Genomic DNA, 57,671 nt, shown 5'->3' on the forward strand with positions numbered 1-57,671 from the left:
GAGAAGATGACGTCGGTGCAGCAGATCGAGCAGTTGGTGCGTATTGCGGGTGAGTTGGGCCGTGAGGTGGCTACGGGTAAGGAAGCTCGCGATATTTATCGGATCGGTCAGAGGTATGCCGATACCGATGAGACGTTGGCGAAGTTGGGTTATGCGCCGAATCGTCGGCCGGGTCAGTTGGGTTTCACCCACCACGCCTGATTTTTCGTCAACCTGCATGTTTTGTCCGGGGCGCGCCAGTACTGCCGTGCCCCGGACACGCTCAGTACAGCCGCCGGCGCATTTTGCGCACACCAATTGTGTTGGCTCGCATCCCGGTTCGTAGCGACTACCTTCACAAGACACTAAAGGGTATGAGAAAAGTCAGATGAGTTCACAACGTTCTTGGGCACGGAAGGCGGCGGTCATCGCCGCCACTACAGCGACCGCATTCAGTTTGGGTGCCTGCGGCAGTGATTCTGCCTCTGCCGACGGCTCTGTCATGAAGATCGGAATCACTCAGGGAGTGCCAGGCGATCTGCTCACCGTCGTTGCTGAAAACGAGGGCTTCTTCGACAAGCGTGGGGTCAACGTCGAACTGATGCCTCCCTCCTTGACCACCGCCCTCTCCGCCGCCGTCATTTCGAACGACATCACTGTCGGGACCATGGTGCCCGGGACCTTGTGGCCGGCAATCGACAAGGGCGCTTGTGCAAAGGCTTTGGGCTCCACGCTGGGAAACACGATGGATGTGATTGCGCAGCCGGGCACCGAGATCGCCGGTGACCCCACCGATCCCAACACCACTATGGCGAGCATCAAAGGAAAGACCATCGGTGTCACTTCCCGTGGATCCGGCATGGAACTGTGGATTACGCAGCTGCTCAACGATGCCGGTCTGGACCCGGCCAAGGACGTCACGTTCGTGGGAGTCGGAGCGCCGGCCACAGCAATCCAGGCGTTCAAGGCCAAGCAGGTTGACGTTCTCTACTACGGCCCCACTATGGCCGAGCAGTTGCCCGAATCCGAAGTAGTGCGCGTGACGGACATTATCGGCAAGCCTGGGAATGCGCTTTCCTCGCTTGTTCAGGGGTATCCCTCGGCGTCCTGCAACACGATCGAGCAACGCCCGAACGACTTGTTGAACTACTGCAAGGCGATGTGGGACACCTACGATTTTGCGCAGGATCCCAAAAACGCTGCGGCGATGGGCAAATGGATGTCCGAGCTGATCGGTGTCTCGCCTGCCGGGGGACCGGCAGCCTGGGACGCACTGAAATCGACGTATCTGCCGATGACCATCACGCAGGAATCGTGGGAAGCGCAAGCCGAGTTGGCTGGTTCGCCGGCTCCCGTTGCCCCGGATTTCGCCAGCTCGGTGTACGAGCCGTGCACGGGTGGTGATCCGCGATGACCCTTCCCGCTGCCGTCGCGACGACGCGCGTCGACCCGGTACTTCAACCTGTCCCACCAGAGGAAAAGAAGCCGAAGGGTAAGAAAGTTGTTGTCGGCGCTACCGGCGCCAAGGCCAAACTTTCCGGCGGATCATTACTCGCGGTGCAGATAGCGCTGCTGATCGCGATACTGGCTGCCTGGCAGATCAGCTACAACTACGCCGGTGAGAACAAGCTGGTGGTGTCGAACCCGAAGCTCGTGTGGGAGGCCTTTCTAGCTTGGCAGGAGAAAGGCACTTTCTGGCCTGACCTGTGGTCGACGGTGTCTGCGGCCTTTATCGCATTGATTCTGAGCGCGGTGATCGGTATTGCCGCGGGCATCGGGCTCGCGCTGGCGCCGAGCGTCGAGGCCGTGGTTTCTCCGTTCCTGGACGCGATCAATGCGATGCCGCGCATTGCTCTTGCCCCGGTGTTCGTCATCTACTTCGGTATCGGTTCGACCTCGAAAATCGTCCTGGCATTCACGCTGGTTGTCTTCATCATCACCATCAATACCAGGGCCGGTGTTTCGAGTGCCGACTCGGAATTGCTTCGGCTGTCCGTGGTCATGGGAGCGAGTAAGTGGCAGCGCTTCTACAAGGTTCTCTTGCCGGTGGCCGTGCCGTCCATCTTCGCCGGTCTTCGGCTAGGCCTGATCTACTCGCTCCTCGGCGTAGTGGGCGCAGAACTCATCGCCTCGACAAGTGGCTTGGGGCAGCAGATCTCGGCATCCTCGGCTGCGTTCGACCTCGGGACGGTGTACGCCGCGCTGATCGTTCTTGCAGTGATCGCCGCAGTGTTCAACGCTGCCGCCGGGCGTATCGAGAAGTCGATTCTTCGTTGGCAACCCCCGCAGGACGCATGATGACGTATACAGGAGTGAAAGCTGTGGGAACCGACAACGCCGTTGCAGTCGAAGACCCCGCGTTCGAGATTCGTTCTGCAACATTGGATTACACGCCAGCTGGCGCGAGCACCTTCTCCGGAGTTCGAGATCTCTCGCTCACGGGTAAGCGGGGTGAGCTGTTGGTACTGGTAGGACACAGTGGCTGCGGAAAGACAACAGCGCTGAATCTGATGGGGGGATTGATTCATCCGACCACCGGCTCCGTCTCGGTGCTGGGCACCAGTCCGGCGCAGGCGCGTTCGGAGATGGGATACATGTTCGCCCGTGACGCGCTGTATCCGTGGCGTACGGCCAGGCAGAATGTGGAGCTCGGTATGGAGCTTGCTCATGTCGGAAAGGCCGAGCGGCGTGAGCGGTCGATGGAGATGCTGCGCAGAGTCGGACTCGAGGCTGCAGCGGACCGGTACCCGTGGCAACTGTCGCAGGGCATGCGTCAGCGTGCGGCTCTCGCCCGGACGTGGGTGATGAAGCCGGCATTGATCCTCATGGATGAGCCGTTCTCGGCGCTGGATGCGCAGACCCGCGACGTGGTTCGCGACGAATTCCTTGATGTGTGGAGCCAGGAACGGCAGACCGTGGTTTTCGTGACACACGATCTGAACGAGGCATTGCTCATCGCGGATCGGGTAGTTGCCATGCGCGCCGGTGAGGTTGTGGTGGATATGAAAATCGAGATGGATCGACCTCGAGATGAGGCCGGCCTGGAAAGCAGCAAGGAGTTCCGTGACATGTTGGGGGAGTTGCGCGCAACGCTGAACTCGCACTGATTCTCGCGCAGCGAGCACGCGCGGCGGTTGGCCCGTAAGGCAGCCGTGATTGATTAGTTGACCCCGCCAGTGAGAAGGCCCTGTCGCGAACACACGTGACAGGGCAGAGGTGTGGCGGTCGATCATGCACATCGTCGCGATCGGATGGGCGAGGGATCGCCAGAGTGCGTTGAACCGTCCACAGCGAAGGCGTCGGTCACGCCCTGACACGAAAGGGTTCTCCAGGGATGCGGGCTCGACCTAGCTCGGCCGATGATACAGGGCGGGCAGATATCGCAGCCAGTGAATTCACCCGCGGCGGGCGAAGGCAGCGGTTCCACGGGCGATTAGCGTCGTCGTTGATCTGTTGATTCGAGAAGGGACGCCCCGTGGCCGAGATCGTAACCCGAGACAACTTCGTCGAGGCTGAAACCGCGCACTACTTCCGGGAGCAGCTCACCAAGGCCCCCGTCAACAGGTACTTTCACTCCAGGGTGCCGGTGAACGTCGAAACCCAGGTCGTGATCCGGTCGAACGTGGACCTGATCTACTCCTTCGCCGTCGTCGACGTGACCGAGGAAGCCACCTTCTCGCTCGCGCCGTCCAGCGAATACCAGGTGGCCGAGATCATCGACGAGAACCATTACGTCGTCGGTGTCATCTACCCCGGTGAGATTTTGACAGTGCGCAACGCCGACCTGTCCACCGGCACTCATGTGTATGTGGCGGGCCGCACCGCGACCGGGGGCGGGCTCGCCCGCGCCCACGAGTTGCAGGACGCACGCCGGATAACCGCCGCGACGTCCAATCCGTACCGAGGCCGGGAGTTCGACGAGGACACTCGCAAGTCGGTCGGCGCCGAGCTGGAAACTCATGCCGCCGAGGCGGACTTCTCCAAGGGCTTCGGTACCCCCGTCAGTACGGATTCTTACCAGCACCTGTTGGGCGCCCGCCTGGGCTGGGGTGGTCTGCCGCCCGAGGATGCCCAATACTTCCAGGCGGTGGCCACATCCACCGGTGTGGATGTGTGGACCTTTGCTGTTCCGCCGCTGGATTACGAGCGCAACGGATACTTCTCGGTGATCAAGTACGACGGGATGGGCTGGCTCGACGTCGACCGACCTGGCCTGTCCGACAGCGAACTGGTTCGCAACGACGACGGCACCATCAGCATCTGGTTCGGTGACGACCGCGTAGCGCACAAGCCGAACGTCATCCGCGCGACGGAGGGGCAGAAGTTCTATTACGGCATGCGCCTCTACCGTCCGCGCGATGCCGAGGAAACTCGCGAGTTCATCGAGAAGGTTCGGTCGACACCGATTACTCCAGTTGGCTGACGGCTGTACCGCCAGTCGGTCCACTATTGCCTACCTCGGACATCATCGAAGCAGTCGGTGAACGGCCCGGAGTTACTGTTGCGACCAGACCTTCGGACTGCATCCGAACTGTTGGCGGAACCACCTCGAGAACGCGCTCAACTCGGAAAACCCTAGTTCCACCGAGATTTCGGTGAGGGAACGATCTCCGCGCTCGATCGACATTGTGGCCTGATCGCGTCGCACCGCATCCAGGATCGACGAGTACGTCTCACCCGACTGCGCTAATCGCCGATGCAATGTCCGCCTGTCCATCCCCAGACTGCGCGCGATACGCGTCACCGAGCAATGCTCTGTCGGTAGCAGTGTGGCGATCAGGTCTCGGACCTGTCCGGCCAGGGACGGGTTCTCCGGCGGTGCGAGTAGTCCGAGGTACTCTTGGGCGAACGGCCGCAGTACGGGGTTGGACAGTCGATTTGATGAATCCAAATCGCTTGTTGCAATGATGATTCCGTCGATCTCGTGATCGAAGTGGATGGACGGGCCGAAGATGCGAATGTGCATCTCGTCGTCGGCGGGCGCGGCATGCGTGAAACAGGTGGATATCGGTAGCCATTCGTCGGGCAGGAAATCGCACAGGACTCGTAGGGTCGACGCGACAACCAGATCCACCGATTGCTGTCCCAGGATCATCCCGTCCATCGGCGTCACTCGAATCGTGGCCAGGCCGCGAGATTCTGTCAAATCGAGACGGATTGCTTCGTTGTGTAATTTCATGTGGCGCAATACGATTCCGAGTGCGCTCCGTACGTCGGGCTCCTCGCGTGCGATCAGGCCCACCGGACCGAGGTTCGACACACCGCGGTCAAGGGACATTCTGAGGCCGAAATCGTCACGGCCCGATTGTGATGCGGAGAGTTCGAGCAGCTCACTCACGGACTTCGCTGCGATCCATCCCTGCGTCGCGGCAAACGAGGCGGGGTCGATCCCGGCAACCCGCATCAGGGGGTGAGGATTCAGTCCAACCGACTGTGCCACTTCGACATATCCGTTCAAGACAGCACTACGTAGCCTCAGCATCGACGGCCCGAACTCTCGACGTGTTGTCCCATGTTGTCAAGGATATCGACCCAATCTGTCAATGCGGTCGCCGGGGCTGACTGTACCGTGATGGTCGTCACATCGATTGGGCCGAGCATTGCCCCGCGACATGCTCGGTGCCCGAAAACCCTGTTGTCCACACCGTTTTGTCGGCACACGTATTTCTTCGAGAAAGGGATTGTGCATGAAACTTCTCAACCGGGTTGCGGTTGTCACGGGCGCCGGCCAAGGTCTAGGCCGGGCTATCGCACTCGCGATGGCCGAGGAAGGCGCGAACCTTGTCCTGTGTGATGTTCAGGGTGACAAACTCGCAGAGGTATCAGCCGAGATCGAGGGCTTGGGGCGCGAGAGTCTTCCGGTTCGTTGTGATGTCTCGTCGAAAAGTGAAGTGGCCGAGATGTTCACGGCTGCAGCAGAGAGATTCGGTACCGTCCACATTCTCGTGAACAATGCGGCAATTGTGCCGACCTCGCCGGCCGACGAGATTCGACGTAACAAACACTACGAGTACGTCACGACACCTGTTCCTCGGCGCGCAGTCGGAATTACCAGCAGCCTCGATGATGACGACTGGCTCCGGTGGTGGGATATCAACGTGCACGGCCTGTTCTACTGCACCCGCGAGGCACTGAAGTACATGGAACCTCAGCAGTACGGCCGGATCGTCAACATTTCCTCTGTCGCCGGTATATCCACCGCAAGCATGCACAGTCCTGGTTACTCCGCGAGCAAGGCCGCCGTAGCGAACCTGACCAAGACTGTCGCCCTGGATGTAGCCGGCGCCAACATCTTTGTGAACGCAATCGCGTGCGGAGGTGTGCTCACTCCGCCGTTCGAGGCCTATCTCGAACATGCCACCGACGAGGAAAAGCAGAATCTCTATCAAATGATCCCGGTCGGACGGCTCGGAAAGCCTGAGGAATATGCGTCCCTGGCGCTCTACCTAGCCGGTGAAAATCACTATCTCGTCGGCCAGGTGATCAGCGCCAACGGCGGCGTCGTCATCTAGTCCAGGCTCCACATTCCGTCACCCACTTGAGTATTCGAGGACATCAGTTGAACACGCAAAGTTTCCGGACATCGAAGACGATGTTCATCGCCGCTACGACAGTTGCCGCATTCACTTTGGGAGCATGCGGGAGTGATGCCGCTTCGGCAGAGGGTTCCGTCATGAGGATCGGAGTCACCCAGGGGGTGCCCACCGATCTGCTTACCGTCGTCGCCGAGAACGAGGGGTTCTTCGACAAGCGTGGAGTCAACGTCGAATTGAATCCACCTGCCTTGACCAATGCTGTTGCCGCCGCGGTCATCTCCAACGACCTCACGGTCGGTTCGATGGTGCCGGCGATGCTGTGGCCGGCGATCGAGAAGGGCGCATGCGTGAAAGCTCTTGGCTCCCTGGTGGGCAACACGATGGATGTGATCGCGCAACCGGGAACCGAGATTGCCGGTGACCCAGCCGATCCCGACACCACGATGGCAAGCATCAAAGGCAAAACGATCGGCGTGACTGCCCGTGGTGCGGGAATGGAATTGTGGATCAGCCAGATGGCACAAGAGGCGGGTATGGATCCGGCCAAGGACATAACTTTTGTCGGAGTCGGAGCGCCTGCCACCGCAATCGCGGCGTTCAAGGCCAAACAGGTCGACGTCCTCTATTACGGTCCCACCATGGCGTCGCAGCTCTCCGAATCCGAGTTCGTGCGTGTCACGGACATCATCGGTAAGCCCGGCAATGCGCTGTCGGGTCTCAATCACGGGTATCCCACCGCGTCCTGCAGCACGATCGCAGAGCGTCCGAATGACGTCATGAATTACTGCAAGGCGATGTGGGACACCTACGATTTCTCGCAGGATCCGCAAAACGCCGCCGTGATGGGGAAGTGGATGGCAGAGCTGACCGGCGTGGCTCCGGAGGCGGGAACTGCGGCCTGGAAAGCGTTGAAGGACGCCTACCTGCCGATGACCATCACCAAGGAATCATGGGAAGAGCAGGCGCCCCTCGCTGGTTCGCCGGCACCTACCGTCCCGGATTTCGCGAGTTCGGTCTACGAGCCTTGTGCAGGCGGTGATCCCCGCTGACCCCTGCCTTCAGTCCCGGTCGCGTTCTCGTTCCCCACGTTCCTCTCGCTGACGCTGAAGGAACGGGCTGGGGTTCTGGCCGCCGATCGGACCGTGTCCGAGGACGCCGTGCTCGTAGGCGGACTCGGCGTGCAGTGCGACGTCGATTCCGCGGGCCTCGTCTTCGCGCGAGATGCGGAAGCCGAAGGTTCGATCGATCAGCTTGCCGAGGCCGTAGGTGACACCGAAGGCATAGAGCGCGACGACGACAACACCGACAAACTGCTTGCCGAGCTGCGCAAGACCGCCACCGTAGAAGAGTCCTTCAGGGCCGCCGGTCATGACGGCCGTTGCGAGGAGTCCGATCAACAAGGATCCGATGATGCCGCCGACGAGGTGTACGCCGACCACGTCGAGGGAGTCGTCGTAGCCGAGCTTGTGCTTCCAGCCAACGGCATAGGAGCAGACGATGCCGGCGATCAGTCCGATGACCACGGCCCCGAACATATTGACGGTTCCGCAGGACGGCGTGATTGCCACAAGGCCGGCAACGACGCCGGACGCGGCGCCGAAGGTCGTGGGATGCCCGTCGCGGTTCTGCTCGACGAACAGCCAGCCCAACAGACCGGTGCAACCGGCGACGAGGGTGTTGAGGAAGATCTGCGCGGCCATACCGTCGGCGGCAAGAGCGGAACCGGCGTTGAAACCGAACCACCCGAACCACAGCAGGCCGACGCCGAGCAGGACGAAGGGAAGGTTGTGCGGACGCATCGACTCGGCTTTGAATCCCATGCGCTGACCGAGGACCAGAGCCAGAGCGAGGCCCGACGCGCCGGAGACGATCTCGACGACCAAGCCGCCCGCGTAGTCGAGGGCTCCCATTCGAGCCAGCCAACCGTCCGGATTCCACACCCAGTGAGCGACCGGTGCGTAGACGAGGAGGGACCAGATCGGGACGAAGATCATCCAGGCGGAAAACTTTGCCCGGTCTGCGATGGCGCCACTGATCAGTGCTGCGGTCAGGATGGCGAACGTCAGTTGGAAGGTCGCGAACAGCACTTCCGGAACGTTCCCGTGCACGGTCGACGGGTCGATACCTGCCATCCCGAGGTGTTCGAGTCCGCCGATGATGCCGCCGTGATCGTCACCGAATACGAGGCTGTAACCCACGAACAGCCAGGCCACGGTGACAAGCGCGATGGAGACGAAGCTCATCATGATCATGTTCAGTACGCCGGTCGAGCGGACCATGCCGCCGTAGAACAAGGCAAGGCCTGGAGTCATCAGTAGAACGAGTGCGGTGCTGATGAGCAACCAGGCGGTTGCTCCGGCGTCGATGGTGGCGGGCACAGTTTTCTCCTCCCACATGCGGACCTGTCCGCATGCTCGGCATCCACGATGGGTGCGTGTGGTTTCCACTGCGCTGCGACCATGTTGCGAACATGTTTCGTATCCGTCTGGGCGTTGCACCCGCACCGGGCGAGCTGTCGTACCTCGCCGGTAGTCTTTGCGCGTGGCCCTGTACCGGAAGTATCGACCGGCGTCCTTCGCCGAGGTGGTGGGGCAGGAACATGTCACCGCACCACTGAGCACCGCCCTCGACGCAGGGCGTATCAACCATGCCTATCTGTTCTCCGGCCCCCGTGGCTGCGGAAAGACGTCGTCGGCTCGCATTCTGGCGCGCTCACTGAACTGCAAGGAAGGCCCGACGTCGACGCCGTGTGGAGTGTGTAACTCCTGCATCGCGCTCGGTCCTGGCGGTTCCGGCAACGTCGATGTCACCGAACTCGACGCCGCGAGTCACGGTGGTGTCGACGACACCCGTGAGCTTCGCGACAAAGCCTTCTACGCGCCGGCCGAGTCGAACTACCGCATCTTCATCATCGACGAGGCCCACATGGTCACGGCGGCGGGTTTCAACGCACTCCTCAAGATCGTGGAAGAGCCGCCCGAGCATCTCATCTTCGTCTTCGCGACCACGGAACCTGAAAAGGTCCTTCCGACCATTCGGTCGCGTACGCACCACTATCCGTTCCGGCTTCTCGCGCCGTCCACGATGCGCGGGCTCCTCGAGAACGTGTGTGCGCAAGAGAACGTCGCTGTCGAGCCGGCGGTGTACCCATTGGTCATCAAGGCCGGTGGCGGATCGCCGCGTGACTCTCTCAGCGTTCTCGATCAGCTCCTGGCCGGAGCCGGCGACGAAGGCGTCACCTACCCGCGGGCTCTCTCACTTCTCGGCGTTACCGACGTGGCCCTCATCGACGAGGCCGTGGACGCACTGTCCGCCGGTAACGGTGCCGCGCTGTTCGGAACCGTCGAACGTGTCATGGACGCCGGGCACGATCCCCGTAGATTTGCACTCGACCTCCTCGAACGCCTCCGCGATCTCATCCTGATGCAAGCAGTTCCCGATGCTGCCGAAACAGGATTGGTCGACGCACCCGAAGCTGAACTGGTCACCATGCGTGAACAGATTCAGAACGTCGGACCGGCCACCCTGACGCGTTTTGCCGAGACCGTCCACGCCGGCCTGGGTGAGATGCGCGGCGCCACCGCACCTCGTCTGTTGCTCGAAGTGATGTGCGCGAGGATGCTGCTGCCATCGGCGTCGGATTCCGAATCGGCTCTGCTTCAGCGGTTGGAAAAGGTCGAAAGAGGTATCCCGGCAGCAGGTTTCGCGCCGGTAGGGTCCGTTGTCGCTGCTTCAAGTGCGGCTCCGCCGGCAGTGCATGCTGCGCCGACGCCGTCCCCAGAGCCTCCAGTGGAGTCCAAGTTCCAGCGTCCGTCGCAGCGCAAAGCAGAGCCGGAGGTTGTGCCGCCCGCACCTGTAGTCGAGGCCGCGCCGGAACCCGCGCCTGCGCCGGTTGTCGAGGCTGTACCTGCGCCTGAGTCGATTGTTGAGCCCGAACCTGCTCCGGTAGTTGAGGCTGCACCCGAACCTGCGCCTGAGCCCGTTGTCGAGCCCGCGCCGGTTGCCGAACCGGAACCCGAGCCCACTCCGGTTGCGGAAGAGGTACCGGTCGCGGCCCCAGCTTCGGCAGGCCCGACCGTCGAAACGCTCCGCGAGTCGTGGAATACGTTGCGCAACAAGGTGGGTGAGCGAAACAAGGTCCTGCCGGCCATGCTGTCGGCCGCGACGGTTCACGATGTGCGTGGCCATGTGTTGGTGATTGCGCATGTCACTCCGGTGCTCGGTGCACGTGTCACCTCGCCGCACAATGCGGCGGTCATCTGTGAAGTGCTTTCCGAAATGTTCGGTGGCACTTGGCAAGTGGAATACCAGGAGGGTGCACCGGTTGTCCCGGCCGGTTCGGGTCCGGCAGCCAAGGCGGCCGAGGCTCCGGCGCGCCCGGCGGCAGCGCCACGGTTCTCGCGGCCAAGTCAGGAGCGGGCGGCCAAGGCTCCTGCGTCGACATCGCGGCCGCAGGGCGCAGATCGCGGTTCCGACGACATTCCGCCGCCCGAGGCTCCGGATTACCCGGACGACCCTGGACCGGCCCCCGAGGTCGACTACGAAGCGACACCTGCCGCGGCAACGCCGGAAGAAGAAAAGCAGATGTTCGCCGAAGCTGCGCAACCTGCCGATCCGACAACCCGTCGCGACCCGGAGGAAGTGGCAAAGGAACTGCTCAAGGACGTCCTGGGAGCACGCAAGCTCGAGTAAGTGCGGCCCGTCTGATCCTCTCGGTCATCAAGCACGATCGCTTTGGTCCTTCCCAATAATTTGGAACACGTTCTACAGTGGGTGGACCGGAGGTCTGACTGCAGGCCGGTTCGACGAATTAGACGGAAGGAACACCTCACAGTGACCACAGAGGCATTCATTTATGAAGCCATCCGTACCCCGCGAGGCCGCGGCAAGAAGACAGGGTCTTTGCACTCGGTCAAGCCGATTTCGCTGGTCACGGGTCTGATCCAGGAACTGCGCGTGCGCTTCCCCGATCTCGACGAAGACCGGATCTCCGATCTCATCCTCGGGATCGTCGGGCCGGTGGGCGATCAGGGTGCCGACATGGCGCGCATCGCTGTCAACGACGCGAAGCTTCCTGACACCGTCGGTGGCGTGCAGATCAACCGCTTCTGTGCGTCCGGTTTGGAAGCCGTGAACATGGCAGCCCAGAAGGTTCGCTCCGGTTGGGACGAGCTCGTGATCGCCGGTGGCGTCGAGTCCATGTCGAGGGTCCCGATGGGCTCGGACGGCGGACCGTGGGCACTGGACCCGGCCACCAACTACGACAACTACTTCGTTCCGCAGGGCGTCGGCGCAGACCTCATCGCCACCATCGAGGGTTTCTCGCGTGACGACGTCGACGCGTACGCCGTCCGCTCGCAGGATCTGGCCGCGAAGGCTTGGACCGGCGGATACTTTGCCAAGTCCGTTGTCCCGGTCAAGGACATCAACGGCATCACCGTTCTCGACAACGACGAGCACATGCGTCCGGGCACCACGGCGGCAAACCTTGCCGGACTTGCACCCGCATTCAGTGTCGTCGGTGAGGTCGGCGGCTTCGACGCGGTAGCGCTGCAGAAGTACCACTGGGTCGAGAAGATCAACCACGTTCACCACGGTGGTAACAGCTCGGGAATCGTCGACGGCGCCGCACTGGTGCTCGTGGGCTCCGAGAGTGCCGGTCAGGCAATGAATTTGACCCCGCGTGCCCGCGTCGTCGCGACGGCGACCAGCGGTGCCGATTCCACGATCATGCTCACCGGCCCGACGCCGGCAACCAAGAAGGTTCTGGCTGCGGCCGGCCTGACGGTTGACGACATCGACCTGTTCGAGATCAACGAGGCTTTTGCCTCCGTCGTCCTGAAGTTCCAGAAGGACCTCAACATTCCGGACGAGAAGCTCAACGTCAACGGTGGCGCAATCGCCATGGGACACCCGCTCGGCGCCACTGGCGCAATGATTCTCGGCACGATGGTCGACGAACTCGAGCGTCGCGGTGGCAAGCGTGCTCTCGTCACGCTGTGCATCGGCGGCGGTATGGGCGTTGCCACCATCATCGAGCGCGTCTGACGCGACCGGACTACAGGAGACGAATCAGCGTGACCGAGAACAACATGATCAACTGGGAGCAGGACTCCGACGGCATCGTCCTGCTCACCATGGACGACCCCAACCAGGGCGCCAACACCATGAACGACCTGTACAAGGCGTCGATGCAGGCCACTGTCGACCGCTTGTACGAGGAGAAGGACTCCATCACCGGAGTTGTCCTCACTTCGGCCAAGAAGACGTTCTTCGCGGGCGGTGACCTCAAGAACATGATCAAGGTCGGGCCAGAGCAGGCTCCCGACATCTTCGCCGAGGTCGGAACCATCAAGGCCGCGTTGCGTCGCCTCGAGACCCTCGGCAAGCCCGTGGTCTCCGCGATCAACGGTGCAGCGCTCGGCGGCGGCCTCGAAATTGCCCTCGCGACGCACTACCGCATTGCCGCTGACGTCAAGGGCGTCAAGATCGGTCTGCCCGAGGTCACTCTCGGACTGCTCCCCGGCGGCGGCGGCATCGTGCGCACCGTCCGTCTGCTCGGCCTGCAGAACGCCCTCCTGAACCTGCTCCTGCAGGGTCAGCAGCGCGGACCGGTAGAGGCCAAGGAAGTTGGCATCGTCGACGAGGTTGTCGGTTCCGTCGAGGAACTGGTTCCGGCCGCGAAGGCATGGATCAAGGCCAATCCCGAAGGCGGCGTTCAGCCTTGGGACAAGAAGGGCTACAAGATCCCCGGTGGAACTCCGTCCACCCCGGCCTTTGCCGCCAACCTTCCGGCGTTCCCGGCGAACCTGCGTAAGCAGCTCAAGGGTGCTCCGATGCCCGCTCCGCGTGCCATCATGGCCGCAGCGGTCGAGGGCTCGCAGGTCGACATCGACAACGCGATGCTCATCGAGGCTCGCTACTTCACGTCCCTCGTGACGGGCCTTGTTGCGAAGAACATGATCCAGGCGTTCTTCTTCGACCTGCAGGCCATCAACGGCGGCGGCTCACGTCCCGCCGGTATCGGGAAGACCCCGATCACCAAGATCGGTGTTCTCGGTGCAGGCATGATGGGCGCAGGCATTGCCTACGTGTCCGCGAAGGCGGGCTTCGAGGTGGTCCTCAAGGACGTCACCATCGAGGCTGCCAACAAGGGCAAGGCTTACTCCGAAGGCATTGAAGCCAAGGCACTTTCGCGTGGCAAGACCACGCAGGAGAAGTCCGACGCACTTCTTGCCAAGATCACCCCGACGGCTGACCCGGCCGATTTTGCGGGCGTCGACTTCGTCATCGAGGCAGTTTTCGAGAGCCAGGAACTCAAGCACAAGGTGTTCCGGGAGATCGAGGACATCGTTGCACCCAACGCACTGCTGGGTTCCAACACCTCGACGCTTCCCATTACGGGTCTAGCGACCGGTGTGAAGCGCCAGGAAGATTTCATCGGCATCCACTTCTTCTCGCCTGTCGACAAGATGCCGCTGGTGGAGATCATCCGCGGTGAGAAGACGTCCGACGAGGCATTGGCTCGCGTATTCGACTACGTCCAGGCCATCCGAAAGACGCCGATCGTGGTCAACGACTCGCGCGGCTTCTTCACCTCGCGCGTCATCGGCACCTTCATCAACGAAGCCATCGGCATGCTGGCCGAGGGTATCGAACCGGCCACCATCGAGCAGGCCGGTATGCAGGCAGGTTATCCCGCTGCGCCGCTGCAGCTTTCGGATGAGCTCAACCTCACTCTGATGCAGAAGATCCGCAAGGAAAGCGCGGATGCCGCCAAGGCCGAAGGCAAGGAATTGCCCGCAGATCCGGCAGGCGACGTCATCAACACCCTCGTCGACGGTGGTCGCACCGGTCGTCTCGGCGGCGGCGGATTCTACGAGTACGCAGACGGCAAGCGCACCGGCCTGTGGCCGGGTCTGCGTGATGCCTTCAAGTCGGGATCGACGGAAGCACCGCTTCAGGATCTCATCGACCGCATGCTGTTCATCGAAGCCATCGAGACCGTCAAGTGCTTCGACGAAGGTGTCCTCATGACGACGGCCGACGCCAACATCGGCTCCATCATGGGTATCGGCTACCCGGCCTGGACGGGTGGCGTCAGCCAGTTCGTCACCGGTTACGAGGGCGGCAAGGCTGGATTTGTCGCTCGCGCCGAGGAATTGGCAGCCAAGTACGGTGAGCGGTTCACGCCGCCGGCGTCGCTGAAGTAGGGGCGTAGCCCCCGTGCGCCTTTTTGGTAGTTGTCGCTACCAGAAAGGCGCACAGGGGTTTATCCCCAACTAAAGAAGTTATCCACAGATCAATTTCAACGGCCTGTTTTCGGCCAGTTCTGTCGGCGGGCCGTTGAACGCTTGCCGCCATGAATACCTATCGTGGTGGAAGCGAATTTCTCAGGCTGCTCGACGCGCAATCGGGTTTGATACGGCAGGGGCAGCTCTCCGATTTCGGGTACAACCGAGGTGCTGTGCGGAACTTCCTGGATCGTGGTGAGTGGCAACGAGTGCTGCATGGCGTTTATGCGGTAACCGCAGGCCCCCTGACCCGAGAGATGATGGTGCACGCGGCCTGGTTGTACGGCGGCCACCATACGATTCTCAGCCATGACACCGCAGCACAGGAATGGGGCATGCTGCGGGTCGACGAAACGAAGCCGATCCACCTCACCGTGCCGTACGGGAAATCTGCTCGTTGTCAGTCAGCGACGATCCGTAGTGTTCCCGGGCGAACCTCCGGCGCGGTCATCAGAGTGGGTGGTGTCGTCCACCCTGGCGTGGTGGTTCACAGGTCCCGCGCGCACATCCACATCGGAGTGGGAACCGTCGTCCCGCGCACGTCGAAAGCCGACACGGCGCTGGATCTGGCCGCAGCAGAGACCACCGCGCGTGGCGCCTATGTTTCGCTGATCACGACCGTCACCAATGCCCGAATTCCGTTGAACGACATCCGTCGTCGAATCGACGAACGAACCCCTCATCGGTACAAAGGTGCACTCACCGCTGCGATACGTCTGCTGGCCGATGGTGTGCAGTCGACGCTGGAATATCACTATGCGGTTGATGTCGAGCAGGCTCATTGTTTGCCGTCGGCGCGGCGACAATCGCCTGTTCGCGTTGACGGGCGAACGTTGTACGAGGATTGTGACTACACCGAGCACGGCGTGCCGCTGACAGTCCGCCTGGACGGGCGGTGGGCGCACTCGATGGCCGAGGTGGCCTTCCGGGACCGTCGACGCGACAACGCGGCAGAACTCGCCGGTAGGCCGCGGTTGGTCTACGGCTTCGACGAAGTCGCGAAAACACCGTGCGAGGTTGCTCGCGAGGTCGAAGCGGTGTTGCGTCGAGGTGGTTGGGCAAGATCCCGGCCGAGTGACTGCGCAACCTGTGCGCCTTTTTGGTAGCGGGCACTACCAAAAAGGCGCACAGGGGCCGAAGGCCCCTACCCCTACCCCTTCCACCACGGGCGCAACGGCACATGTGCCTCGCCCTTGGCGCCGAGTTTGACAGCCAGAACCTGGTGCAGCTGAACGACATTGCGCTCGAAGCCCAGGCGTGAGCCGGCCATGTAGAGGCCCCACACGCGAGCGGTACCTTCACCGACCTCCGCGACGCAGACATCCCAGTTGTCGACCAGATTCTGGCACCACGCCGCAAGGGTCAGGGCGTAGTGCTCGCGGATGTTCTCCTCGTGCCGCACTTCGAGTCCCACGTTCTGGATCTCGGAGATGATGCGGCCGGAACCGGTGAGCTCCCCGTCTGGGAAGACGTACCGGTCGATGAACCCGCCGGCCTTGGCACTGCTGCGATTGTCCGGTCGGGTGATGCAGTGGTTGAGCAGACGCCCACCTTCGCGAAGTTTGCCCTTGAGGAATTCGAAGTACGCCGGGTAGTTCCCGACGCCGATGTGTTCGGTCAGTCCGATGGAAGAGATTGCATCGAAACCCGATTCGGCAACGTCGCGGTAGTCGGAGAAACGAACCTGGGCGAGGTCGGCGAGCCCCTCGTCCTCGATGGCTTTCTGTGCCCAGTCGGCTTGTTCGCGGGAGAGGGTCACGCCGATCACCTTGACGCCGCGTCGGGCTGCGTAGCGGACCATCGAACCCCAACCGCAGCCGATGTCGAGGAGGCGATCCCCTTCTTGGAGTCCGAGCTTCTCGAACACCAAGCGGTACTTGTTCTCCTGTGCCTGCTCGAGAGTCTGTTCGGCGTTCTCGTAGGTCGCGCAGGTGTAGGTCATCGAGGGGCCGAGGACGTACTCGTAGAAAGTGTTGGAGACGTCGTAGTGGTGATGGATGACTTCGGCGTCACGAGATTTGGAGTGCCGCAGTCCTTCTGCGACGCGGCGCCAGCGGGGAAGGTGTTCCTGCGGCGGCGGCGCGATGGGACGCAACAAATCCCAGCCGAGGGAGCGGGTGATGCTGGCAAGCGTCAGTGCGGAGGGGCGCTTGAGGTGTAGTTCGTCGCCCATGACGCGAAGGATCTCGTACGGGTCGCCGGGATGAACACCCTCGGCTTCGAGGTCGCCGGAGACGTAGGCGCGTGCCATGCCGAGATCGCCGGGAGCTGTTGCAAGATAGGTGGTTCCGCGGGTCGACTTGAGGTGGAGGCCGTAGTCGGCATCCTCAGGTCCGGCGACACTACCGTCGTAGGCGGTGAATCGAAGCGGCAGCATGCCGTCGGAAAGCGTCTCGAGAATCTCTGCGATGGAGAGCTTTTCTTGGTTCTTGGAATCCTTGAACGTGGTCATTTCCGTTGCACCGCCTTAGAAAATAGGTCCAATAAACGCGAATTGGGGTCGTAGCGATCCTTGAGGTGCAGGTAGCGGTCGCCGCCGTAGTACTGCGCCTCGAAGTCTTCCTTCGAGTAATAGGAGTCCGAGTAGAGGGACTTGTGTCCGTCGAAGTCGCCGACCTTGTCCTCGATCAATCTGTTTGCTGCTCCCTCGCGCTCACCGGGAACGATCGGCACCGAAGACCAGAAGCCGATGTTGACGTAGGTGCGCTTGGGTTCGAGAGGGTACAACGGCCACGGCCGCGCTGCGGAGGCTCCGGCGGGACTGGGCTCGCGAAGACGCAACGGGCACAGCCACAGCGGTTCGATCGGGATTTCCTCGAGGAACCACGAGACAAAATCCGCGGTTCGTTCGATGGGCACCTCGACGTCCTGGACGACGCGTTCACGTGGGGGCTTTCCCTTGCGCTTTTCGAGGCGATCGCCGATGTCGTACTTGTGGTCGAGGGCGATCAGTTTCCAGTAGAAGCTGCTGCGGAGGTACTGCTTGGGCCACAAGCGCCGGATCTTGGGGTTCTGGGCTCCGAAGGCCCGCGAGCACCAGAACCAGTCGGTGTCCCAGCGCCACAGGTAGTCCCGGATGGTGAGGCGATCGGTTTTGGGATGCACCAGCGACGGATGCTGGATCGAACGGTAGAAGATGTTCTGTCCCGTGTAGTCGCTGACCGGCCCATCGTCGTCGGTCTGAACTCCGAGCGTGAGGTAGCTCTCGGCATCGGTAAAGACGACACCGTCGAGGTAGTCGACCGCGACGCCGTCGTACTCCCGGTCGGTGACGATGCGGTCCATCGTGGTTTCGAGTGCTTTCAATGAATCGAAACGCAGATGGCGCAGGGCTACATACTTTTTCACCGGTTCGAGGGTGATCTTGAGCCGCGTGGAATAACCGAGGGTGCCGTAGGAATTGGGGAAACCGAAGAACAGTTCGGCGTGTTCACCGTCCGGCGTGGCGGTGATGATCTCGCCGTTTCCGGTGAGGATGTCGATCTCCAGAACGGATTCGTGCGGCAATCCGTTTCGGAAGGACGTGGATTCGATTCCCAGCCCGGTGACGGCGCCACCGAGCGTGATGGTCTTGAGTTGGGGCACGACAAGTGGCGCCAGCCCGTACGCAAGCGTTGCGTCGACAAGGTCCTCGTACGTGCACATGCCGGCGACGTCTGCCGTCCGCGCCACCGGGTCGACGGCGATCACACCGGTGAGCCCGCTGACGTCGAGGCCGGGAGTCGACGACTTGGCACGGGCCCGGAACAGGTTGGAGGTCTTCTTGGCCAGTCGGACCGAACCATCGGGGGGTATCGCGTGATACGACGCGAGAAGTCGCGCAACGCCTTCCCGGTGCCGCGCAAAACCGGTTTCGCGCGCGCCGTCGGAACCCGGACGCTTACCTGCCCGGATCCTGGAAAACTTCGGAACTACCCCATTGAACGAGAGAGTCACAACCTCGACGCTATCCCTAGCGGTTGCTGGGGGCCATCGGTAGGGGTCGATTTGCGGGAATTTGATCGAGTTGTTGCAAACGGTCGCGGATTCGCGGCACCGATAGTGAACCAGCTCACATGATCTGGTCGATAGTCGAGATACCGGGCAGGAACAGGCAGTATGGAAACAAGGGTCTGTGCAGCATGCAGGTAGTCAACTGAGGAGTAGTACGGGTAATGGGTCAGGTCAACGCAATGAGTTCGACGGTCGTTCCACATACACCGGAGCAGGTGCTCGCGGCACTCTCCGATTACGAGACGGTGCGCCCGCGCATTCTGTCGGAGCAGTACCTCGACTACAAGGTGCTCAGTGGTGGCCAGGGCAACGGAACAGTTGCGGAGTGGACCCTCAAGGCGACGGAAAAGCGTTCGCGCAACGTCAAGGCGACGGTCACGGTCGAGGGCAACGTCATCACGGAGAAGGATGCCAATTCCAGCATGGTGACCACGTGGACCGTGGCCCCCAACGGAACGGGTACCACCGTGACAACGCTGACGCAGTGGCAGGGCGCTACGGGTATCGGCGGATTCTTCGAGCGGACGTTTGCGCCCAAGGGCTTGCAGCGCATTCAGGCTACGGTGCTTGACAACCTCAAGCGTGAACTCGGGTAGTTCCTGCTCACTTCCCGCTGATGATCCGGCCCAGAGTTTTCAGGGCCGGATTTTCTGCATTCCAGTAGTCGCTGTGCACTGCCAATCCCGGTGAGCCTGGTGCGCTCGTGAATACCTGGGCGCCGAACGTGGGGTCGGCCGGATCGAAACCGTGTATCCCGAGCGCTCTCGGTATCAGCTGCACGGGGTCCCAGAATGCTGTTGTTGCGTAGACGTGTTCACCCATATCGGCTTCCGCCGTCGTATCGAGTCGCAATTCGTCGACGCGCTCCGCGTCGACACCTGGGCTCGCGACGAAGACCAGATCGTCGACGTTCAGTGAGCCTCCGTCGGTGGTGGCGGCGCCGATGACGGTGCTGCCGTAGGAATGCCCGATGACCACGTTGTGCGAGGCAGGACCGTCGTGGGACGCGCGTAAGCCGTCTTGGAATGCGTCCAGCGCGGGTGCGGCAGCGTCGGCGTAGCGGTCGAGCCCCGCACCGGGAATGGTTGGTGGAGAATCGTATCCGGACCAGAGAATGACCGAGTTGACGGATCCGGGCGACGCCACGCGGGCCGCGTCGTACATCGCCCTGGTTCTCTGAAGGTCTCCGCCGATTCCGGCGACGGTGGTCCCCGTTCCGGGAACCAGGGTTGCGACATTGTCTGCGGTATCGGGATTTCCGAGTGCGATGGCGGTGTGTCCGTCGGGGCTCACCGACAGGAGGAACATGTCCGGCCGCAGCTCTGCGGCGACGGCGGCGTAGGTACTTGCCGAAGATTCGCGCATCGATTCCAAGTAGCGCCGGTTGTAGTAGTCGCGGTCAAGCGCGGGGAGTCCGTCTCGATTCCCGATTGCCGGATAGCGCAGCGCCAGTGCGTCTTTTTCACTGGGGGAGAGGGTGTTCCAGTAGTTGCTCAGTGCGGCGGGGTTGCCGGGAAGGCCTATGGGGTCACTGACAACCGCGACCGGAGGACCCAGAAGCTCTGCGAGTTGGCCGAATGCCGTTGCCAAAGCCTCGGCGGCAGTGTGGTCGGCCTGCTTCACGGCGTCGAGGGCCTCGGAGAGCCTGATGCCAAAAGTTGCTGCAGCCTCGGCATAGTGGTCTCCTTGCAGAATGTCTGCAAGACTCCCCGGTGTTGCAGGTGCCGGCGGAAAGACCTCGCCGTTGTCGGTGACGGTCAGACCGTGCGTGAGAGTCGCGTCGTCGACGATCATGTTGACTGCGCGGTACGCATGACCGAGCGTATTTGCCGCTCCGGCATAACAGTCCGCCACATTTCGTACGGCAATGGAGATTCGACCGGACACGCGAAGTGTGGCCGAGAGTTCGGCGGCGGCCGCTGTTGCCGCTTCGCCTTTCCAGACGTCGAATTCGCGCTCTACCGTGCGTCGGGCCGCGTCGAGTATGTCTTCGACCCGCCGATCTGCCTCGATCAGTTGGGAACTCGCGGTTCGCAGTGGCTCAGGTGAGAAGGCGTGAACGTCGGAGATAGTCGGACGCATCGAAATTCAGATCCTGTGAAGCGCGGCAGCGAAGTCACGGTCTGCCGCTCCGAGCAGGCGCGCGGTGTGGGCGGTGGCGTCTGCCAATGCCGAGATTCGCCCGGCCATGAACAGATAGGCGTCGGCGACCGGTGCGATGGCGTCGACTCCGGCAACCTCGTCGGCTCGAGCTTGGAGATCCGTCGAAAGTTGCTGTAGTGCATCAAGATCTGCTTGAAGGAACGTGCCCATGCCGGAACGGTAGCTGGCGCGGCGCCGCTGTGGCGCTTGCGAAATCAGCCTGTGGATAAGCCGTGGTTATCCACAGGAAGGTTGTCCACAGAAAGCTGACTACTGGCTTGTCAGAAACGCCTGCACGCCATCCGAGATCGCCGAGGCGTATTCGGCTTGGCCTGCGGGGCTGCTCATCCGGGCGGCTTCGTCGGCGTTACGCATGTTGCCCAGTTCCACGAGAATCGACGGCCGCTGCGCCAGATTGAGTCCGGTGAGGTCTGCGCGTGGCGACAGGCCGTTCTCGCCGATGTACGTCGACGGTGTGAGTCCGGCGCCGATCAAGGAGTCGCGCATGGTTTCGGCCAGTGTCACGGAAGGTCCGGCCTGAACGGGGTTGAGGGGCGGCGCGGAGTAGCAGACGTGAAAGCCTTCTGCACTGGCGTCGGCGCCGTCGGCGTGAATGCTGACGACGATGTCGGCGCCGGACGCGTTGGCTGCCTCGGCTCGGGCGTCGACGCAGGATCCGACGCTCGTGTCGTCTGGCCGACTCAGGAGGACGGTGGCGCCTTCGGCTTCGAGTTCACTCTTGACCAGGCTTGTGACTTCCCAGTTGAAGGTGTGTTCGGCAAATCCGGCGTCGGTGTTGGTGCCGGTGGTCTGGCAGTTCTTGGTGCCGCCGCGGCCGGTGGGGACCTGGGTGTTGACGGTGTCGTCGTTCGCGCCGTTGTGTCCGGGATCGAGGAAGACGACTTTGCCGATAAGTGGTTCGGTAGCGGGCGCAGCCGCCGGTGTGACCGCAGCGGCGCTCTCGGCCGTGCCCGTCGGGATAGTGCATCCAGCGGTGATCAAGGTAGCTGCGAGAGCCACACCAAGCGTGAGGCTACGACGATTAGGCAGTTTTGTGATCTCTGACGGGTTTCGGCGCACCCGCTCACGGTAGCGCGCACCGACTACGCTGGTGGGGATAACTCTGGAGAAAGGACCGCACGTGCAACCAGGTGGAGCACCCGATATGTCCGCATTGCTGGCTCAGGCTCAGCAGATGCAGCAGCAGTTGATGGCTGCGCAGCAGGAAATGGCACAGGCGGAGGTGACCGGCCAGGCCGGTGGCGGATTGGTTATTGCCACGGTCAAGGGCACCGGTGAGGTGGTCGGTCTGCAGATCGATCCCAAGGTCGTCGACCCTGACGATGTCGAAACCCTGCAGGATCTTGTGATCGGCGCCATCGAAGACGCATCGCGCAAGGCTCAGGATGTTGCAGCAGAGAAGCTCGGCCCCTTGGCCGGCGGACTCGGCGGAGGCCTTCCCGGTCTCCCCGGTTTCTAGAGACGAGTCCGCGTGTACGAAGGTCCCGTTCAGGATCTGATCGACGAACTCGGGAAACTTCCCGGGGTCGGTCCCAAGAGCGCCCAGCGCATCGCCTTTCATCTTCTGTCGGTTGAACCGCCGGAGATCGACAGGTTGAAGAATGCACTGCAGCGCATCCGCGACGGCGTTCAGTTCTGCACGGTGTGCGGAACTGTGTCCGATCAGGAGAAGTGCAGGATCTGCGCGGATTCTCGTCGCGACCGAACGGTGATCTGCGTCGTCGAAGAACCGAAAGACGTTCAGGCGGTGGAGCGGACAAGGGAGTTCAAGGGGCGCTATCACGTTCTCGGTGGAGCACTCAATCCGTTGTCCGGCGTCGGGCCGGATCAGCTCCGCATTCGGGAGTTGTTGGCCCGCATCGCAAACCAAGAGGATGGCGTGGACGTGTCCGAGGTGATCATCGCGACCGACCCCAACACCGAGGGGGAGGCAACGGCGACGTATCTGGTTCGGATGATGCGCGACATTCCGGGTTTGACGGTGTCGCGCTTGGCTTCCGGTCTGCCGATGGGTGGCGATCTCGAATTCGCGGACGAGCTGACCTTGGGCAGGGCATTGTCCGGACGCCGCGAATTGTCCAGGAACGCCTGATGACGAGTACACGGTCGGGGCGTCGTAGTTCGGAGGAGACGCGCGCGCAGATCATGGAATCTGCCGGCAAGGCCTTCGCTACGCGGCCCTATCGAGAAATCACGCTCAAGGACATCGCGGAAGACGTCGGGGTCAGCGCGCCGCTCATCATCAAGTATTTCGGTTCGAAAGAGCAGTTGTACGACGAGTTGGTCGACTTCCGGGCGGCGGCGAATACCGTTTTCGACGCTCCGAACGATTCTCTCGGTGAGCGGATGGTGTCGCTGTTCACCAAACCGCAGGAACCGTACAAGCCGTTGTCGGTGAGCCTGCTCTTCATGAGTGGGGTGAGTGAGGAAAGCAACCGCAAACTGCGTGAGAACTATTCGACGCAGATGATAGACGCGCTGGCCGCTCGGTTGTCGGGGCCGGACGCGCGACTACGCGCCGAACTGGCGATGTCGATGGTGGCGGGAGTGGCCGTCATGCGTCGACGGATGTTGGCCGGTCACGCGACGGGCACTCAGGCCGAGGTTGTCGCGATTTATGCGCCGTTGGTGCAGAAACTTCTCGACGGGTGATCGTAGTCACTGTACTTGCGGGGTAAATATCCGTTCACCTACTGTAGGTGAACGGATATTTACTATTAGAGAACAGGTGGCGGTAGGTTGACGACGCTGGACCGTGCACCAGCAGTCCCACCGGTCGTAGCGCGCTCCCGTTTCCTGTTCCCCATCGTTTCCGCAGGCGCTGTTTTTCAGGCCGTCTTGCAAACCGTCATAGTTCCGCTGCTTCCCGAACTTCCGCACTTCACCGGCGCGAGTCGCACCGCGGTGTCTTGGCTTGTGACGGTGACGCTTCTGGTCGGCGCCGTCGTCACGCCGATCTTCGGGCGTCTGGCCGACATGTTCGGCAAGAAGAAAATGTTGATGGTCGCGTTCTTCTTGATGACGCTCGGATCAATGCTGTGCGCGGTGTCCTCGAATATCTCCGTGCTCATCTTCGCGCGAGCCCTCCAAGGTGCGGGTGCCGCTGTCATCCCCATCGGAATTTCTCTGCTCCGCGACGAACTGCCCCGGAACAAGGTGAACGGCGCTGTCGCCATGATGAGTTCGACGCTCGGAGTTGGTACCGCTCTGGGTATTCCGTTCTCGGCGATGATCGCTCAGTACTCGAACTGGCATGTGCTGTTCTGGATCACCACGGCAATCGGGTTGTCGGTGACTCTTGCCGCCGGGTTGTTCATCCGTGAGTCGGAAGTCAGTCCGTCCGGCCGCTTCGACGGGGTCGGTGCGGTGGGCCTGAGCGCCGCGCTCGTCTTGCTGCTTGTCCCGATGACACAGGGCAGCAGTTGGGGATGGGCGAGCGGTTCGGTGATCTCGATGCTGTTGTCGTCGGCGCTTCTCTTCACGCTCTGGGTGTTTCAGCAACGACGCAATGTCAATCCTCTGGTGGACGTTCGCGCCCTGGTCAAGCGTGCGGTGCTGATCCCGCATATCGCCGCGCTTCTGGTCGGCTTTGCGTTCTTCGGCAACACGCTGATCACCACGCAGTTATTGCAAGGCGCACAGGGTCCTGGGGCCGGATACGGTTTGACCATCATCGCTGCGGCGCTGTGCCAGATTCCCGCCAGCATTGCGATGGTTCTGTTCTCGCCGGTCGCCGTGCGCATCACCGACCGATTCGGTTCGCGGACAGCGATGTTGGCCGGCGCTGCATTTCTTGCCGGCGGCTACGGAATTCACGCTGTTGCGGGTAAGCCCCTGTGGGGAGTGGTTGTCGCGTTGTTCATTACGGCTATCGGAACCGCGATCGTCTACAGCACGCTGTCGCTGCTCATTCTCGTAGCGGTGCCGCGTCAGCGCCTTGCAGCGGCAAACGGGGTCAACTCGTTGTTGCGTACCTCCGGCAGCACTCTCTGCAGTGCGACAGTGGCAACGATCTTGGCGGCGTATGTCGTCGCCGGCAGTGAACATTCGACGTCGTGGGCAGGTTTTGCCGTCGCCTATCTGGTGTGCGCTGCGTGCGCGGTGGTTGTCTTCGGAGTGTCGTTCCTGCTCCCGCAAGGCCGCACCTCGATCGATATCGAGCTGCCGGAACTCAGGATTTAGGCGGGATTCGGAAGCCTGAGAGGAAGAGCGTGATCATCAGATCGGCAAACTCCTCGGTGGTGTACTTCTGGCGGTCCGGCCAATGGTTTGTCGACCACAAGGTGTCGCGCACCGACCGATAGAAGATCTCGGGGGCGATGTCCTTGCGAAAGATCCCCTGTTCGACGCCTTCCGCAATTGCCTTGAGCCAATGCTCGCGAACCTCGCGAGAGGGGCCGTCGACGGACTGCAGCAGATCGTTGTCGCGAAGGTATGTCCGTTCGTTCTGGTAGATCGCGGTGGGGTGCGGGTGAAGTTCGATCACGATCAAGGTCTCCCGGATGAGGCCCCGCAACACCGCCTCCGGCCCGTCGGCCGAGCGCTCGACCTGGTTGAACCGTTCCTGAATATCCGCCATGAAGACCCGGAGCAGTTCGGCGACAATCGCGTTCTTGGATTTGAAGTAGTGGTACAGGCTGCCGGAGAACACGCCTGCTGATTCGCCGATGTCGCGGACCGTCGTGGACGCGACGCCCTTCTTCGCGAACAGTTCGGCCGAGCTTTCCAGGATTGTGTCTCGACGATCGGGTGTGGCTGCCACATGCTCTCCGCTGCTGATCTGTCCCGTTTCGGGCAGGTGTTCTCTTTCGAGCAATCCTGCCTGACGGCCTGAGTTCGTACCCGATCAGGTGTGATCCGGCGCCGTATTTCAACTTTCCGGCTCCTATGCTAACTTCAGGATCAAGCGCTTGATCAACTCTAACCCTACTGGAGGTTTCAGTGCAGAGCTTGGAGGCACAGTTCCCGCAATTCATCGGGACGGAGGCCGAACCGCCACGAGTTGCGCGTTACGCCGTCAACGAGGCGATGATTCGCAACTGGGTGGAAGCACACGAGGACAACAACCCGGTCTACGTGGACGCCGACGCGGCCAGGGCGACCGGTAGGCGCGACGTCGTCTGCCCGCCCGCGATGATCTCGACCTGGGTGATGTCCGGGTACCGGCGCTATCGCGAGGTTCAGCAGCTCCGCGCCGACGGCGTCACCGAGGACTTTTCCTACTCACGCCTACTCGCACTGCTCGACGAAGCCGGCTACACCTCGGTTGTCGCCACCAATGTGGAGCAGGAGTACTTCGCGGAACTGAATCCGGGCGACCACGTCACCGCTCACTTCACGATCGAGTCCATATCGCCTTTCAAGCAGACCGGCCTCGGGCACGGCTGTTTCATCACGTTGTTCAAGAACTACGTCGACGGCAACGGCAAGACCTTGGTGGAAGAGCGATTTCGGATCTTGAGGTTCAACCCCGACACGCAGGAGGTGCCCGCATGAGCGCGGCCGAAACATCGACAAACGCAGTACCTGTTCCCCGGACCTCGGTGCCGGGGCTGACCGTCACCGGAGACAACGACTTCTTCTTCGAGGCAGCCAAGGAAGGCCGTCTCGAGATTCAGCGTTGTGCCGACTGCAAGACGCTTCGCCACCCACCTGCGCCCGCCTGCCCGTCGTGCCGTTCGTTCAGTTGGGACACAGTCGAATCCACGCGTCGCTGCACACTGCACAGTTTCACGGTGATTCACCACCCCAAGGATCCCGCCTTCGAGTACCCGCTTGCCGTCGGCTTGGTCGACCTGGAAGAAGGGACTCGTCTGGTTGCCGACATCGCCGGAATCGACCACGACGACTTGGCATTCGGCATGGAACTCGAAGTCGGCTTCTCCGAGCACGCTCACGGTGAGATCCTGCCGCAGCTTCGGCGCCGCGGGGAGGCCTGAGAGATGACCTTTCCCCAGTGTGATGTGGGCTCGAACCTTCCCACACTCGAACTGCCGCTGGACCGGACGCTCATTGTCGCGGCGGCCATCTCGTCGCAGGATTTCGAGGACGTGCACCACGATCCTGGCAAGGCCCAGGAACGTGGCACCCCGGACATTTTCATGAGCATCAACTCCACGAACGGGTTCATCGACCGGTACATCACCGATTGGTCCGGACCGAATTCTCGGATCGTCAAAACTTCACTGCGGCTGGGAGTTCCGAACTTTCCCGGTGACACGATGACCTTCACGGGCGAGGTAGTGGAGAAGGACGGCTCGGCCGTCACGATCGCCGTGGTCGGACGCAACGAACGAGGAACACACGTCAGTGCCAAGGTGACCGTGGCACCGGTAGAAGGAGTGTCGGCATGAGTCGAGGATTTTCCGGAGCAGCGGCAATCGCCGGCATCGGAGCGACGGAGTTCTCCAAGAATTCCGGGCGCAGCGAATGGCAGTTGGCGTGCGAATCGGTGATCGCCGCGCTCGACGACGCTCAGATCGAGGCAGAAGAGGTGAACGGATTTTCGCTGTTCACCATGGAGAACAACCCCGAGATCGCCGTCGCGCGCGCCCTCGGTATCCCGGAACTGAGCTTCTTCAGCCGGATCCCGCACGGCGGTGGCGGCGCGTGTGCGCCCGTTCAGCAGGCCGCACTGGCCGTTTCGAGCGGTGTTGCCGACGTCGTGGTCGTCTACCGCGCCATGAACGAGCGTTCCGGGCATCGCTTCGGGGCCGGTCCGCCCGCCTTTGCGTACAACCAGACCACCGACCAGGAATACCGGAACTGGATCAACCCGTACGGATTACTCACTCCCGCTCAGCAGGAAGCGTTCCTGGCCAAGCTCTACATGCACAAGTACGGTGCAACCAGTGCGGATTTCGGGCAGATCTCGGTCCTCTCACGCAAGCACGCTGCCAACAACCCCAAAGCCTGGTTCTACGAGCGGCCGATCACGATCGAGGATCATCAGAACTCGCGCATGATCGCCGATCCGATCCGTCTGCTGGACTGCTGCCAGGAGAGCGACGGCGGGCAGGCGTTGGTCATCGTGAGTGCCGAGCGCGCACGGGATCTGCCGCACAAGCCGGCCATCATCACCGGAGCAGCACAAGGTGTTGGTCCACAACAGATTTCGATGAGCAGCTACTACCGTGACGACATCGACAGCATGCCGGAGGTCGAACTGGTCGCTCGTCAGTTGTGGAACCAGGCGGGTATCGGCCCGGACGACATCGACGCCGCGATTCTCTACGACGCTTTCACTCCGATGGTGCTGCTGCAGCTCGAGGAGTACGGCTTCTGTGGACGCGGCGAGGCCAAGGACTTCATTGCCGACGGCAATCTGGAACTGAACGGCCGTCTGCCGATCAACACACACGGCGGTCAACTCGGTGAGGGATACATCCACGGCGTCAACGGAATTGCCGAAGGTGTTCGGCTGATCCGGGGAACCTCCACCAACCAACCCACCAAAACTCTGGACAACGTGCTCGTGACCGGCGGTTCTCCCGTCCCGCACAGTGCGCTCGTCCTCTCGGCAGATCGCTGAATCTGCCGCACATATTCGAGAAAGCAGGAACAAAGATGAGCGAGCGGATCACCTACGCCAGGGCCACCCACGGCGAGGAAGAAATACAGGCGGTTGTCGACGTACTGCGCAGCGGGCACCAGGGCCTGCGCATCGGCAAGAACGTCTTCGAGATGGAAGAACGCATCGCGGCCTTGGCGGGCAAGAAGTTCGGCGTCATGTGCAACTCGGGATCCTCGGGTTTGTACTTGGCAGTCGAGCTGCTCGGACTCCCCGCCGGTAGTGAGGTCATCACATCGCCGTTGACGTTCTCCACCGACATCGCGCCGATCGTGCGTGCCGGCCTGGTGCCGGTGTTCGTGGACGTAGAACCCAACACGTTCAACGTCGACGTCACCAAGATCGAGGCCATGGTCACCGAGAAGACCGGTGCCATCCTGATGCCGAACCTGGCCGGCAACTGCCCGGACTGGGACGTCATTCGCGATATCGCAGATCGCCACGGACTCAAGGTGATCGAAGATTCGTGTGATGCGATCGGAGCCACGCTCCGCGGCACTCCGACCGGCTCCCGGGCAGACATCGTCGTCACCAGCTTCTCCATGGCACACATCATCACGTGCGCGGGAACCGGCGGAATGGTGTGTGTCGACGACGAAGCCAGCCGCGACAAGGCTCTGCTGCTTCGCCGCTGGGGCCGTCGTAGCGAGCCGAACCTGTTCGGCAGCACCAAGTCCGGCCGAGTCTTCCGTGAAACACTCGACGGCGTCGACTACGACAACGACTTCATCTTCGAGCTCATGTCGTGGAACTTCGAGCCCTCCGAGCTCGGCGCAGCCTATGGCGTCGTGCAGCTCGACAAGCTGGAAGAGAACTACAAGACGCGTAAGGCCACGTTTGCTGCTTTCACGGCGGCGTACGGTGCTCACCCCGAATTCTTCACGACGCCGGTAGAACTCGACGGTCTCGATACGGCGTGGCTGTGCTACCCCGTGATGATCAACGAGGACGCACCCTTCACGCGTAGCGACTTGCAGGAAGCCATCGAGGCCGACGGCATCGACACCCGAACTGTGTGGAGCGGCAACGTCACTCGTCACCCGATGATGAACAACATCGAGTTCCGTCAGCCGGCCGAAGGATTGCCGGAAGCCGACGCGGTCTTTGCCCGAGGAATGACGCTCGGCATGAGTCACGGCCTGCGTGACGACGAAGTTGCCCGGATTGCGGAGAGTATCAATCGCTTCGCCTCGAAGTTCAAATAGCATGGCGAGGCGCTTTGACGGCCGCCGGGCGCTTGTCACCGGTTCCAGTCGTGGAATCGGTGCGGGCGTCGCAGAAAGACTGGCAGCGGAGGGTGCCGACGTGGCCCTCGTGGCTCGGACGCTCGGTGCCCATGCGACCCTGCCTGGCAGTCTCGAGGAGACTGCCGCTCGAATTGCGAAGTACGGAACCAAGGTCGAGATAGTGGTCGCGGATCTGACCGACGAGCAGCAGCGCGACACCGTCGTGGCTCAGGCAATCGAGAAGCTCGGCGGGACTATCGACATTTTGGTGAACAACGCGGCAGCAGCGATATACGCGCCGCTGTCCGAGTACCCGCTCCGTCGGCGGCGTGTGGTCTTCGAGGCAAACGTCCACGCGCCACTCGACCTGATGCAAGCCGTGATACCCGGCATGGTGGCAAACGGATACGGCTGGATCGTCAATGTGTCCAGTGGAACCACGAAACAGTGGCAAGGTCCGCCGTTCACCTTGATCGAACCGGGAACCGCGATGACCGTGTACGGCGCCTCCAAGTCCGCGCTGAACCGCATCAGCAACGGCATGGGTGTCGAACTCTACGGCGAGGGCGTGCGCGTCAACACGATCGAACCGCGGGCAGCGGTGCTCAGTGAGGGCGCAAGAGTCCTGGTCGGTGAGACTATTCGGCCGGATCAGGTCGAATCTATGGAACAAATGGTGGAAGCGGTCACGGCGCTGTGTGATTGCGACACCGAGTTCACCGCGCGTTCGTGCGTCAGCTTGGACCTGATCGACGAGTGGGCCTTGACCGTGCGCGGTCTGGACGGAACTGCATTACCGGACACAACAGCACTACCGGACTTGACAGCATTACGAACCGAGGAGTTGGCATGAAGCCCGTCATCGTGGACGCAGCACGAACACCGTTCGGCAAGCGTGAGGGATGGCTGTCCGGTGTTCACGCGGCGGAACTGTTGGGTTATGCGCAGTCCGGAGTGCTGGATCGGGTGGGAGTGGATCCGAAGGCTGTCGACCAGGTCATCGGTGGCTGCGTCACGCCGCTCGGCGAACAGTTCGGCAATATCGTGCGGACATCCTGGATGCATGCCGGGCTTCCGCTGAAGGCGGGCTGCACCACGATCGACGCTCAGTGCGGAACCGCGCAGCAGTCGGTGCAGTTGCTGGCGGGCCAGATTGCCATCGGAGCCGTCGACGTGGGTGTGGCCTGTGGGGTGGAACTGATGTCGCGGGCTCCGCTCACCTACAAGGTGGGCACCGGTCTCGGAACGCCGCGGCCCGAGTCGTGGTCACTCGATACCGTCGATCAGTACACCGCAGCAGATCGTATTGCCGTCAAACGTGGTTTCAGCCGCGAGGATCTCGACGCCTTCGGGCTGCGCTCGCAACAGCGGGCCGCTGCAGCGTGGGACGCCGGCCGATTCGACTCGCACATCATCGACGTGGTGGTTCCAGGGTCGGACACTCCGGTTCACCGTGATCAGGGACTGCGCGAGTCGAGTCTGGAAGGTCTCGCCAAGCTGCGCACCGTTCAAGAGGGTGGGTTGCACACCGCTGGAACGTCTTCGCAGGTCTCGGACGGTGCGAGTGCTGCTCTGCTGATGTCGGCAACTCGAGCTTCGGCACTGGGCGTGCGGCCGCGGGCCCGGATACTGGCGCAATGCGTCATCGGCGGCGACACCGAGTTCATGCTCGACGGTCCCGTGGACGCCGCGTCCATCGTTTTGGAACGCACGGGCCTGACGATCGCCGACATTGATCTTTTCGAGGTCAACGAAGCGTTTGCCTCGGTGCCCATGTCCTTTGCGCAAGCACACGGCGTCGACCACGACCTGCTGAACGTCAACGGTGGCGCCATTGCGCTCGGTCACCCGGCCGGGGCAACCGGTATTCGTCTGCTGGCCAATGCGATCGACGAATTGGAACGACGCGACAAGTCCATCGCCCTCATCGCGATCTGCGCGTCGGCCGCAACCACCTGTCTGATTCTCGAACGTATCTGACGCCGAAGTAGAAACCGAAGATTGAGGAACCCACCATGGCACTGTCCCTGCTCGAAGACCACCGTGATCTCGCCGAAGCGGTAGCCGCGTTTGCGGCCCGCAACAGCGCAGTTGCCGATACCCGAGCCAATTTCACGCGCTACGCAGCCGGCGAGCAACCGGATTCCTGGAAGGCGTTGGTCAGCCAGGGTCTGCATGCGGTGCATCTGCCGGAGGAATACGGCGGTGACGGTGCCGGTCTTGCAGAACTTGCAGTGGTCGTCGAGCAGTTGGGAATGACGCTCTACCCCGGATCGTATGTTCCGACTGTCATCACCGGTGGAGTCCTTGCGACCGGTTCCGGTAGCGCGGCGGCAACCATGCTGGGCGAGTTGGGAAATGGTGCCACCGGTGCGGTCTGCAGCGGTTCTCTGGTTGCGGAGCGCTCGGCCGCCGGGTGGACTGTCAGTGGTACTGCCGACCCCGCCCTTGGTCTGCCCGGCGCGGATGTCGTTCTGGTACAGGCTCGTAGCAGCGAAGGTGCGCTGTGGTTCCGGCTTACGCCGGCAGCCACCGCGGTAGTGGAGGTCGAGGACGGAATCGACCTGACACGCTCCATCGGTACGTTGACTCTGACCGAGCATCAGGTGTCGGCCGCGGAGATTGTCGACGGATTATCGCCGCATCGCGTCGAGTTGATCGTCAATACCGTGTACGCCGCCGAGGCCAGCGGGCTTGCGGGTTGGGCGCTGCGCACAGCAGTCGAGTACGTCAAGACTCGGGTTCAGTTCGGCAGCCCGGTAGGCAGCTTCCAGGCCGTGCAGCACAAAGCTGCCATGATGCTCGTGCGTTCCGAAATTGCCTGTGCAGCAGCCTGGGACGCAGCACGGTCGGAAGAACACGACGTGGACCAGCAGAAGCTCGTTTCCGCTCAGGCTGCTCTTGCGGCGTTGCCGATCGGGATCGAGAACGCACTCGAATGTGTCACGTTGCTCGGCGGCGTCGGCTTCACCTGGGAGCACGACGCGCATCTGTACTGGCGTCGCGCGCTCAGCATCGCGGCTGTTGTCGGCGCGGAGGAGCGGTGGGCGCACACACTGGGTGAGCGCTCGGCTGACGCGGTTCGTGACTTCTCGTTTGTCGATCCCGACATGTTGCCGGAATTGCGGGCTGAAGTACGTCGGGTGTTTGCCGACGTGGAACTGCTGCCAGACGACGGAACCACCGACGCGAGTTGGGCTCCGGCCAAGGGAAGCGCCAGGCGTGCTCGTTTTGCCGAGGCCAAACTGGTTGCCCCGCATTACCGCGAACCCTACGGTTTGGGGGCAGGTCCCCAGGAACAGGCAGTGATCGCTCACGAGTTCGCCACGCGTGGATGGGCGCAACCGTCCACAGTGATCGGCGAATGGGTGCTGCCGACGATTCTCGAACACGGCAATGCCGAGCAGCAGGACAGGTTCGTCGACCCGACTCTGCGCGCAGACATCATCTGGTGCCAACTCTTCAGCGAGCCGGGAGCAGGCTCCGACCTGGCCGGATTGAGCACCAAGGCGCGCAAGGTGGACGGCGGCTGGGTCATCTCGGGGCAGAAGGTCTGGAACTCGGGTGCGCACGAAGCGGACTGGGGCGTCTGCCTCGCCCGCACCGACGCGGATGCTCCGAAACATCGTGGGCTGTCGTACTTCTTGGTCGACATGACGTCGGCGGGCATCGACGTCCGGCCGCTCAAGCAGTCCACCGGCAAGTCGGAGTTCAACGAGGTGTTCCTGGACGACGTGTTCGTCCCGGACGAGTGCCTGGTTGCCGAACCGGGACAGGGCTGGAAGCTTGCAGCGACCACACTGTCCAACGAACGTCTGAGCATGGGTTCGCGTCTGCATCACGGTTCGAGTGAGCAGTTCCGTCAGGTTATCGCCGACGGTAGTCACGACTGCTCGCGCGAGGATGCAGTGGAAGGTCTGGGGCGCAGTATTTCTCGCGAACTGGCACTCTCCGCCATGAATCTGCGCGGCGTTTCGGCTCGACTGGCCGGTCAAGAACCAGGCGCCGAGATCAGCGTCTCCAAGGTATACAACGCACTGGCCCAACGTGAGGGTTCGCGAGATCTGCTCCGTTTGCTGGGACCCCGTGCGGCAGTGGTCGATCCCCGTGCCAACTACGGCATCGATCACATCGGTTTGCCATCGATTCTCTTCGGCGGCGGAACCGTCGAAATTCAACTCAATGTCATCGCGCAGCGCGTTCTCGGCCTGCCGCGCTCCTAGCCATATTCTCGAGGAGTCTTACCCATGTACCTGGATTTGTCAGAGGAGTCGAAGACTCTGCGCAAGGAACTGCGCGCGTACTTCGCCGAAATCATCAACGACGAGGATCGCCGCGCGTTGGTCGATCAGACCGAAGGCGGACCCGTCTTCGATCGCATCCTGCGCCAGATGGGCAAGGACGGCTGGTTGGGCTTGGGGTGGCCGGAAGAATTCGGTGGCCGCGGGGAGAACCCCGAAGCTCTGTACGTCTTCTACGACGAGGTGATTCGCGCCAATGCACCGCTGTCGCTTGTCACGCTGAACACGGTTGGCCCCGCGTTGATCAAGCATGGAACCCAGGCGCAGAAGGACTTCTTCCTGCGCCCGATCCTGGCCGGCGAGTTGATCTTTGCCATCGGCTACACCGAGCCCAACGCCGGTACCGACCTCGCTGCTCTCGAAACGCGAGCTCGCATCGAGGGCGACGAGCTTGTCATCAACGGCAACAAGATCTTCACCAGCGCCGGTGTCTTTGCCGACTGGGTGTGGCTGGCCGTGCGTACCGATCCGGATGCCCCGACACATCAGGGCATTTCGGTGGTACTGGTACCGACAAGCGCTCCCGGATTCTCCGTAACCGAAATTCACACCGTTGGCGGAATCAGCACCTCGGCAACCTATTACGAAGATGTGCGGGTGCCGCTCACCAACGTTGTCGGTGAACTCAATCAGGGTTGGAAGCTCATCACCAACCAGCTCAACCACGAGCGGGTTGCCTTGGCCGCCCGCGGTGGTATCGCCAACGAGCTTTTTGCCGAGGTGGTCGAGTGGGCGAAGACGGAACCGGCCGGTGACGGCCACGTCTACGACATCCCATGGGTTCGGGAAAAGCTGGCAGAGGTCTACGCGCTGCTCAGTGCAGCCGATCTGATGAACTTGCGACTCGTTGCCGATGTTGCCGCAAACACCTTGGGTGGTGGTGATTCTGCTGCCGCCAAGATCTTCGGCACCGAAGCCGTCGTGACTACGTACGGAATGCTGCAGGAAGTGCTGGGAGCCAAGGGATTGCTGCGTCCGGGAACTCCGGGTGCAGTGCTCGAAGGCCGCGTCGAGAACCTCGGCCGACGCGCTCAGAACAACACCTTCGGCGGTGGCACCAACGAAGTCATGCGTGAAATTGTCGCGGCCAAGTGCCTGGGTATGACGCTTGCTGCGCGTCGTCGCCCCGCTGCAACACCGAACGAAAAGAGCTGACATGGAATTCGAATTCGACGACAATCTGTCCGCGGTGCGGGATCTGAGTGAATCGATCTTTGCTGCGAAGTCCGGAGTCGACCGACTACGTACGGTGGAGAGTGCAGGCGGCTTCGACGCCGACCTGTGGAAGGTGCTGGCCGATTCCGACGTTCTGGGAATCGCCCTGCCCGAAGAGGTGGGCGGCGCGGGGCTCGGAATGCTTGGGCTCGCTGCAGTTCTCGAGCAGCAGGGTCGACGCGTTGCCCAGGTACCGCTGTGGTCGGTCGTCGCAACGGCGGCGCTGCCGATCGCAGAGTTCGGCAGCGAAGAGCAGAAAGCGTCGTGGCTTCCAGGACTGCTCGACGGTTCCGTGATTGTCACCGGCGCGTTCGACATCGGACACGGTGCCAACCTGCCCGTGCAGGCCGAGGTGACGGGTGACGGATGGACGCTGCGCGGAACCGTCGATTCGGTGTCCGCTGCTGACGTTGCCGACGCTGTGGTTGTTCCGGTGGCGATGCCCGACGGCGGAACCAGCGTGATGATAGTGCGCACCGATCGTCTTTCGCGCACCACGTTGAGCGTGACAAACCGTGAAAGTAACAGCACTGTGCAGTTCGACGGGGCCACCGTCAGCGCCGCTGACGTTCTGCCTGGCGACGGCGCGGCCATCTACGAGTGGACGCTGCGTCGAGCTCGGGTTGCTCTGGCAGCCTTGGCTGTTGGTGTGTGCGAAGAAGCGCTGGCCATGGCAGCAAAGTACACCTCGGAGCGTATCCAGTTCGGTCGACCCATCTCCACCAACCAGGCTGTATCCGTCCGGGCCGCCGACGCGTATCTCGATACCGAGAGCATCCGACTGACCGCGCAACGCGCGGCCTGGCTGATGGACACCGGAGTGGAGAGTGAAGCGGAAGCTGCTGCACTGGTGGCCAAGTGGTGGGCATCGCGCGGTGGACTCCGAGTTGTTCACGCAACCCAGCATCTGCACGGCGGTATCGGCGCTGATGTCGACTACCCGATCCATCGCTACTTCCTGTGGGGGCGTCAGATCGCCTTCTCCCTGGGAAGCGCGGGCGCGATCGGCATGGAACTGGGCAATGTTCTGGAGAAGGGTGCTTCGATCGGCGCACCTGTATGACCACGGGGGAGAACCTGGCGGTGCGCGTCCTGCGCGCACCACAGGGTCTTCCACAGGCGGAAGACTTTTCGGTCGAGAAGGCTTCCATTCAGCAGCCGCAAGACGGTGAGGTGTTGTTCCGGGCTTGCTATCTGGCGATCGATCCCAGCGCCAGGCGGCGCCTACCGTCCGCTGACGGACGCCCAGGACCGCTCGGAGCGGTGGCCGGGATCGGCGACATCGTGCTGGCAGGGGTGAGCCCTCCGCAGGCAGGCCTCGACGGTGCGTTGGTTGGTGAGGTTGTCACGTCACGCCACCCGGATTTTGTGCCAGGGGACCTGGTTCGTGGCGGAAATACGTGGCAGGTCTTTCACACGGTCCGAGGCGAGCACCTGGACTTGTTGGAGCCACGTCCGGGATTTCGACTGGAAGCGGAACTGGGAGTACTCGGTAGGCCGGGATTTGTGGCGTACTGCGGACTGCACTTCGCGTCGACGCTCGAAGCCGGTATGACGGTGGTGATCTCGGCTGCGGGCGGCGCCGTCGGGATGGTGGCCGGACAATTGGCTGCGCTGGCCGGCGCCCGCGTCGTCGGCATCGCAAGTGGTGACAAGGTCGCCTACGTCGTGAACGAACTCGGTTTTGCAGACTGCATCGATCGGACCGACGAGACGATCGCTGCGGGACTGGCGAGGACCTGCCCGGATGGCGTCGACCTGTATTTCGACAATGTCGGCGGTGAGACGCTGGCCGCGGTGTTCGAGCAGCTCAACGACTTCGGTCAGGTTGTGGTGTGCGGCATGGCAAGTGAGTACAACGGCGCCGAAGCCGACTTCGGGCCACCACTGCGCCCGGTTCTTCGCAAGCGACTGAAAATTCAAGGCTTTGTGGTGTACGACCATTACGAGCACTATCCGCGCTACCGCGAGTGGGCAATCGAACAACTCGACGCAAGGCGGTTGCGTTATCGCGAGGACGTCGTAGACGGGTTGGAGAATGCCCCGCAGGCGTTGGAAAACGTACTGACCGGCCGGAACCGCGGCCGTCAGCTTGTACAACTTGGTCCTCTGCCGCAAGTTCTGCGGTAGCGGACGCGTCAAGGAACCCAGCCCGACACGGTGGTCGGGGAAATGGAAGGTGTAACGCATGACGAATGACAGCACCAGATTCACAGGCCTCGCGGTCGTCACGGGAGCCAGCCGGGGAATCGGCCGGGCGATTGCGAGACGCATTGCAGCAGAAGGGATACCGGTCGCGGCGGTCTCGCGCACATTGCGTGCCGGCGACGGAAGCCTGCAAGGCTCGCTCGAGGAAACCGTCGGATTGATCAATGCGGCAGGAGGAACCGCGAAAAGCTTTGCCGTCGATCTGGGGACTCCTGAACTCGATCGCGCCGCACTGATCGCGCGGATCGAGGACAGCTTCGGACGACCGGTGAGCATCCTCGTCAACAACGTGGCTGCGTCGCGGCGCTACGAGACACTGTTTGCGGACATGCCGCGAGAGTGGTTCTACGACTCCGTCGAAACGAACGTGTGGAACACCTGGGACCTGATGAAGGCGGTTATCCCGAGCATGCGCGGGAACGGCGCGGGGTGGATCGTCAACATCTCGTCCCGGCAGGCCGGGCCACGCGTCGGGCCGCCTTTTGCGCCGCATCCGCTGGCCGGATCAGTTCTGTACGGCGGAACGAAGGCGATGATGGACCGGATCAGCACGGGATCCGCGATGGAGCTGTACAGCGACAACATTGCGGTGAATTCGCTTGCGCCCAACCGTGGCGTCGCAACCGAGCACGCTGCCGCAGCGGTTCCGGGATGGCCGTCCGAACCCGAGGACACGATGGCCGAAGCGGCACTCCTGCTCTGCACTGCTGAACCGTCCGAGGTAACCGGCCGTGTCGCATACAGTCTGCCCCTGCTCAAAGAGTTCGGTCGTTCCGTACATGCGCTCGACGGCAGTGGTCTGCTCGCCGGCTGGCAGCCAGACGACCTCGACGAGGACGGCTTCCCCGGGGACTATCTCACCTTCAACCCGCCCGCCCCGGTGCCGGCTGAACTACTGAAGTAAGGAGTGACGTGGATACGTACGCAGAAATCATTCGAAGCCGCGCCGAGGACGACAAAGTTGGACTTCGATACGAAGACAACTCGTGGTCGTGGCGTGAGGTGGTGCAGGAAAGTGCCGATCGTGCAGCGGCATTGACGTCGTTGGTGCCGCAACCAGGCGACCGTCAGATCCACGTGGGCATCCTGCTCGAGAATGTTCCGGACTTCGTATTCTGGCTGGGCGCCGGACCTTTGGCCGGCGCGGCCGTTGTCGGTATCAACGCCAGTCGCAGTGGCGCGGAGCTGGCACATGACATCAGCCACGGAGACGTGGACGTCGTTATCACCGAGAACGCCTTGGCACATCTCGTCGACGGCACGGGCCACGGTCTGCCACCCGAGCGCATCCTGAACATCGACAGCCCCGAGTACGCCGACTTCCTGGCGCCGTTCCGCGGAGCAGCACTACCCGAGACTGTGCCGACACCGGAAGAAAAAGCGCTGCTGCTCTTCAGTTCCGGTTCGACGGGTGCACCGAAGGCCGTGATCGTCGGACAGGGACGGCTGGCACGCTTGACAGCTGCCATGGTCGATCGGGTATCGCTGCGCCGCGATTCCGTGACCTACCTGTGCATGCCGCTCTTCCACGGCAACGCGGTGATGTTGAACCTGGCTCCGGCGATGTGCGTCGGCGCGACGGTTGCCATGACAAGGAAGTTCTCGGCCAGCAAGTTCGGTCCGGATATCCACCGCTACGGCGTCACGTACGTCAACTATGTCGGTCGGGCACTGTCGTACACGTTGAGCAGCCCCGAAGATCCCCGGGATGCGCAGAGCACCCTGGAGTTGGCCTTCGGCACCGAGGCGTCGGAAACCGACGTCCGACGATTCTCCGAGCGGTACGGATGCACCGTGATGGAGGGCTACGGGCTCAGCGAAGGGGTGTTCCGGATCGGGCGCACACCGCAGACGCCCCGGGACTCTCTGGGTATTCCGCAGAACGGTCTCGACATCCGGGTTCTCGACGAAGCGACGGGTATCGAATGCCCGCCTGCGGAATTCGACAGCGACGGTCGTCTGGTCAACGCCGAGGCGATCGGTGAGATGGTGGCAATCGGCTTGGCTCACACGTTCGAGGGGTACTACAAGAACCCCGGGGCGATGGCGGATCGAGTCAAGGGCGCCGATTTCTGGTCCGGCGACCTGGCCTACCGCGACAGCGACGGCTACTTCTACTTTGCCGGACGGTCTTCCGACTGGTTGCGCGTGGACAGCGAGAACTTCTCCGCCGCGCCGGTTGAGCGTGTCTTGCAACGGGTTCCGGGAGTGGCTGCCGCCCCGATCTTCGCCGTTCCGGACCCGCGGACCGGTGACCAGGTCATGGTTGTGGTCGAGATGGAAGACGGCGTGAGCTTCGACCCCAAGAGCTTCGGTGATTTCCTCGACGAGCAGCCGGACATGGGCGCAAAGTGGTGGCCACGATTCGTTCGGGTCATCGATCGGTTGCCCCTGACCGGAAGCAACAAGGTCAACAAGACGCCGCTACGGCGCGCAGCTTGGGCCACAGACGATTCCGTGTACACCAGGGTGGGACGAACGCGTGAGTACGTCTTACTCGACGACGGTGGCCGAGACGCCATAGAAGCGGAATTTCGCGCACACGGCCGATTGGCGATGTTGCCGAGCTAGCGTGCTGTGCGCCTTTGTTAACCGCGGGCGGTTAACAAAGGCGCACAGTGGTTAGGTGCCAGTTGTATCCAGTTCGATGATGCTGCTCGCGGAATAGGTTTGTCCCGCAGGTAGTTCAGCGACATAGGGCACCAGCTGATCTGCGAACTCTTCTACTGTGAAGACCCCGTCCGCGGCAACAAACTTCTGTTGCACGGTGGGCGGGGCCATCAACGCCACCATGTCGCCGTAGACGACAAACACCTGGCCGTTGATCGTCTGTGCTGCCGGAGTTGCCAGGAAAGAGACGAAGGTGGCAACGCGTTCGGGTGCCATGATGTCGAGTCCCGTATCCGGTTCACCGTCGGCAAAGACGCCTGCCGTCATCTCGGTGCGGGCACGTGGGCAGATCGCGTTGGCGGTGACGCCGTACTTCGCCAGTCCACGTGAGGTGGACAGCGTCAGTGCAACGATGCCCGCTTTGGCGGCAGCGTAATTGGCTTGACCAGCACCGCCGAGCAGAAACGCTTCGGACGCCGTGTTGATGACGCGTCCGTATACCGGGCCACCAGCGGCCTTGCCCGCGGCGCGCCAATGCACCGCAGCCGAGCGGGAGAGCGCCGCATGGCCTTTGAGGTGAATCGCGATGACGTCGTCCCACTGCTTCTCGGTCATGTTGAAGAGCATCGCGTCGCGGGTGATTCCGGCGTTGTTGACCACGATGTCCAAGCTGCCGAAGGTATCGACCGCGGCTTCCACCAGGCGATCTCCCAGCGACCAGTCGCTGACGTCGCCGGTCACCGCAATAGCCCGGGATCCGAGAGCTTCGATTTCGCGCACGACATCGTCTGCAGCAGAACCGATGTCGTTGACCACGACACTGGCACCGCGAGAGGCCAACGCGAGTGCTTCGGTGCGGCCCAAGCCGGCTCCGGCGCCGGTGACGACAGCGGTGCGGCCGGTGAGCGAGGTATCAACTGAGTTAGGCAAGAGCTGGCTCCCTGGGTAGTCCGAGAATGAGTTCGCCGATCTGGTTGCGGAGGATTTCCGACGTACCACCGGCGATGGTCTGGAAGCGCACTTCCAGAAAACTGTGATGGACAGGTATTTTCAGTTCGCTGCCTGCGGGCAGGAAGCCGGAGAGCAGCAGTCCGGCGTCGGCGAGTCGCTGACCGTGTTCGCTGCCGACGAGTTTCAGGACCGCGCCCTCGGGGCCCGGTCCTGCGCCGAGCACCGCGAGTTCCGCAATTCGGGTGGTCAATGCCCGCAGCGCCAGATCCTCGGCAACCAGGTCGGCCACCGTGTCATCCATGCCCGAGTTCTGTTCGCGCACCACGGTGAACAGATCGTGGATACTGTAGGTGACGCCCAGACCGAGTCGCTCTCGGCCGATGGTGACACGCTCGTTTCCGAGTGCGGACCGCGCAACTCCCCAGCCGCCGTTGACTTCACCGAGCACATCGGCATCGGGAACAAACACGTCGTCGAGGAAAACCTCGGAGAAATGAGAATCACCGGTGATCTGCTTGATGGGACGCACCTGCACTCCTGGCGCAGACATGTCGATCAGCATCATGGTGATGCCCTTGTGCTTTCGCGCCTCCGGGTCGGTGCGAACAGTTGCCATGCCGTGCGTGGAGGTCACGCCGCCGCTGGTCCAGGTCTTCTGGCCGTTGACAATCCAGCCGCCGTCGACGCGCCGAGCCCTGGTAGTGATGCCTGCTGCGTCGGAACCGGCGCCGGGTTCGCTGAACAGCTGGCACCATTTCACGGTGCCCATGAGGCTGGCGTCGACAAAGCGTTCGTGTTGTTCCGCCGTGCCGTGTCCGACAACGGTGAGGAGGACCCATTCGCCGATTCCGTACTGCGGCAACTCGAGTGCCGACAGTTCCTCTTCCAGAACCAACTGCTCGATGGCACCTGCACCCCGGCCCCACGGCTTCGGCCAATGGGGAACGGCATAACCCGAGTCGACGAGTAGGCGTCGAAGCTGATCAGCGGGTGCGGCGACGGCTTCTTTGACGAAAGCCCGAGCCTGCGTGCGGTACTCGTCGGCCTCGGCGGGCAGTTCGATGCTCGATTCGCGTCGGATGCCGGCGGCGGTGGCGTCGGCGATATCGGCTCGGGCGACAACGGGGGAGAAGGAGGCGTTCAATGCGCCCGCGCGACGCAGATACAGGTGGGCGTCGTGCTCCCACGTGTAGCCGATTCCGCCGTGCACCTGGATGCACTTCTGGGCTACCCGCATGGCGGCGGGGAGGGCGGTCACCACGGCAACAGCTGCGGCGAGGGCGCTCTGATCCTTGTTGTCGGAGGCTGCCTGGGCCGCATCCCACGCTGCAGCGGTCGACATTTCGCGGTCCACGAGCATGTTGGCAAGGATGTGCTTTACCGACTGGAAGGAGCCGATTGCGCGGCCGAAAGCAAAGCGGGCCTTGGCATATTCGACAGCCAGGTTCGTGGCCGCGGTGATCACGCCCGCGGCTTCGGCAGCCGCCAGGGTGCGTCCGATCGACACTGCGTTGGCACTCGCGCCGGGCAGAACCGCAACGGCGTCGACGCTACCGTTTGTGGTCACCGCAGAGAGCGGGCGCGTCGGATCGAGCGTCGGAGCTCCGGTGATCTGTACCTGTTCGCGCCGTAGTACAACAACGTCCTCGCCGATCGAGACCAGAAGGATGTCGGCCATCGCGGCGCACAGAACCTCGACGGGTTCGGCAATCTCGACACTGGTGCCCACGAGAGTAGCTGTCGCGGCGATTCCGACTGCTGCGACAACGGTTCCGTCCATCAGGCCCGGAAGCAGTTCGGCCTGTTGTTCGATAGCTCCTGCCGCGGCAATCACCGCCGATGCCCACACCGTCGGAAGCAGCGGCCCGGGAGTGACCGCGGATCCCAATTCTTCTACCACCACGGACAATTCAGGCAAGCCGAACCCGGCGCCACCGTATTCCTCCGGCAGGTGGACGCCCAACCAGCCAAGCTCGGCGAAAGTCGACCACCCCGACGGCAATTCGTGCGTCGGATTGTCGAGACTCTCGCGAGCCTCGGCGAGTGGGTCCGCTCGTGAGACGTAACTGCGAACCGACTGCGCAAGAGCGCGCTGGTCTTCGGAAAGTGCAATAGACATGGAGAACTACCTCGTTACGCGACTGAGCCCGCAGGCTGATTGTCACTGCCGCAGGAATACCTCAGACAGGAGTTGTTCCCTCTACACGTATCACGACAAACCCGGCTGTAGTGGACAATCTCGCTGAGTGGGTCCAGCGCATCCGCTATCGGAGCGCTACTCTGCGAACCGTGAGTCGTATCAATTCGTTCATCCGGCCGTTGGTTCCCCGTGATCCGCATGAGGCACATCGAGTAGCTACACCACTCGAACTGCTGACGGACCTGTGCTTTGTCGTGGCAGTTGCCCAGGCAGCCACGGGCCTTCACCACGCGATCAGTGACGGGCACGCGGCCACGGGTGTCGGGCACTTCGCGATGGCGTTCTTCGCGATCTGGTGGACGTGGCTCAACTTCACGTGGTTTGCCTCCGCCTACGACAACGACGACGGCATTGCGCGACTTCTGACGATCTTCCAGATTCTGGGCGCGCTGGTACTGGCAGCCGGGATTCCGCGCTTCTTCGACAACGATCCTCTGCTGATCATTCTCGGCTACGTCATCATGCGAATAGCCCTGGTGATTCAATGGGTTCGAGTGTCGAGGAACGATCCCGAACACGCACTCACCGCCCGAAGATACGCCCTCGGTATCGTGCTCGTTCAACTCGGGTGGATCGGCTTCTACTTTGTACCGGCCGCGATCTACGTTCCGACGTTCCTGTTCCTGGTGCTGTGCGAATTTGCCGTGCCGGTGTGGTCGGAGAAGCCGGGAATGACGCCCTGGCATCCACACCACATCGCCGAGCGGTACTCACTGTTCTTCATCATCGTTCTCGGCGAAACGATTCTGTCCACCACCGTCGCGATTCAGGACGCGGTGTCCGGTGAACATCCGGCGGCCAAAGTGGCGTACGTCGTGGTCGGCGGAATCCTGATCGTCTTCAGCCTGTGGTGGCTGTACTTCCAGCGAAACGCCGGCGACGCTCTCGGCGGCGACAACGTCTCGCCCTTCGTCTGGGGTTTCGGGCACTACTTCATCTTTGCCTCCGCCGCTGCCATCGGTGCCGGCCTGGCTTCCCGCGTCGACTACTGGACCGGCCACGCCGAAGGCAGCGCGTTGGTGACCGGTGCGGCCGTCACGGTGCCGGTGGCCGTCATCCTGGCAGCACTGTGGTTCATTCACATCCGATTGCACGATTCGTCTACGCGAACCCTCGTGCCATTCGGCGTCGCTATTGCGGTGATCCTGGGCGGTACTTTCACCGCCGTCCCGGAATTGGTGGCCGGTCTGGCCTGCGCGGCACTGCTGGCAGTGGAGTTGGTTCTCACCGAGGGAACGAAGGACTCTGCCGCGCACTGATCGCGAGGCGTGTTCTCGAAATGACGACCAGAGTAAGGCCGTCGGTTCAGTCTCGCATCGTCGAAAATCCAGATCCCAGGCACAGATCCAGATTTCCGACGATGCGTTGCAAACCGAGTCTCTACAGACACCACACGGGAGTCGGAGAAGGTCCGCCCAATGACCTCGTTGCCGTTCTCGACGTCCTCGGAGTTTCAGCTGCCGGGACTACTCGACCTTGTCGAGGTCGACTCCCTTGGTCTCGCGGCTTGCCAACAGGGCGATCACAGTGATCGACATCGTGATCACCAGGTAACCCACGACCATGCCGACGCCGTGGTTCTCGATGAGCCAGATGGCGATGAACGGGGCGGGTGCACCGGCGAGGATCGACGAGCCTTGGAACACCAGCGAGGAGCCGGCATAACGGTAGCGGGTCGGGAACAACTCGGTGATCCAGGCTGCTTCCGGGCCGGCGAGCATGCCGTGGAACAGTGCGCCGACGCACACACCGAGCCACAGCATCGGAAGACTCTCGAGCTGCACGAGCCAGAAGAAGACCGGCGCCCAGATCATGAGGACGACAGCGGGCACGAGCATTGCGATGCGGCGGCCGACACGGTCGGACCACGCTCCGCCACCGATCATGCCGACGAACTGGAACACCGAGGCGAAGGTAACGGCCATGATGACATCGCCGCGCGCAAAGTCGAAATATGTGGTGGCGTAAGCGATAACGAAGATCGTATAGATGTAGAAAGCGATGTTTTCGCCGATGCGCATACCGAGACCGATGAGCACCACACTCGGTCGCGACAAGGCTTCGAAAATGCTCGAGCGTTCTTCCTGCGGAGCCTGTGCGGCTTGCTCCTGTGCGGCCTTGAACACAGGCGATTCCTCGACGCCGCGACGCACCCAGAAGCCGATGGCGAGCAGCGGGATCGCGAACAGGAAGGCGATGCGCCAACCCCACTGGTCGAACGCCTCGTCCGGGACTGCGAATACGAGAATCGAGACCACGACAGTGGCCAGAACCGTACCCATCGGAGCACCGGCCTGCGGCCACGAGGCCCAGAAACCGCGACGCTTGGGTTCGCCGTACTCACTGACCAGCAGCACTGCGGCCCCGAACTCGCCGCCGAGCGCGAAGCCCTGGATCATGCGCAGTACCACCAACCCGACAGTGGCCCAGATGCCCACCTGTTCGTAGGTGGGTAGCAATCCGATCGCGGCAGTCGCCGTACCCAGCAGAATGAAGGTGGTCACCAGCATCGGCTTGCGGCCGTACTTGTCGCCAAGGTGCCCGAATACGATGCCGCCGAGCGGCCGGGCGACGAAGCCCAGGCCTTGGGTGGCGAGTGCGAGCAGCAGCTTCGCAACGCCGCTGTCGCCCGGGAAGAAAAGCGGCCCCAGTACGGTGGCGGCGAGGATGCCGTAGATCGCGAAGTCATACCACTCGAGAACGGCACCAGCCATGCTGCCGGTCAGTACGCGCTTGAAACTACTGCGGGGAACGGCGTCGCTGACGGGAGGCTCTTCCAGGTCGGAGACCTGGGTTGTCTGTGATCCCATGAGGATCCTTTCGGGTCGGGAAGAAACGGGGAAATGTGGGTCAGAGCGCGAGTGTGATCTTCTGTCCGCAGGCGCGCGAGCAGCAGGTCATCATCGATTTATTCTGAGCGCGTTCGGTTTTCGTGAGCACCATGTCTCGGTGATCCACCTCGCCGTCGAGTACGGGGGCCTCGCACGAACCGCACAGGCCTTCCTCGCAATCGCTGGGGATGTCGATATTGGAGGCGCGCAACGCGTCGAGGACGGTCTGATCGGCAGCGACCTGGATTGTCAGACCTGAGTCGCGGAGTTCGACCTCGAACGCGTGCTCGTTGGACGGGTCGAGTGTCGCGAGCGTCGAGGTGAAATGCTCGACGTGCAGCGAGTCTTCCGGCCAGTGCGCAGTAGCCTCTTCGAGCGCGGAGAGCAGTCGTTCAGGACCACAGGAGTAGATCTGAGTGTGTGCCGTCGCAGTGGAGAACACTGTCGCGAGGTCGAGACGGTTGCCAGCGGCGCTGGAATGCACGACAAGGTGGTCGCTGTGATCGGCATTCAGCCTGTCGAGCATCGCCATCGTGGCGACATCGCGTCCGCAGTAATGGATCTCGTAGTCCTTGCCGGCGGCCTTGGCGTGATCGGCCATTGTCACGATCGGCGTGATACCGATGCCGCCTGCCACGAAGACGTAGCGCTCGGCAGCCGGATCGAGCTTGAAATGGTTGCGGGGCCCACGCATTTTGAGTGTGTTTCCGGCTTCGAGAGTGCGGTGCACGTAGCGCGAGCCGCCCCGGCTTTCGGACTCTTCGCGCACGGCGATCTCGTAGCGGGACAGATCGTCAGGGTTGCCGCACAGCGAGTACTGCCGCGTCAGATCGCCGAGATCGATGTCGATGTGCGCGCCCGGCGTCCACTTCGGAAGTGCTTTGCCGGAAGGATCGGAAAGGGTCACCGTGACCACGCCGTCGGCGGCGGGAGTGATCGCCTCCACTCGCACCGTGCGCGAGATATTGGTCTTGGACGGCTCGCCGACCTTCACGGGCTGTCGTCGCAGGAGAATCGAAGCATCGCGGAGTTCAGGGTTTGCGTCCGGATTCCACTGCACCCAAACATGATCCGGACCTCTGAATGAGGTGTTCGGTAGGTAGGTGAACTCCTGATCGGGGACGAGTTCCAGGTGTGGGAGTCGTGTGGTGATCTCCTCGAGGAAGATCTGCATCTCCATGCGAGCCAGATTCTTGCCCATGCACTGATGGCTGCCGTAGCCGAAAGTGAGGTGATCGCTGGAGTTCTCGCGACGGATGTCGAACTCGTCCCCGCTCTCGAAATGGCGGTCGTCGCGGTTCGCGGACGATGTGACGATCAGGAGCTTGGAGCCCTTCGGGATGTCGATGTCGCCGATTCGGGTGTCGGCAGTGGCCAGTCGGCGCCACGCGGCAACTGAGCCAGAGTGTCGCAGGCACTCCTCGACGGCGTTCGGGATCAGACTGGGATCCTCGCAGATCTCCTGCCACACGCTCCGGTTTTCGAGCAGCAAGCGGAATGCGTTGGCTGATGCGTTGGCGGTGGTCTCATGAGCGGCAACGATTCCCGCCATCATCATCGAGTGCAGATAGGAGTCGGTGACGACCTCCGGTTGTTCCTTCTGAACGCGGAGACCGTAGGGCATCCAGCCGTGGCCGGAGGGATCCTTGCGCATCTTTTCGAGCACCGTGCCTGCGTACTGCCAGAACTTGCCTACGGCTTCGGCGACCGCGACCTGTTCCTCGGGTGCAGGTCGGCCCCAGGTGTTGACGGTGTGCGCGATCGAGTACTTGCGCAGGTCGTCCATGTCCTCCTCCGGCACGCCGAGGAAGTGCAGCGCCACGGTGAGCGGGACCTCCCACAGCATTTCGTCGACGAGGTCGACCTTGCCTGAGTTCACGAAGCGGTCGACGTACTCGCGGACGAGGCGCCGAACCATCGGCTCGTGGTGCACGAGTTCCGCCGGCGTGAACGGATCCATCAACGCGCGGCGACGCGGCATGTGCGCCGGCTCGTCTTCGTTCACCAGGGTGCGCGACATCGCGTAGTCGTATTTGGCGAGGGTGGCGGTGGCTTCCTCCGAGACAGGGGTGATCTTCTCCAGTGCGATGGACGGCGAGAACAGGATGTTGTCGCGGAAGACGGCCTTGACGTCCGAATAGCGAGTGACGACCCAGTAGCCGATCTCGGGACTGAAGAACACGGGCTCCTCGTCACGGGACCAGCGCAGCGACGCAGCGGGGTCCACCTGGTAGTCGCCGCCGAAGGGATTGAAGCTGGCTGCCTTTCCGGATACCGGACATCCCGAGTTAAGAGCCGCATGATCGATCGGGCATCCGTTCATGACTTCTGACATCTCTATAAACCGTCCTGAACTGTGAAGTTACTAATAGCGCACATAGTGTGCTTTGAGCGCACTTCGCACAGGGTAAGTGAGGTCACATTCAAAGGTCAAGATGGCTGAAAAACACAGTCGGGCGAAGATTTCCCCGACGGAACGATCAGGCAGAGATGAGGCGTTCGAGTTCTCGCGCTGTGGTCATCACGGCTTGGGCAGCGAGTTCGGTGTCGAGACCGTCGATCGCCACAACGCCGACGCTGCGCTCGAGGTTCGTAGCCGATCCGAGGTTCTCCGGCAGTGCAATCCCGGAGGCAATGCCGATGGCACCGTGCTCGAGTTGCCCCACAGTCAGGCTGTATCCGTCCCTGCGTGCCCGTTTGATCTCTTCGGAATCAGACGCAGCGTCGGGCCGCATGGCCAATATCGCGATACCGGCAGCACCCTTGTCGAGGGGGTGTCGCGTGCCGGTTCTGTATCCCACTCGGATGAGAGTGTCTTCGGGTTCGGCGACCATCAGTACAACGCAATCCTGGCCTTGCGCAACGGATATGAAGGCGGTTGCACGCGTGGTGTTTGCCAGTGAGTGGAGTAGGGACTGCCCGTCCCGGTTGAGCTGTGGCTCGAAGCAAGAACCGAGAACCGCGGCTCCGACACCAAGACGAATCCGTCCATCCTCGATGCGAGCGATCAGCGAATGTGCTTCGAGTGTCGAAACGATGCGATAGCAGATGGCTCGGTGCACGTCGAGCTCACGAGCAAGGTCCGCAACCGAAATCCCGGTCGGGAACTGGGCAATGATGTCGAGCGCACGCAGCCCACGATCCAGAGTTTGCAGGGTACTCATTGGCGTCCTGTTCGTGGTCGGGCGGTCCGTGTCGACTTTACGTTTCCAGGCGCCCTGGTGCGGTAAGCAGAAGTGCCGGGATGCAGAAGCGCTCCAACTCTACAGATCAGCGAACCGAGAGTCGTTCCTTGCGAAGCTGATCGACCTCGGGCAGGTGCAGGGGCTCGAGTGAGTCCACGCCCAGAGCGCGCATCAGTAACAGGTCCGCCAACTCGGGATTGCGGGCCAGGACCGGTCCGTGCATGTACGTGCCGATGACGGAACCCTGGGTGACGCCCTCCAGGCCGTCGCCGACACCGTTGCCGACACCGTGCGTGACGCGTGCGAAGCCGGACGCGTCGGCGCCGAGAGTGGTTCCACCACGATGGTTTTCGAAACCCGAGAGCGGTGCGGTGAGCCCCTTGATCAAAGGCTTCGTGATGACTTCACCGATCGAGCGCTTTTCCTGCGGTGCGGTCGTGACGTCGAGCATCGACACGCCGTCGACGCGCTCGCCGCTCGAGGTTTCGTACCAGTTTCCCAGAACCTGGATGGCAGCGCAGATAGCGAGGACGGGTGCGCCGCGTTCGGCTGCGCGCTGCAGTCCGGGGTATTTCGCGAGATGCCGGGTAGCGAGGCGCTGCGCAGAATCCTCAGCACCGCCGAGGGCGTAGACGTCGAGTGAATCCGGCACCGGGTCGTTGAGCGTGATGTCGACGATCTCGGCGTCGTAGCCGCGCATGCGCAGGCGCTGACGCAGGATCAGGGCGTTACCGCCGTCGCCGTAGGTGCCCATGACGTCGGGAAGGACAAGCCCGATGCGCACTGTCGAATCAGACATCGCGAGTCTCCTTGGCGATTGCGGTGTTCAGATCGCGGAATGCCGTGTAGTTGGCAAGAACTTCGACGCGACCGGGCGGGCAGGAAGCAATGGCGCGCAAGGGATCCGGCTCCAGGGTGTGCTCGACGCCGGCGTAGGTGAGGCGCACCGCGAGGTCGGTTCCGCGCTCACCCGCCGCGACTACCTTGACGCCTTCGAAGTGTTCGAACTTCACGTCCCACAGCCAGGAGAGATCCTCGCCGTCGGGGACCTGCCCGTTCACGGCGATGACCAAGCCGTCGACGGAAGGGTCGATCATCGACAGTGCTTCCTGCCAGCCGGCGGGATTCTTCGCGAGGAGCATGTGGACGGAATGGGAGCCCACCTGGACGGTGCTGTATCGCCCGGCAACTTCCTGGACCGTCGACGCGGCGGCAACTGCGCCGACCGGATCCGCGCCCAAGGCCACTGCAGCAGCGACGGCCTGAGCTGCGTTGCCGCGGTTGGCTTTTCCGGGAAGCGTCAGCGTCATCGGAATCTTCAAGCCATCAGGGCCGTAGAGATTGTCGTCGTCGAGCCACCACGCCGGCTCGGGCCGCGCGAAGTCCGAACCGGTACTGCGCCAGTGCTTTCCCTCCCACACGATGGGTTCGCCGGTGCGCGGGCAGCTGACGGAATCGCTTGCCCAGCCGCCGCCGGCCGCAACCCACACGACGTTGGGGGCGTCGTATGCCACGGAGGTGACCAGCACGTCGTCACAGTTGGCGACGATGACCGCATTCGGGTGCGCATTGACGCATGCCCGCAGTTTGCGTTCGATCATGTTGATCTCGCCGACGCGGTCCAGCTGATCGCGGCTCAGATTCAGGAGCACGATCACTTCGGGGTTCACGGCGTCGGCGACATGGGGAACGTGAAGTTCGTCGACTTCGAGTGCCGCGACCGGCGCGTTCATCCGGTTTGCCAGTGCCGCGACGATTCCGGCGTCCATGTTGGCGCCGTCGGCCTGTGTTGCCACGTCACCAAGCGTCGCGAGTGCCGCTGCCGTCATGCGCGTTGTTGTCGACTTGCCGTTGGTGCCGGTGACGACAACGGTTCGCTTCCCGCGTCCGAGTTGGGTCATCAGCGTCGGGTCGATCTTGAGGGCGATGAGCCCACCGATCATGGAGCCCTTGCCGCGGCCGGCTTTCTGCGATGCCCAGGAGGCTGTGGCGGCAGCGCGCAGGGCGAGCTTTCCGCGTGTCGTGATCGATAGTCCAGTTCCCACGGCCCGAGTTTGGCACAGCGCGCCGTCAGACTTCGAGTCGTGCAGGTGCTTGTCGTACGGGTGTGTTCGACGGAACAGCGGCCTTGGGGGTGCGTCGGATCTGGGCGGCGCTTGCCCCGGCGATCACGACTACGGCTCCCACCAGTGACAATGCGCTGGGATTTTCGTGCAGGAACAGCCAGGATGCGCCGATTCCCACTACCGGGACGAGCAGCGAGAGTGGTGCGACCGTGCCTGCGGGATAGCGTCCCATCAGGATGGTCCAGATGCCCGACCCGGCGATGGTGCCGATCAACACGATGTACGCGAGTCCGATCAGCGCCGGCCACCCGTCGGCACTGAACGAGGTTCCGAGGGCCTCCCAGCCCGTGCTCGGACCTTCGACGGCAGCGGACAGGGCAAGCATCGGCAGCGGAGGAATGACGCACATCCACAACATCAGGCGCATGGGCGCTGGGTCCCCGGTGGTACCCGCGGCCGCGAGGCGGCTACCGAGGTTGCCGAAAGCCCAGGACAAGCCGGCCAGCAGGGTCAGGATCACTGGTAACAACGCGGCCTGGTGCGAGCGATCCCATCCGATCAGGGCCATACCCGCCACGGCAACACCGATGCCGGACACCTGCCACGCGCTGAGCTTCTCCCGCAACAGAACTGCGCCCAGCAGAACAGTGAAGGGAGCGGACGACTGCAGGACCAACGAGGCGAGACCGGTCGGCATACCCGTGTGCATCGCCCAGTACAGGAAGACGAATTGGCCGAAACCGAAACCGAAGCCGTAGAGCAACAGCCATCGCGCCGGAACCTGAGGGCGCGGCACGAAGATCATCACGGGAATCGCGATGAGCAAAAAGCGCAGCGCGGCGAAGAAGTACGGCGGGAAGTGGTCGAGTCCCACCCGGATCGCCAGGAAGTTCAATCCCCACATGATCGCGACGGTCAATCCGAGAAGGCGGTCGCGAGGAGTCATGTCGTTAATCGTGAGCTGTGTAAAGCATCAGGACAAGCGAATAAAGATGGACCATTAATGTAGTTTTTCTACATGGATGCCACCCGGTTGAGAGTGCTGCGTGAGCTGGCGGACAGAGGAACGGTCGGAAGCACCGCCGACGCCCTCTCCATGACTCCGTCCGCAGTCTCGCAGCAGCTCAAGATCCTCGCCCGCGAGGCCGGTGTGCCGCTCCTGGAACCGGACGGGCGCAAACTCAGACTCACCGACGCCGGCCGTGCGTTGGTGCTGCGCGCCGACGACGTGGTGGCCGCTCTCGAACGTGCGGACGCGGAGATGGCGTCGTACCGGGGTTCGCCGCGAGGCAAGGTGCGGGTGGCGTTCTTTCCGTCCGGGGCGGCGCTGCTGCTGCCCAGGGTGTTGACGGCACTCGAAGGGTCCGGCGTCGACATCGATGCGTGCGACGTGGATCAGCCGGCGTCTGCGGTGCCGCGGCTTCTGGCCGATCACGACGTGATCCTCACCCATCGCGACGAACGCGCTGCGGAGACGTCGTTTCCGCGGGTGAGCGTGCAGCCTCTGATGCGTGAGCCCATCGACTTGGTGCTGTGGCCGGATCATCCTCTGGCAAAGCAGGATTCGGTTCGGTTGGATCAGTTGGTGGACGAGAACTGGATCAGTGTGCGCGGAGGATTTCCGGTCGACGACGTACTGATGTCAGTCGCGGCTGTTACCGGTGTGCAACCTCGCGTCGGACATCGGATAAACGATTTCCGGGTTATCGAGGAGCTGGTCGCCGCCGGACACGGAGTGGCGTTGATGCCGCGGCACGCGATCACACATCCTGCAGTGTCGAGGAAACCGATCGCCGGTGTGCGTGCTGCCCGGGTCTATGAATTGGCCACGCGATTGCACGCCGATCGAAGTCCCGCGATCGCAGTGGTGCTCGCGGCGTTCCGCGACGTTGCACGGGCCGTCGGAGAATAAACAAAACGGGAGCGACACGATTAGTGCCGCTCCCGCTTTGATGGTGCAACCTGCAATTGAACTGAAGATGAATCAGGCTGCCAGAGCCTTGGCCTTCAAGGAGGCGAATTCGTCTTCGGTAATGGTGCCGGCGTCGAGAAGTGCCTTCGCGTCTGCGATTGCCTCGGCGGGAGACTTACCCGCTACCTCACGAATGTAGCTGTCCTGTGCCTGCTTGACCTGGTGCGCTGCCTCCATGGAGCGCTGAGCCATACCGTCGCTCTTGACGATCAGGTAGATGAGCGCCGTGAGCCAGGGAATGACGAAGAGGAAGAATACCCAGATAGCCTTCTTCCAGCCTGAAGTCTTGTGGTCGCGGAACAGGTCCGTAATGATTGAGAACAGCAGAATCAGGTATGCGACGAACGCAAAACTGACGAGTATCACCCAGAGGAAATCCCAGAAGGAATCCATGTCGAGCCCCATTTCGCAGGTCGGAATTGTCTGAGATGAACTATCTCACGCGGTGACCACATCCGCATCATCCTCAAAGGATGAAATAACGGTAATGAATTCTTTGATATCCGATTCAGGACGTACGTCGTTCATCGAAAATCGATGTGAAGTTCAGACAAGTGTGGCTCCTATCCGAATGGATAGGAGCCACACTCGACAGTTGTCCTAGCTAGCGCGGTTAACTGCCGAAACCACTGCTCGCAGCGACGCCGTCGTAATCGAGGTAGCGATACCGACGCCCCAGACGACGGTGCTCTGACCGTCGGGGCCGGTCACGGCGCACTCGACGTATGCGGCAGCCTGAGCGTCGTCACCAGCGGACATGGCGTGCTCGGAGTAATCGAGAACGCGAACGTCGAAGTTGATGCTTCCCAGAGCGTCGACAAAGGCCGCGAGCGGGCCGTTACCGGTACCCGAGATCTCCTGCTCCTTGCCGTTCACCTTTACGATCGCGGTGATCGCATCAGTGCCACCGTCCTCCTCGGACGCGGTGACCTTCTGCTTCATGCGCTCGAGCGGGCGGACGGGAGCCAGGTACTCCTCGTGGAAGACGTCCCACATTTCCTTCGGCGAAACCTCGCCGCCCTCGCCGTCGGTGATCTTCTGGACGGACTGCGAGAACTCGATCTGCAGACGACGCGGCAGCACCAGACCGTGATCGGCCTTCATGATGTACGCGACGCCACCCTTGCCGGACTGCGAGTTCACGCGGATGACGGCCTCGTAGCTGCGGCCGACGTCCTTGGGGTCGATGGGCAGGTACGGAACCTGCCACACGATGTCGTCGACGTCGGCGTTCTGGCCGTCGGCGTCGATCTTCATGGCGTCGAGGCCCTTGTTGATGGCGTCCTGGTGACTGCCGGAGAACGCGGTGTAGACCAGGTCGCCGCCGTACGGATGACGCTCGTGGACGGGCAGTTGGTTGCAGTACTCGACCGTGCGACGGATCTCGTCGATGTTCGAGAAGTCGATCTGCGGGTCGACGCCACGCGTGAACATGTTCAGGGCGAGGGTGACCAGGCAGACGTTGCCGGTGCGCTCGCCGTTGCCGAACAGGCAGCCTTCGATGCGGTCGGCGCCGGCCTGGTAGCCCAGCTCGGCTGCAGCGACGCCGGTGCCACGGTCGTTGTGGGGGTGCAGCGACAGGATGACCGAGTCGCGGCGAGCCAGGTTGCGGTGCATCCACTCGATGGAGTCGGCGTACACGTTGGGCGTGGCCATCTCGACCGTCGCGGGCAGGTTCAGGATCACCGGGTTTGCCGGCGTGGCACCCAGGGTTTCGGTGACGGCGTCACATACTTCCTTGGCGTACTCCAGCTCGGTGCCGGTGTAGGACTCGGGGGAGTACTCCCAGCGCCAGTTGGTGTCCGGGTACTTCTTCGACTCGGCGAGCACCAGTTCGGCGGCGTCGGTGGCGATCTTCTTGATCGTGGCCTTGTCGGCGCGGAAGACGACACGACGCTGCAGGATCGAGGTGGAGTTGTAGAAGTGCACGATCGCGTTCTCAGCGCCTTCACACGCCTCGAACGTGCGCTTGATCAGCTCGGGACGCGACTGCGTCAGCACCTGGATGGTGACATCGGACGGGATTGCGCCGTCTTCGATGATTTCGCGGACGAAGTCGAAGTCCGTCTGGCTTGCCGACGGGAAGCCGACCTCGATCTCCTTGTAACCCATCCGGACGAGCAGATCGAACATACGACGCTTACGCGCCGGGCTCATCGGGTCGATCAGGGCCTGGTTGCCGTCACGCAGGTCCACCGCGCACCACTGCGGGGCGCGGTCGATGACTTTGTCCGGCCAAGTGCGGTCCGGCAGCGTGACCGTTTCGACTTCTTCGGAGAATGGCCGGTAACGGAACGTGGGCATCGACGAGTTCTTCTGCGTGTTCCACGCAGGCTGATCGGCCGGTGCCGGCTTGGTGGGAGGCGTGATGATGCGAGTGCCGGTGGTGAATGCGTCAGCGGGGGACATGGGGTGATCTCCAACGATTGTGGACCCGGCCTGATGACCTGTTGGTCATGACCGAAAGTCCGGAAGGCTTGGTCGACCGGCGCACACAAAACCCCGCGACGGGAGGCCAGTCTGGATCAGACCCCGTCGCGGCAACCAAGAAGGAGTGCGCGCTGCATGCACTGCACTCTACTCCTGGAATGTCGGCGAATGAGGTGGGGTCTCGGCGACATGCCGAAATTGTCGTTGAACGGTGCTGTTGTTTCGTGCTCCGAAATGATCGACTGATCGCATGGATGATCCTCGAATTGCTGTGGCGCGCGCATACCTCGATGCGCTTCTCTCGCACGACGGTAATTCAGTACCGCTGGCTCCGGATGCCGTGCGACACGAGGCGGGGATCAAAACCGGGTTTTCGGGAAATCACTTGCGGCGCAGCCTGTCCGGCGGTCCGCAGTTTCGTCTGGTGCGTGCGATCCGAGATGTGGACTGGAGCGTCGACGGCGATAATGTCGTAGCCGACTACCTCCTCGACGCAGGGTTGTTCGGCAAGAATCTGATGACGGTCAATGTGCACGAGACCTTCCGGATACCTCCCGACGACCTCCGTATCCACCGCATCACGGCCAAGATCAAGCCCACTCGCGGCAATCGCCCGTGACCCGAGTGTCGCGATGGATACTCTGCTGTGTCCTGATCGTGACCGGTGCGTTGAGCACCGCGGCCTGGCGCTGACTGTCGTGCGCCGGGATTATTTACACAATCAAGACATCGTGTCCCCGGATGCGGCTGTTGCAGTGTTCGACACCGTCGCGAGTTCACTGGTCAGCAGCATCCGCATCCTCCTCGCCTGCGGAGTTGCCGTCGCCGTTGTCGGTTACGTTGCCGGTGGTTCACGTTCCGCGACGTCAATGCGAAACGGGATCTCGCAACTGATCCGGCGTGAATCCGAACCCGAGGTAAGGGCCGAGGTCAGTACGCGTCGGGAAGTCCCAGGACCACGTCGGTAAGCTCGACCTCTGGTATCTGTAAACAATTTCGACCTGGAGGTAGAAACGCGTGGCTCTCGTCGTCCAGAAGTACGGCGGATCCTCGGTGGCAACCGCCGAGCGCATCCGACGAGTCGCTGAACGGATCGTCGAGACCAAGAAGGCCGGCAATGATGTCGTCGTCGTGGTGTCAGCGATGGGCGATACCACCGATGAGCTGCTCGACCTGGCTCAGCAGGTGTGCCCTTCCCCGCCGGCCCGTGAAATGGACATGCTGCTGACCTCGGGTGAGCGCATCTCCAACTCCTTGGTAGCGATGGCAATTCATTCTCTCGGCGCTGAGGCTCGTTCGTTCTCGGGCTCACAAGCCGGAGTCATCACGACCGGCAGCCACGGAAACGCCAAGATCATCGACGTCACGCCGGGCCGTGTTCGCACCGCCCTCGACGAAGGCTCGATCGTTCTGGTCGCCGGATTCCAAGGCGTCAGCCAGGACAGCAAGGACATCACGACGCTCGGACGCGGTGGATCGGACACCACCGCCGTTGCGTTGGCAGCTGCGCTCAACGCCGACGTGTGCGAGATCTACACCGACGTCGACGGCGTTTTCTCCGCCGACCCGCGCATCGTCCCCGACGCTCACCGCCTCGAGACGGTTTCCTTCGAGGAAATGCTCGAACTCGCAGCGTGTGGTGCCAAGGTGCTCATGCTCCGGTGCGTCGAGTACGCCCGTCGTTACAACGTGCCCGTGCACGTCCGTTCGTCATACACCACCAAGCCCGGAACAATCGTGTCCGGATCGATGGAGGACATTCCTGTGGAAGAGGCCCTGATCACCGGAGTCGCGCACGATCGCGGCGAAGCCAAGATCACCGTTGTCGGATTGCCGGACACACCGGGACATGCTGCCAAGGTGTTCCGCGCTGTCTCCGATGCCGAGATCAACATCGACATGGTGCTGCAGAACATCTCCAAGGTGGAGACCAACAAGACG

The 57,671-nt window shown here is 62.3% G+C and carries 52 protein-coding genes (1 of these 52 running past the window's edge); 34 read left to right on the forward strand and 18 right to left on the reverse strand.

Features of this window, described 5'->3' with window-relative positions; genetic code table 11:
• The 5 genes from FEZ60_RS28990 to FEZ60_RS29010 all read left to right on the forward strand — a co-directional run.
• Positions 1 to 201 (forward strand): 3-keto-5-aminohexanoate cleavage protein (locus FEZ60_RS28990; RefSeq protein WP_172937688.1); only part of this gene is annotated, 201 nt, incomplete at its 5' end.
• Positions 202 to 367: 166 nt separating this feature from the next.
• On the forward strand, positions 368 to 1,393 hold the full coding sequence (locus FEZ60_RS28995; protein WP_033235858.1) for an ABC transporter substrate-binding protein: 1,026 nt from the start codon (positions 368 to 370) through the stop codon (positions 1,391 to 1,393).
• Positions 1,390 to 2,277, forward strand: coding sequence for an ABC transporter permease (locus FEZ60_RS29000; protein WP_141485457.1), 888 nt, complete (start codon positions 1,390 to 1,392; stop codon positions 2,275 to 2,277). Before FEZ60_RS28995 ends, FEZ60_RS29000 begins: the two co-directional genes overlap by 4 nt.
• Positions 2,277 to 3,086, forward strand: coding sequence for an ABC transporter ATP-binding protein (locus tag FEZ60_RS29005; RefSeq protein ID WP_045066868.1), 810 nt, complete (start codon positions 2,277 to 2,279; stop codon positions 3,084 to 3,086). Before FEZ60_RS29000 ends, FEZ60_RS29005 begins: the two co-directional genes overlap by 1 nt.
• A gap of 368 nt (positions 3,087 to 3,454) precedes the next feature.
• Positions 3,455 to 4,402, forward strand: coding sequence for a DUF1214 domain-containing protein (locus tag FEZ60_RS29010; protein WP_172937689.1), 948 nt, complete (start codon positions 3,455 to 3,457; stop codon positions 4,400 to 4,402).
• Positions 4,403 to 4,474: 72 nt separating this feature from the next.
• Here the strand turns inward: FEZ60_RS29010 and FEZ60_RS29015 are convergent, their stop codons facing one another.
• Positions 4,475 to 5,419, reverse strand: coding sequence for an AraC family transcriptional regulator (locus FEZ60_RS29015; RefSeq protein WP_172937690.1), 945 nt, complete (start codon positions 5,417 to 5,419; stop codon positions 4,475 to 4,477).
• Between the two features lie 247 nt (positions 5,420 to 5,666).
• On the opposite strand from FEZ60_RS29015, the gene FEZ60_RS29020 reads away from it, so the two are divergent.
• Positions 5,667 to 6,491: an SDR family NAD(P)-dependent oxidoreductase gene (locus FEZ60_RS29020; protein WP_172937691.1), complete on the forward strand. Its 825-nt coding sequence runs from the start codon at positions 5,667 to 5,669 to the stop codon at positions 6,489 to 6,491.
• Between the two features lie 47 nt (positions 6,492 to 6,538).
• The gene (locus FEZ60_RS29025; RefSeq protein WP_172937692.1) at positions 6,539 to 7,564 is read left to right on the forward strand and encodes an ABC transporter substrate-binding protein; all 1,026 of its coding nucleotides are present in this window, start codon (positions 6,539 to 6,541) and stop codon (positions 7,562 to 7,564) included.
• Positions 7,565 to 7,573: 9 nt separating this feature from the next.
• Here FEZ60_RS29025 and FEZ60_RS29030 read toward each other — a convergent pair whose 3' ends face one another.
• Positions 7,574 to 8,893 carry an ammonium transporter gene (locus FEZ60_RS29030; protein WP_172937693.1) on the reverse strand — a complete coding sequence of 440 codons (1,320 nt, stop codon included), beginning with the start codon at positions 8,891 to 8,893 and terminating at the stop codon, positions 7,574 to 7,576.
• Positions 8,894 to 9,056: 163 nt separating this feature from the next.
• On the opposite strand from FEZ60_RS29030, the gene FEZ60_RS29035 reads away from it, so the two are divergent.
• The 4 genes from FEZ60_RS29035 (at position 9,057) to FEZ60_RS29050 (ending at position 15,915) form a co-directional block, all read left to right on the forward strand.
• The gene (locus FEZ60_RS29035; RefSeq protein ID WP_172937694.1) at positions 9,057 to 11,207 is read left to right on the forward strand and encodes a DNA polymerase III subunit gamma and tau; all 2,151 of its coding nucleotides are present in this window, start codon (positions 9,057 to 9,059) and stop codon (positions 11,205 to 11,207) included.
• Positions 11,208 to 11,348: 141 nt separating this feature from the next.
• Positions 11,349 to 12,563, forward strand: coding sequence for an acetyl-CoA C-acetyltransferase (locus tag FEZ60_RS29040; RefSeq protein ID WP_033235863.1), 1,215 nt, complete (start codon positions 11,349 to 11,351; stop codon positions 12,561 to 12,563).
• Positions 12,564 to 12,607: 44 nt separating this feature from the next.
• Positions 12,608 to 14,728, forward strand: a complete 2,121-nt coding sequence (locus FEZ60_RS29045) for a 3-hydroxyacyl-CoA dehydrogenase NAD-binding domain-containing protein (protein WP_172937726.1) — start codon at positions 12,608 to 12,610, stop codon at positions 14,726 to 14,728.
• Between the two features lie 149 nt (positions 14,729 to 14,877).
• A complete protein-coding gene (locus FEZ60_RS29050) occupies positions 14,878 to 15,915 on the forward strand; it encodes a type IV toxin-antitoxin system AbiEi family antitoxin domain-containing protein (RefSeq protein WP_172937695.1) in 1,038 nt (345 codons plus the stop codon).
• Positions 15,916 to 15,959: 44 nt separating this feature from the next.
• Here the strand turns inward: FEZ60_RS29050 and FEZ60_RS29055 are convergent, their stop codons facing one another.
• Together FEZ60_RS29055 and FEZ60_RS29060 are read right to left on the reverse strand one after the other, a co-directional pair.
• Positions 15,960 to 17,261 (reverse strand): class I SAM-dependent methyltransferase, encoded by a 1,302-nt coding sequence (locus FEZ60_RS29055; protein WP_172937696.1) that lies wholly within the window; start codon positions 17,259 to 17,261, stop codon positions 15,960 to 15,962.
• Complete coding sequence (locus FEZ60_RS29060) at positions 17,258 to 18,703, reverse strand: FAD-binding oxidoreductase (protein WP_116103889.1); 1,446 nt, start codon at positions 18,701 to 18,703, stop codon at positions 17,258 to 17,260. Before FEZ60_RS29060 ends, FEZ60_RS29055 begins: the two co-directional genes overlap by 4 nt.
• A 260-nt stretch (positions 18,704 to 18,963) precedes the next feature.
• On the opposite strand from FEZ60_RS29060, the gene FEZ60_RS29065 reads away from it, so the two are divergent.
• Positions 18,964 to 19,398, forward strand: a complete 435-nt coding sequence (locus tag FEZ60_RS29065) for an SRPBCC family protein (RefSeq protein WP_033235866.1) — start codon at positions 18,964 to 18,966, stop codon at positions 19,396 to 19,398.
• A 7-nt stretch (positions 19,399 to 19,405) separates the two neighbouring features.
• Here FEZ60_RS29065 and FEZ60_RS29070 read toward each other — a convergent pair whose 3' ends face one another.
• The 3 genes from FEZ60_RS29070 to FEZ60_RS29080 form a co-directional block, all read right to left on the reverse strand.
• Positions 19,406 to 20,884 carry an alpha/beta hydrolase gene (locus tag FEZ60_RS29070; RefSeq protein WP_045066501.1) on the reverse strand — a complete coding sequence of 493 codons (1,479 nt, stop codon included), beginning with the start codon at positions 20,882 to 20,884 and terminating at the stop codon, positions 19,406 to 19,408.
• Positions 20,885 to 20,890: 6 nt separating this feature from the next.
• A complete protein-coding gene (locus FEZ60_RS29075) occupies positions 20,891 to 21,115 on the reverse strand; it encodes a hypothetical protein (protein ID WP_045066502.1) in 225 nt (74 codons plus the stop codon).
• A 99-nt stretch (positions 21,116 to 21,214) separates the two neighbouring features.
• Entirely contained in the window at positions 21,215 to 21,964 is a 750-nt protein-coding gene (locus tag FEZ60_RS29080) for an Rv3717 family N-acetylmuramoyl-L-alanine amidase (protein WP_346343424.1), read from the reverse strand.
• A gap of 121 nt (positions 21,965 to 22,085) precedes the next feature.
• On the opposite strand from FEZ60_RS29080, the gene FEZ60_RS29085 reads away from it, so the two are divergent.
• From FEZ60_RS29085 to FEZ60_RS29100, 4 genes are all read left to right on the forward strand, one after another.
• The gene (locus FEZ60_RS29085) at positions 22,086 to 22,424 is read left to right on the forward strand and encodes a YbaB/EbfC family nucleoid-associated protein (protein WP_033235869.1); all 339 of its coding nucleotides are present in this window, start codon (positions 22,086 to 22,088) and stop codon (positions 22,422 to 22,424) included.
• A 12-nt stretch (positions 22,425 to 22,436) separates the two neighbouring features.
• Entirely contained in the window at positions 22,437 to 23,057 is a 621-nt protein-coding gene (gene recR, locus FEZ60_RS29090) for a recombination mediator RecR (RefSeq protein WP_033235870.1), read from the forward strand.
• Positions 23,057 to 23,617, forward strand: coding sequence for a TetR/AcrR family transcriptional regulator (locus tag FEZ60_RS29095; protein WP_033235871.1), 561 nt, complete (start codon positions 23,057 to 23,059; stop codon positions 23,615 to 23,617). The genes recR and FEZ60_RS29095 overlap by 1 nt, the downstream gene beginning before the upstream one ends.
• Positions 23,618 to 23,704: 87 nt before the next feature.
• Positions 23,705 to 25,147 (forward strand): MFS transporter, encoded by a 1,443-nt coding sequence (locus FEZ60_RS29100; RefSeq protein WP_116103767.1) that lies wholly within the window; start codon positions 23,705 to 23,707, stop codon positions 25,145 to 25,147.
• Here the strand turns inward: FEZ60_RS29100 and FEZ60_RS29105 are convergent.
• Positions 25,137 to 25,727, reverse strand: a complete 591-nt coding sequence (locus tag FEZ60_RS29105) for a TetR/AcrR family transcriptional regulator (protein ID WP_033235872.1) — start codon at positions 25,725 to 25,727, stop codon at positions 25,137 to 25,139. The genes FEZ60_RS29100 and FEZ60_RS29105 overlap by 11 nt on opposite strands.
• 179 nt (positions 25,728 to 25,906) lie before the next feature.
• Here FEZ60_RS29105 and FEZ60_RS29110 point away from each other — a divergent pair, with 179 nt between their 5' ends.
• The 13 genes from FEZ60_RS29110 to FEZ60_RS29170 are packed head-to-tail and all read left to right on the forward strand — an operon-like array spanning position 25,907 to position 40,056.
• Positions 25,907 to 26,461 (forward strand): MaoC family dehydratase N-terminal domain-containing protein, encoded by a 555-nt coding sequence (locus FEZ60_RS29110; protein ID WP_033235873.1) that lies wholly within the window; start codon positions 25,907 to 25,909, stop codon positions 26,459 to 26,461.
• Positions 26,458 to 26,904, forward strand: a complete 447-nt coding sequence (locus tag FEZ60_RS29115; protein ID WP_045066505.1) for an OB-fold domain-containing protein — start codon at positions 26,458 to 26,460, stop codon at positions 26,902 to 26,904. Before FEZ60_RS29110 ends, FEZ60_RS29115 begins: the two co-directional genes overlap by 4 nt.
• A gap of 3 nt (positions 26,905 to 26,907) precedes the next feature.
• Positions 26,908 to 27,318: a MaoC/PaaZ C-terminal domain-containing protein gene (locus FEZ60_RS29120; protein ID WP_092805790.1), complete on the forward strand. Its 411-nt coding sequence runs from the start codon at positions 26,908 to 26,910 to the stop codon at positions 27,316 to 27,318.
• Positions 27,315 to 28,496: a lipid-transfer protein gene (locus FEZ60_RS29125; RefSeq protein ID WP_033235875.1), complete on the forward strand. Its 1,182-nt coding sequence runs from the start codon at positions 27,315 to 27,317 to the stop codon at positions 28,494 to 28,496. The genes FEZ60_RS29120 and FEZ60_RS29125 overlap by 4 nt, the downstream gene beginning before the upstream one ends.
• A 35-nt stretch (positions 28,497 to 28,531) precedes the next feature.
• Positions 28,532 to 29,740, forward strand: coding sequence for a DegT/DnrJ/EryC1/StrS aminotransferase family protein (locus FEZ60_RS29130; RefSeq protein WP_092805792.1), 1,209 nt, complete (start codon positions 28,532 to 28,534; stop codon positions 29,738 to 29,740).
• Between the two features lies 1 nt (position 29,741).
• A complete protein-coding gene (locus tag FEZ60_RS29135; protein ID WP_116103765.1) occupies positions 29,742 to 30,614 on the forward strand; it encodes an SDR family NAD(P)-dependent oxidoreductase in 873 nt (290 codons plus the stop codon).
• Positions 30,611 to 31,741 carry a steroid 3-ketoacyl-CoA thiolase gene (locus FEZ60_RS29140; protein ID WP_033235878.1) on the forward strand — a complete coding sequence of 377 codons (1,131 nt, stop codon included), beginning with the start codon at positions 30,611 to 30,613 and terminating at the stop codon, positions 31,739 to 31,741. Before FEZ60_RS29135 ends, FEZ60_RS29140 begins: the two co-directional genes overlap by 4 nt.
• Before the next feature lie 35 nt (positions 31,742 to 31,776).
• Entirely contained in the window at positions 31,777 to 33,984 is a 2,208-nt protein-coding gene (locus tag FEZ60_RS29145) for an acyl-CoA dehydrogenase (RefSeq protein WP_092805796.1), read from the forward strand.
• A gap of 24 nt (positions 33,985 to 34,008) precedes the next feature.
• Positions 34,009 to 35,217 carry an acyl-CoA dehydrogenase family protein gene (locus FEZ60_RS29150; protein WP_033235880.1) on the forward strand — a complete coding sequence of 403 codons (1,209 nt, stop codon included), beginning with the start codon at positions 34,009 to 34,011 and terminating at the stop codon, positions 35,215 to 35,217.
• Position 35,218: 1 nt separating this feature from the next.
• Positions 35,219 to 36,340 carry an acyl-CoA dehydrogenase family protein gene (locus tag FEZ60_RS29155; protein ID WP_116103762.1) on the forward strand — a complete coding sequence of 374 codons (1,122 nt, stop codon included), beginning with the start codon at positions 35,219 to 35,221 and terminating at the stop codon, positions 36,338 to 36,340.
• Positions 36,337 to 37,407, forward strand: a complete 1,071-nt coding sequence (locus tag FEZ60_RS29160; protein ID WP_051730655.1) for an NADP-dependent oxidoreductase — start codon at positions 36,337 to 36,339, stop codon at positions 37,405 to 37,407. The genes FEZ60_RS29155 and FEZ60_RS29160 overlap by 4 nt, the downstream gene beginning before the upstream one ends.
• Before the next feature lie 58 nt (positions 37,408 to 37,465).
• Positions 37,466 to 38,389 (forward strand): SDR family NAD(P)-dependent oxidoreductase, encoded by a 924-nt coding sequence (locus tag FEZ60_RS29165; RefSeq protein WP_116103761.1) that lies wholly within the window; start codon positions 37,466 to 37,468, stop codon positions 38,387 to 38,389.
• 8 nt (positions 38,390 to 38,397) lie between these two features.
• On the forward strand, positions 38,398 to 40,056 hold the full coding sequence (locus tag FEZ60_RS29170) for an AMP-binding protein (protein WP_116103759.1): 1,659 nt from the start codon (positions 38,398 to 38,400) through the stop codon (positions 40,054 to 40,056).
• Between the two features lie 51 nt (positions 40,057 to 40,107).
• On the opposite strand, the gene FEZ60_RS29175 is transcribed toward FEZ60_RS29170, so the two are convergent.
• The gene (locus FEZ60_RS29175) at positions 40,108 to 41,025 is read right to left on the reverse strand and encodes a 3-oxoacyl-ACP reductase (RefSeq protein WP_033235883.1); all 918 of its coding nucleotides are present in this window, start codon (positions 41,023 to 41,025) and stop codon (positions 40,108 to 40,110) included.
• Positions 41,018 to 43,165 carry an acyl-CoA dehydrogenase gene (locus tag FEZ60_RS29180; protein WP_172937697.1) on the reverse strand — a complete coding sequence of 716 codons (2,148 nt, stop codon included), beginning with the start codon at positions 43,163 to 43,165 and terminating at the stop codon, positions 41,018 to 41,020. Before FEZ60_RS29180 ends, FEZ60_RS29175 begins: the two co-directional genes overlap by 8 nt.
• Positions 43,166 to 43,335: 170 nt before the next feature.
• On the opposite strand from FEZ60_RS29180, the gene FEZ60_RS29185 reads away from it, so the two are divergent.
• On the forward strand, positions 43,336 to 44,505 hold the full coding sequence (locus FEZ60_RS29185) for a low temperature requirement protein A (RefSeq protein WP_172937698.1): 1,170 nt from the start codon (positions 43,336 to 43,338) through the stop codon (positions 44,503 to 44,505).
• A gap of 207 nt (positions 44,506 to 44,712) precedes the next feature.
• Here FEZ60_RS29185 and FEZ60_RS29190 read toward each other — a convergent pair whose 3' ends face one another.
• The 6 genes from FEZ60_RS29190 to FEZ60_RS29215 form a co-directional block, all read right to left on the reverse strand.
• Complete coding sequence (locus FEZ60_RS29190) at positions 44,713 to 46,056, reverse strand: MFS transporter (RefSeq protein ID WP_092805804.1); 1,344 nt, start codon at positions 46,054 to 46,056, stop codon at positions 44,713 to 44,715.
• 40 nt (positions 46,057 to 46,096) lie between these two features.
• Positions 46,097 to 48,400: a cytochrome P450/oxidoreductase gene (locus FEZ60_RS29195; RefSeq protein WP_172937727.1), complete on the reverse strand. Its 2,304-nt coding sequence runs from the start codon at positions 48,398 to 48,400 to the stop codon at positions 46,097 to 46,099.
• 157 nt (positions 48,401 to 48,557) lie between these two features.
• Entirely contained in the window at positions 48,558 to 49,241 is a 684-nt protein-coding gene (locus tag FEZ60_RS29200; protein ID WP_095887721.1) for a helix-turn-helix domain-containing protein, read from the reverse strand.
• A gap of 106 nt (positions 49,242 to 49,347) precedes the next feature.
• Positions 49,348 to 50,061 carry a glutamine amidotransferase gene (locus tag FEZ60_RS29205; RefSeq protein WP_033235887.1) on the reverse strand — a complete coding sequence of 238 codons (714 nt, stop codon included), beginning with the start codon at positions 50,059 to 50,061 and terminating at the stop codon, positions 49,348 to 49,350.
• Positions 50,054 to 51,307 carry a Mur ligase family protein gene (locus FEZ60_RS29210; RefSeq protein WP_045066517.1) on the reverse strand — a complete coding sequence of 418 codons (1,254 nt, stop codon included), beginning with the start codon at positions 51,305 to 51,307 and terminating at the stop codon, positions 50,054 to 50,056. Before FEZ60_RS29210 ends, FEZ60_RS29205 begins: the two co-directional genes overlap by 8 nt.
• 25 nt (positions 51,308 to 51,332) lie before the next feature.
• Complete coding sequence (locus tag FEZ60_RS29215; RefSeq protein ID WP_033235889.1) at positions 51,333 to 52,274, reverse strand: EamA family transporter; 942 nt, start codon at positions 52,272 to 52,274, stop codon at positions 51,333 to 51,335.
• A gap of 72 nt (positions 52,275 to 52,346) precedes the next feature.
• Here FEZ60_RS29215 and FEZ60_RS29220 point away from each other — a divergent pair, with 72 nt between their 5' ends.
• Positions 52,347 to 53,240, forward strand: a complete 894-nt coding sequence (locus FEZ60_RS29220) for a LysR family transcriptional regulator (protein WP_172937699.1) — start codon at positions 52,347 to 52,349, stop codon at positions 53,238 to 53,240.
• 72 nt (positions 53,241 to 53,312) lie between these two features.
• On the opposite strand, the gene FEZ60_RS29225 is transcribed toward FEZ60_RS29220, so the two are convergent.
• Both FEZ60_RS29225 and leuA read right to left on the reverse strand, forming a co-directional pair.
• Entirely contained in the window at positions 53,313 to 53,693 is a 381-nt protein-coding gene (locus FEZ60_RS29225; protein ID WP_033235891.1) for a PLDc N-terminal domain-containing protein, read from the reverse strand.
• Positions 53,694 to 53,900: 207 nt separating this feature from the next.
• Positions 53,901 to 55,709 (reverse strand): 2-isopropylmalate synthase, encoded by a 1,809-nt coding sequence (gene leuA / locus FEZ60_RS29230; RefSeq protein ID WP_033235892.1) that lies wholly within the window; start codon positions 55,707 to 55,709, stop codon positions 53,901 to 53,903.
• Positions 55,710 to 55,980: 271 nt separating this feature from the next.
• On the opposite strand from leuA, the gene FEZ60_RS29235 reads away from it, so the two are divergent.
• The 3 genes from FEZ60_RS29235 to FEZ60_RS29245 all read left to right on the forward strand — a co-directional run.
• Positions 55,981 to 56,349 (forward strand): hypothetical protein, encoded by a 369-nt coding sequence (locus tag FEZ60_RS29235; protein ID WP_172937700.1) that lies wholly within the window; start codon positions 55,981 to 55,983, stop codon positions 56,347 to 56,349.
• Between the two features lie 112 nt (positions 56,350 to 56,461).
• The gene (locus FEZ60_RS29240) at positions 56,462 to 56,698 is read left to right on the forward strand and encodes a hypothetical protein (protein WP_233364838.1); all 237 of its coding nucleotides are present in this window, start codon (positions 56,462 to 56,464) and stop codon (positions 56,696 to 56,698) included.
• Positions 56,699 to 56,747: 49 nt separating this feature from the next.
• A protein-coding gene (locus FEZ60_RS29245) for an aspartate kinase (protein WP_019746567.1) crosses the window boundary here: on the forward strand, positions 56,748 to 57,671 show its 5' portion. Its footprint extends 342 nt past the window's final position; 924 of the gene's 1,266 nt are visible here — the first part of the coding sequence; it begins with the start codon at positions 56,748 to 56,750; its stop codon lies beyond the right edge, outside the window.

This window comes from Rhodococcus sp. MS16 (genome assembly GCF_013277795.1).
Classification (GTDB): domain Bacteria; phylum Actinomycetota; class Actinomycetes; order Mycobacteriales; family Mycobacteriaceae; genus Rhodococcus_F; species Rhodococcus_F globerula.

Excerpts from the sequence above, each read along its gene's own strand:
- FEZ60_RS28995 (WP_033235858.1), top strand. The coding sequence starts at position 368 with ATGAGTTCACAACGTTCTTGGGCACGGAAGGCGGCGGTCATCGCCGCC.
- FEZ60_RS29000 (WP_141485457.1), top strand. The coding sequence starts at position 1,390 with ATGACCCTTCCCGCTGCCGTCGCGACGACGCGCGTCGACCCGGTACTT.
- FEZ60_RS29005 (WP_045066868.1), top strand. The coding sequence starts at position 2,277 with ATGACGTATACAGGAGTGAAAGCTGTGGGAACCGACAACGCCGTTGCA.
- FEZ60_RS29020 (WP_172937691.1), top strand. The coding sequence starts at position 5,667 with ATGAAACTTCTCAACCGGGTTGCGGTTGTCACGGGCGCCGGCCAAGGT.
- FEZ60_RS29045 (WP_172937726.1), top strand. The coding sequence starts at position 12,608 with ATGATCAACTGGGAGCAGGACTCCGACGGCATCGTCCTGCTCACCATG.
- FEZ60_RS29050 (WP_172937695.1), top strand. The coding sequence starts at position 14,878 with ATGAATACCTATCGTGGTGGAAGCGAATTTCTCAGGCTGCTCGACGCG.
- FEZ60_RS29055 (WP_172937696.1), bottom strand. The coding sequence starts at position 17,261 with ATGACCACGTTCAAGGATTCCAAGAACCAAGAAAAGCTCTCCATCGCA.
- FEZ60_RS29065 (WP_033235866.1), top strand. The coding sequence starts at position 18,964 with ATGGGTCAGGTCAACGCAATGAGTTCGACGGTCGTTCCACATACACCG.
- FEZ60_RS29070 (WP_045066501.1), bottom strand. The coding sequence starts at position 20,884 with ATGCGTCCGACTATCTCCGACGTTCACGCCTTCTCACCTGAGCCACTG.
- FEZ60_RS29075 (WP_045066502.1), bottom strand. The coding sequence starts at position 21,115 with ATGGGCACGTTCCTTCAAGCAGATCTTGATGCACTACAGCAACTTTCG.
- FEZ60_RS29095 (WP_033235871.1), top strand. The coding sequence starts at position 23,057 with ATGACGAGTACACGGTCGGGGCGTCGTAGTTCGGAGGAGACGCGCGCG.
- FEZ60_RS29115 (WP_045066505.1), top strand. The coding sequence starts at position 26,458 with ATGAGCGCGGCCGAAACATCGACAAACGCAGTACCTGTTCCCCGGACC.
- FEZ60_RS29120 (WP_092805790.1), top strand. The coding sequence starts at position 26,908 with ATGACCTTTCCCCAGTGTGATGTGGGCTCGAACCTTCCCACACTCGAA.
- FEZ60_RS29125 (WP_033235875.1), top strand. The coding sequence starts at position 27,315 with ATGAGTCGAGGATTTTCCGGAGCAGCGGCAATCGCCGGCATCGGAGCG.
- FEZ60_RS29130 (WP_092805792.1), top strand. The coding sequence starts at position 28,532 with ATGAGCGAGCGGATCACCTACGCCAGGGCCACCCACGGCGAGGAAGAA.
- FEZ60_RS29135 (WP_116103765.1), top strand. The coding sequence starts at position 29,742 with ATGGCGAGGCGCTTTGACGGCCGCCGGGCGCTTGTCACCGGTTCCAGT.
- FEZ60_RS29140 (WP_033235878.1), top strand. The coding sequence starts at position 30,611 with ATGAAGCCCGTCATCGTGGACGCAGCACGAACACCGTTCGGCAAGCGT.
- FEZ60_RS29145 (WP_092805796.1), top strand. The coding sequence starts at position 31,777 with ATGGCACTGTCCCTGCTCGAAGACCACCGTGATCTCGCCGAAGCGGTA.
- FEZ60_RS29150 (WP_033235880.1), top strand. The coding sequence starts at position 34,009 with ATGTACCTGGATTTGTCAGAGGAGTCGAAGACTCTGCGCAAGGAACTG.
- FEZ60_RS29155 (WP_116103762.1), top strand. The coding sequence starts at position 35,219 with ATGGAATTCGAATTCGACGACAATCTGTCCGCGGTGCGGGATCTGAGT.
- FEZ60_RS29160 (WP_051730655.1), top strand. The coding sequence starts at position 36,337 with ATGACCACGGGGGAGAACCTGGCGGTGCGCGTCCTGCGCGCACCACAG.
- FEZ60_RS29165 (WP_116103761.1), top strand. The coding sequence starts at position 37,466 with ATGACGAATGACAGCACCAGATTCACAGGCCTCGCGGTCGTCACGGGA.
- FEZ60_RS29180 (WP_172937697.1), bottom strand. The coding sequence starts at position 43,165 with ATGTCTATTGCACTTTCCGAAGACCAGCGCGCTCTTGCGCAGTCGGTT.
- FEZ60_RS29190 (WP_092805804.1), bottom strand. The coding sequence starts at position 46,056 with ATGGGATCACAGACAACCCAGGTCTCCGACCTGGAAGAGCCTCCCGTC.
- FEZ60_RS29195 (WP_172937727.1), bottom strand. The coding sequence starts at position 48,400 with ATGAACGGATGCCCGATCGATCATGCGGCTCTTAACTCGGGATGTCCG.
- FEZ60_RS29200 (WP_095887721.1), bottom strand. The coding sequence starts at position 49,241 with ATGAGTACCCTGCAAACTCTGGATCGTGGGCTGCGTGCGCTCGACATC.
- FEZ60_RS29205 (WP_033235887.1), bottom strand. The coding sequence starts at position 50,061 with ATGTCTGATTCGACAGTGCGCATCGGGCTTGTCCTTCCCGACGTCATG.
- FEZ60_RS29215 (WP_033235889.1), bottom strand. The coding sequence starts at position 52,274 with ATGACTCCTCGCGACCGCCTTCTCGGATTGACCGTCGCGATCATGTGG.
- FEZ60_RS29220 (WP_172937699.1), top strand. The coding sequence starts at position 52,347 with ATGGATGCCACCCGGTTGAGAGTGCTGCGTGAGCTGGCGGACAGAGGA.
- FEZ60_RS29225 (WP_033235891.1), bottom strand. The coding sequence starts at position 53,693 with ATGGATTCCTTCTGGGATTTCCTCTGGGTGATACTCGTCAGTTTTGCG.
- leuA (WP_033235892.1), bottom strand. The coding sequence starts at position 55,709 with ATGTCCCCCGCTGACGCATTCACCACCGGCACTCGCATCATCACGCCT.
- FEZ60_RS29235 (WP_172937700.1), top strand. The coding sequence starts at position 55,981 with ATGGATGATCCTCGAATTGCTGTGGCGCGCGCATACCTCGATGCGCTT.